The 57,671-nt window shown below is 66.0% G+C and carries 46 protein-coding genes and 1 pseudogene (1 of these 47 only partly in view); 32 read left to right on the top strand and 15 right to left on the bottom strand.

Annotation, left to right across the window (positions count from 1 at the left end; all coding sequences use genetic code 11):
* Positions 1-1,462: 1,462 nt before the first annotated feature.
* The gene (locus tag H9638_RS06000) at positions 1,463-2,683 is read right to left on the bottom strand and encodes a DNA cytosine methyltransferase (protein WP_191746269.1); all 1,221 of its coding nucleotides are present in this window, start codon (positions 2,681-2,683) and stop codon (positions 1,463-1,465) included.
* 443 nt (positions 2,684-3,126) lie between these two features.
* On the opposite strand from H9638_RS06000, the gene H9638_RS05995 reads away from it, so the two are divergent.
* The 9 genes from H9638_RS05995 (at position 3,127) to H9638_RS05955 (ending at position 15,656) form a co-directional block, all read left to right on the top strand.
* Positions 3,127-3,867 (top strand): GntR family transcriptional regulator, encoded by a 741-nt coding sequence (locus H9638_RS05995; RefSeq protein ID WP_191746268.1) that lies wholly within the window; start codon positions 3,127-3,129, stop codon positions 3,865-3,867.
* Positions 3,868-3,910: 43 nt separating this feature from the next.
* On the top strand, positions 3,911-4,909 hold the full coding sequence (locus H9638_RS05990) for an ABC transporter substrate-binding protein (protein ID WP_191746267.1): 999 nt from the start codon (positions 3,911-3,913) through the stop codon (positions 4,907-4,909).
* A gap of 22 nt (positions 4,910-4,931) precedes the next feature.
* A complete protein-coding gene (locus H9638_RS05985) occupies positions 4,932-6,140 on the top strand; it encodes an alpha-hydroxy acid oxidase (RefSeq protein WP_191746266.1) in 1,209 nt (402 codons plus the stop codon).
* A gap of 106 nt (positions 6,141-6,246) precedes the next feature.
* Positions 6,247-9,153, top strand: a complete 2,907-nt coding sequence (locus H9638_RS17070; RefSeq protein ID WP_191746265.1) for an McrB family protein — start codon at positions 6,247-6,249, stop codon at positions 9,151-9,153.
* On the top strand, positions 9,150-10,379 hold the full coding sequence (locus H9638_RS05975; RefSeq protein WP_318241794.1) for an McrC family protein: 1,230 nt from the start codon (positions 9,150-9,152) through the stop codon (positions 10,377-10,379). Before H9638_RS17070 ends, H9638_RS05975 begins: the two co-directional genes overlap by 4 nt.
* A 398-nt stretch (positions 10,380-10,777) precedes the next feature.
* Positions 10,778-12,274: a hypothetical protein gene (locus H9638_RS05970; protein ID WP_191746264.1), complete on the top strand. Its 1,497-nt coding sequence runs from the start codon at positions 10,778-10,780 to the stop codon at positions 12,272-12,274.
* Positions 12,275-12,307: 33 nt separating this feature from the next.
* Complete coding sequence (pelF, locus tag H9638_RS05965; RefSeq protein ID WP_191746263.1) at positions 12,308-14,089, top strand: GT4 family glycosyltransferase PelF; 1,782 nt, start codon at positions 12,308-12,310, stop codon at positions 14,087-14,089.
* Positions 14,086-15,189 carry a putative glycoside hydrolase gene (locus tag H9638_RS05960; RefSeq protein WP_191746262.1) on the top strand — a complete coding sequence of 368 codons (1,104 nt, stop codon included), beginning with the start codon at positions 14,086-14,088 and terminating at the stop codon, positions 15,187-15,189. Before pelF ends, H9638_RS05960 begins: the two co-directional genes overlap by 4 nt.
* A gap of 35 nt (positions 15,190-15,224) precedes the next feature.
* The gene (locus H9638_RS05955) at positions 15,225-15,656 is read left to right on the top strand and encodes a hypothetical protein (RefSeq protein WP_191746261.1); all 432 of its coding nucleotides are present in this window, start codon (positions 15,225-15,227) and stop codon (positions 15,654-15,656) included.
* Between the two features lie 43 nt (positions 15,657-15,699).
* Here the strand turns inward: H9638_RS05955 and H9638_RS05950 are convergent, their stop codons facing one another.
* A complete protein-coding gene (locus tag H9638_RS05950; RefSeq protein WP_191746260.1) occupies positions 15,700-16,860 on the bottom strand; it encodes an FAD-dependent oxidoreductase in 1,161 nt (386 codons plus the stop codon).
* Between the two features lie 576 nt (positions 16,861-17,436).
* On the opposite strand from H9638_RS05950, the gene H9638_RS05945 reads away from it, so the two are divergent.
* Together H9638_RS05945 and H9638_RS05940 are read left to right on the top strand one after the other, a co-directional pair.
* Positions 17,437-17,988, top strand: coding sequence for a hypothetical protein (locus H9638_RS05945; protein WP_191746259.1), 552 nt, complete (start codon positions 17,437-17,439; stop codon positions 17,986-17,988).
* A 46-nt stretch (positions 17,989-18,034) separates the two neighbouring features.
* Positions 18,035-18,316 (top strand): hypothetical protein, encoded by a 282-nt coding sequence (locus H9638_RS05940; RefSeq protein ID WP_191746258.1) that lies wholly within the window; start codon positions 18,035-18,037, stop codon positions 18,314-18,316.
* A gap of 160 nt (positions 18,317-18,476) precedes the next feature.
* Here H9638_RS05940 and H9638_RS05935 read toward each other — a convergent pair whose 3' ends face one another.
* From H9638_RS05935 to H9638_RS05915, 5 genes are all read right to left on the bottom strand, one after another.
* On the bottom strand, positions 18,477-19,628 hold the full coding sequence (locus tag H9638_RS05935; RefSeq protein WP_191746257.1) for an adenosine deaminase family protein: 1,152 nt from the start codon (positions 19,626-19,628) through the stop codon (positions 18,477-18,479).
* Between the two features lie 49 nt (positions 19,629-19,677).
* Positions 19,678-20,757: an ABC transporter substrate-binding protein gene (locus H9638_RS05930; RefSeq protein ID WP_191746256.1), complete on the bottom strand. Its 1,080-nt coding sequence runs from the start codon at positions 20,755-20,757 to the stop codon at positions 19,678-19,680.
* Between the two features lie 150 nt (positions 20,758-20,907).
* On the bottom strand, positions 20,908-21,975 hold the full coding sequence (locus tag H9638_RS05925) for an ABC transporter ATP-binding protein (protein ID WP_191746255.1): 1,068 nt from the start codon (positions 21,973-21,975) through the stop codon (positions 20,908-20,910).
* On the bottom strand, positions 21,972-22,766 hold the full coding sequence (locus tag H9638_RS05920; RefSeq protein WP_191746254.1) for an ABC transporter permease: 795 nt from the start codon (positions 22,764-22,766) through the stop codon (positions 21,972-21,974). Before H9638_RS05920 ends, H9638_RS05925 begins: the two co-directional genes overlap by 4 nt.
* Positions 22,767-22,792: 26 nt before the next feature.
* Positions 22,793-23,614 (bottom strand): ABC transporter permease, encoded by an 822-nt coding sequence (locus H9638_RS05915; protein ID WP_191746253.1) that lies wholly within the window; start codon positions 23,612-23,614, stop codon positions 22,793-22,795.
* 229 nt (positions 23,615-23,843) lie between these two features.
* On the opposite strand from H9638_RS05915, the gene H9638_RS05910 reads away from it, so the two are divergent.
* The gene (locus H9638_RS05910) at positions 23,844-24,827 is read left to right on the top strand and encodes a LacI family DNA-binding transcriptional regulator (RefSeq protein WP_191746252.1); all 984 of its coding nucleotides are present in this window, start codon (positions 23,844-23,846) and stop codon (positions 24,825-24,827) included.
* A gap of 943 nt (positions 24,828-25,770) precedes the next feature.
* Positions 25,771-28,338, top strand: coding sequence for a beta-glucosidase H (locus H9638_RS05905; protein WP_191746251.1), 2,568 nt, complete (start codon positions 25,771-25,773; stop codon positions 28,336-28,338).
* 110 nt (positions 28,339-28,448) lie between these two features.
* Here the strand turns inward: H9638_RS05905 and H9638_RS05900 are convergent, their stop codons facing one another.
* The 3 genes from H9638_RS05900 to H9638_RS05890 all read right to left on the bottom strand — a co-directional run bounded on the left by H9638_RS05900 (position 28,449) and on the right by H9638_RS05890 (position 31,826).
* Entirely contained in the window at positions 28,449-29,450 is a 1,002-nt protein-coding gene (locus tag H9638_RS05900) for a sugar phosphate isomerase/epimerase family protein (RefSeq protein ID WP_191746250.1), read from the bottom strand.
* A gap of 29 nt (positions 29,451-29,479) precedes the next feature.
* Entirely contained in the window at positions 29,480-30,670 is a 1,191-nt protein-coding gene (locus H9638_RS05895) for a Gfo/Idh/MocA family protein (RefSeq protein ID WP_191746249.1), read from the bottom strand.
* 109 nt (positions 30,671-30,779) lie between these two features.
* Entirely contained in the window at positions 30,780-31,826 is a 1,047-nt protein-coding gene (locus H9638_RS05890) for a substrate-binding domain-containing protein (protein WP_191746248.1), read from the bottom strand.
* A gap of 162 nt (positions 31,827-31,988) precedes the next feature.
* On the opposite strand from H9638_RS05890, the gene H9638_RS05885 reads away from it, so the two are divergent.
* From H9638_RS05885 to H9638_RS05870, 4 genes are all read left to right on the top strand, one after another.
* Positions 31,989-33,521, top strand: coding sequence for a sugar ABC transporter ATP-binding protein (locus tag H9638_RS05885; protein ID WP_225217016.1), 1,533 nt, complete (start codon positions 31,989-31,991; stop codon positions 33,519-33,521).
* Positions 33,518-34,573 (top strand): ABC transporter permease, encoded by a 1,056-nt coding sequence (locus H9638_RS05880; RefSeq protein WP_404799632.1) that lies wholly within the window; start codon positions 33,518-33,520, stop codon positions 34,571-34,573. The genes H9638_RS05885 and H9638_RS05880 overlap by 4 nt, the downstream gene beginning before the upstream one ends.
* A gap of 67 nt (positions 34,574-34,640) precedes the next feature.
* Complete coding sequence (locus H9638_RS05875; RefSeq protein WP_191746380.1) at positions 34,641-35,828, top strand: ROK family transcriptional regulator; 1,188 nt, start codon at positions 34,641-34,643, stop codon at positions 35,826-35,828.
* A gap of 55 nt (positions 35,829-35,883) precedes the next feature.
* On the top strand, positions 35,884-36,855 hold the full coding sequence (locus H9638_RS05870; RefSeq protein WP_191746246.1) for a D-2-hydroxyacid dehydrogenase: 972 nt from the start codon (positions 35,884-35,886) through the stop codon (positions 36,853-36,855).
* Between the two features lie 69 nt (positions 36,856-36,924).
* On the opposite strand, the gene H9638_RS05865 is transcribed toward H9638_RS05870, so the two are convergent.
* A complete protein-coding gene (locus tag H9638_RS05865) occupies positions 36,925-38,694 on the bottom strand; it encodes an amidase (protein ID WP_191746245.1) in 1,770 nt (589 codons plus the stop codon).
* Entirely contained in the window at positions 38,694-39,737 is a 1,044-nt protein-coding gene (locus H9638_RS05860; RefSeq protein WP_225217015.1) for an agmatine deiminase family protein, read from the bottom strand. The genes H9638_RS05865 and H9638_RS05860 overlap by 1 nt, the downstream gene beginning before the upstream one ends.
* Before the next feature lie 202 nt (positions 39,738-39,939).
* On the opposite strand from H9638_RS05860, the gene H9638_RS05855 reads away from it, so the two are divergent.
* The 7 genes from H9638_RS05855 to H9638_RS05825 all read left to right on the top strand — a co-directional run bounded on the left by H9638_RS05855 (position 39,940) and on the right by H9638_RS05825 (position 48,141).
* Positions 39,940-40,611: a hypothetical protein gene (locus H9638_RS05855; RefSeq protein ID WP_191746244.1), complete on the top strand. Its 672-nt coding sequence runs from the start codon at positions 39,940-39,942 to the stop codon at positions 40,609-40,611.
* A gap of 253 nt (positions 40,612-40,864) precedes the next feature.
* The gene (locus H9638_RS05850) at positions 40,865-41,296 is read left to right on the top strand and encodes a hypothetical protein (RefSeq protein ID WP_191746243.1); all 432 of its coding nucleotides are present in this window, start codon (positions 40,865-40,867) and stop codon (positions 41,294-41,296) included.
* Positions 41,297-41,525: 229 nt separating this feature from the next.
* Positions 41,526-42,383 (top strand): DUF4190 domain-containing protein, encoded by an 858-nt coding sequence (locus H9638_RS05845; protein WP_191746242.1) that lies wholly within the window; start codon positions 41,526-41,528, stop codon positions 42,381-42,383.
* Positions 42,384-42,678: 295 nt separating this feature from the next.
* The gene (locus H9638_RS05840) at positions 42,679-44,577 is read left to right on the top strand and encodes an FAD-binding monooxygenase (protein ID WP_191746369.1); all 1,899 of its coding nucleotides are present in this window, start codon (positions 42,679-42,681) and stop codon (positions 44,575-44,577) included.
* 222 nt (positions 44,578-44,799) lie between these two features.
* Positions 44,800-45,486: an NADPH-dependent F420 reductase gene (locus H9638_RS05835; protein WP_191746241.1), complete on the top strand. Its 687-nt coding sequence runs from the start codon at positions 44,800-44,802 to the stop codon at positions 45,484-45,486.
* A 97-nt stretch (positions 45,487-45,583) separates the two neighbouring features.
* Positions 45,584-46,630 (top strand): LLM class flavin-dependent oxidoreductase, encoded by a 1,047-nt coding sequence (locus H9638_RS05830; protein WP_191746240.1) that lies wholly within the window; start codon positions 45,584-45,586, stop codon positions 46,628-46,630.
* 212 nt (positions 46,631-46,842) lie between these two features.
* Positions 46,843-48,141, top strand: a complete 1,299-nt coding sequence (locus tag H9638_RS05825; protein ID WP_191746239.1) for an ion channel protein — start codon at positions 46,843-46,845, stop codon at positions 48,139-48,141.
* 88 nt (positions 48,142-48,229) lie between these two features.
* Here the strand turns inward: H9638_RS05825 and H9638_RS05820 are convergent, their stop codons facing one another.
* Entirely contained in the window at positions 48,230-49,780 is a 1,551-nt protein-coding gene (locus H9638_RS05820; RefSeq protein ID WP_191746238.1) for a collagen-binding domain-containing protein, read from the bottom strand.
* A gap of 311 nt (positions 49,781-50,091) precedes the next feature.
* On the bottom strand, positions 50,092-51,276 hold the full coding sequence (locus tag H9638_RS05815; RefSeq protein WP_191746237.1) for an ROK family transcriptional regulator: 1,185 nt from the start codon (positions 51,274-51,276) through the stop codon (positions 50,092-50,094).
* 168 nt (positions 51,277-51,444) lie between these two features.
* On the opposite strand from H9638_RS05815, the gene xylA reads away from it, so the two are divergent.
* The 8 genes and pseudogenes from xylA to H9638_RS05780 all read left to right on the top strand — a co-directional run bounded on the left by xylA (position 51,445) and on the right by H9638_RS05780 (position 57,610).
* Positions 51,445-52,632 (top strand): xylose isomerase, encoded by a 1,188-nt coding sequence (gene xylA, locus H9638_RS05810; protein WP_191746236.1) that lies wholly within the window; start codon positions 51,445-51,447, stop codon positions 52,630-52,632.
* A gap of 155 nt (positions 52,633-52,787) precedes the next feature.
* On the top strand, positions 52,788-54,194 hold the full coding sequence (locus tag H9638_RS05805) for a xylulokinase (RefSeq protein ID WP_191746235.1): 1,407 nt from the start codon (positions 52,788-52,790) through the stop codon (positions 54,192-54,194).
* A 110-nt stretch (positions 54,195-54,304) separates the two neighbouring features.
* Positions 54,305-54,460 (top strand): annotated as a pseudogene (locus tag H9638_RS16800) (glutathione-dependent formaldehyde dehydrogenase); the annotation flags it as partial.
* Positions 54,461-54,552: 92 nt separating this feature from the next.
* Positions 54,553-54,780, top strand: a complete 228-nt coding sequence (locus H9638_RS05800; RefSeq protein WP_225217121.1) for a hypothetical protein — start codon at positions 54,553-54,555, stop codon at positions 54,778-54,780.
* Positions 54,781-54,853: 73 nt separating this feature from the next.
* Entirely contained in the window at positions 54,854-55,363 is a 510-nt protein-coding gene (locus H9638_RS05795) for an ArsR/SmtB family transcription factor (RefSeq protein WP_191746234.1), read from the top strand.
* Positions 55,364-55,409: 46 nt separating this feature from the next.
* Positions 55,410-56,501 (top strand): serine hydrolase domain-containing protein, encoded by a 1,092-nt coding sequence (locus H9638_RS05790; protein WP_191746233.1) that lies wholly within the window; start codon positions 55,410-55,412, stop codon positions 56,499-56,501.
* The gene (locus H9638_RS05785; RefSeq protein WP_191746232.1) at positions 56,498-57,082 is read left to right on the top strand and encodes a hypothetical protein; all 585 of its coding nucleotides are present in this window, start codon (positions 56,498-56,500) and stop codon (positions 57,080-57,082) included. The genes H9638_RS05790 and H9638_RS05785 overlap by 4 nt, the downstream gene beginning before the upstream one ends.
* A 213-nt stretch (positions 57,083-57,295) precedes the next feature.
* Positions 57,296-57,610 carry a cupin domain-containing protein gene (locus H9638_RS05780; RefSeq protein WP_191746231.1) on the top strand — a complete coding sequence of 105 codons (315 nt, stop codon included), beginning with the start codon at positions 57,296-57,298 and terminating at the stop codon, positions 57,608-57,610.
* Here the strand turns inward: H9638_RS05780 and H9638_RS05775 are convergent.
* Positions 57,607-57,671, bottom strand: partial view of an acetylxylan esterase gene (locus tag H9638_RS05775; protein WP_191746230.1) — the 3' portion only. 979 nt of this gene lie beyond the right edge of the window; 65 of the gene's 1,044 nt are visible here — the last part of the coding sequence; the start codon falls outside the window, past its right edge; its stop codon occupies positions 57,607-57,609. The two genes, H9638_RS05780 and H9638_RS05775, sit on opposite strands and share 4 nt — an antisense overlap.

Here is a 57,671-nt window from a genome sequence, read left to right as displayed (position 1 = left end):
CGCCAGGAGCGACCGCTCCAGCCGCACATAGGCAACCTACGAGAGACTCCAGCCCACAGCGAACGCCAGATCATCGCTGTGCTATTGAACAAGCGCTGAGGATCGGCAAGGATAGACGGCTCCTCACGGTTCGTGGGAATGATCTGCCATGATGAATGTTCATGCGGCTGTTCTAGCGGCAATGCACAACAGGTACGCGTGATGTTGTTACCTGCGTTGGTGAGTCCCTGCCCTGCCCTCTTGATGTGCTTGATCACCGTGTTGTTGGCCTGGAACTTCACTGTTGTCAGAGAACATCCATCACAGCAGGCTGGCTACGGTCCCTTCAATACACGGAATCCGTTTCACCACCAACTGTGAAGATCCCCCAATCCTCCATTGCCTTCGCCATGACTTGCAGCGAAGACCAGTAAATGGCTTCAGGTTAGCGTCGAACCGGAACTCCCGGTGCGGCTGTCCAGTCCGGGGTCGCTAGGGTGGCCGAAGGTGTATCTGGAGGAAAACTGGGTGGATGTCGCGGATCGGCGATGGGTGGTGGTTTAGGAACTGAAGCAATTATGAAAAAGCACGGGTTATGGCATCTCGATACACATTCGGGGACGGCAGTTCGACGTTGTTGAAGCGTTCTTGAAGCTTATAGACGGTTGTACTATGTACTAGGTCTAGGATGAGAGGTGCGGGCTGGCCTGAGGATGCGTTTGACGAGTCAGTATAGTCGTACGACATGAATGTAATCGAAGCCGGTTGGAGATGATAATTAGTCAGTCCGTCTTCGCCGCCCAGTCGTCGCATGACGCGCTCATATACAGGGGTGGGGGAGACAAAGAACAGGCCCTTCTTGCAACCTTCCTCTCGCTGCAGGACCTGACCCTTGTATATAAGTTGGGGCAAAATTCTTTTGCTCACGTTTTCCCAGTTGAGACCAGCTGAACTATTTGTTATCGTCCGGTCTTCCAATAATGCAGTTCGACTGTCGCGATAATTCCCAGTTGTGTCTATCGTCTGGACTTCAACCGCAACAAATTCACTCAGCCCTTTTAACGGGTCAACGAGAGCCAATATCCAGTCGACGTAGTAATTGCCCACACCTGAACGTTGAGGGAGTCGGAGCTCGCCTCCCCATCGCTTGCCAAAAACTCCTACAACGGGCCGGTTTCGCTCCCGCGCATCCGATAATGCCCGAGGGCCGGGCACAAGCTCCAAGCCGATTGGGAAGGCCTTCTCAGCGATATCGACAAGAAAACGATAGTTGTCCGCGTATAACCTGTTGGGGCAACAGATAACGGCTGGACTTCTTGCGGGCTTTATGGCACAAGCGCCTGAAATGAGTCCGTCGCTTAGCGTCTTGACACATGTCCTCTCTAGAAAGGGGCAATATCGACTAGCGGCTGCACCCACAGCCGCGGAACTAATATCAGTTACTGGATAGCCGAAAAACTCAGATATATGAGACATGCTTTGACTATACTGCTACTGATAGCTCCTCGCTTGCAATGACCTCGCGAATCCCTGCGCCCACTGCCGCTGCGAGCATTGGTGGAACGGCATTTCCTACCTGTTCATATTGCTCTATCCTTGAACCTTGAAAGATATAGTGGTCCGGAAAGGACTGTATTCTTGCGGCCTCACGGACGGTAAATATGCGGTCTTGTGAGTAGTGGAAATAGGCACCCCAATGCGGATCGCATTTGGTCAAGATGGTTGAGGATAGTCCCTCTGGAAGGGATCGCCCGTAGCGCTTTGTGTGGTCTGACCGGTGTGCTCGCTTCATCCCGGCAGGTAGAAGCTCTATAGGAATATTAGTCCAATTTCCCCCAGGCGGAATATGACGCAGTCGTTCCAAGTTTATCTGGCCTAGTCGGGCGGCCTCGTGATTTCTTACACCCATGGACTGAGAGCGAAGTCTCTCTTGGTATGGATTCTGCGGCGGAGCGGCGTACCCCTTCAATGGCTCGCCCAATTCACCGTTGATGAGGGGCGGCAGGTCGCCGATGGCATCCCGCACGCTCGTGTAGGGAATCAAATCAGAGCCATCCGGCATGGCAACAATATTTTGCCCCCGGAAGGTGCTTGTGAAGTTGACGCGCATGGGCGCGATATGCGTAGGCTGGGGGAACGCGCGGCTTGGATTGCCGTTGCGGAAGCCCAGGATGATGGTTCGCCACCGGGTCTGAGGTACTCCATAAAGTGGTGCATAGAGGATGCGAACGTCCGCGGTATATCCGAGTTCTTCGAGCGCCTGAATTATGGCAGACAACGTCGCGCCACGTTCGAAGGAAACTAATCCAGGTACGTTCTCGATTAGTACGGCGGCAGGCATGAATTCGTCGACAAAGCGAAGAAACTCGCGAAACAGGTGATTGCGGTAGTCGTCATTGCTCCGTACAGGGGCGTTGACACTGAAACCCTGGCACGGAGGGCCGCCCGCTACCAAGGACAATTCACCACGGGTTAGCCCTAACTGTTCCCGCACCTCGGCGGCGTCGACCCGACGGACGTCCCTGTTGTCAACAAAGACTTCAGGGTGGTTGGCCTTGAACGTCTCGGAGTACCGCTGCACAACTTCGTTGGCGTAAAGGCTCGTGAATCCGGATTCGCGAAGGCCCTCGGAGAGTCCGCCGGCGCCTGCGAATAGATCGATCATAGTGTAAGGGGCTGGGGAGCCGGGGACCTTGCGTTGCATGCCTCAACTGTATAGCAGCGAGACGTCGGGTCTGCTGGCAAATGGGGCGTGTTCTAGGGCTCTGAAACAGGTTGTGTGGCTCAGGTGTGGGGTACCTCATGCAGTCTCATCACTAGCAGTAGGCCTCCTCGGCGTCGCTTTTATGTCTAATCGGGGGTAGCTCTTGGTTTTCATAGAGCACCTGAGGCAGCTGCCCGGGACCTGGGTCTTCATAGGGTGCTCCACCATGACGATGATGGTGCGGCAAACTACACCGAGGGCGTCAGGCGTCATCCAGCCTTCGTGGAAGTCGCTAGGGAGCCATTAGGCTCTAGACCCCTGGGGCCCTCCCTAGCTCGAAGACTGCAGGCGGAGCTACGTCTGACACCTTCCTGCTTTACTCCGCACCGCAACCTTGTATCCCTGAGATATATCTGTAGCATCTCTGTAATGCAGGTCACATCATGACACCCGCGGACAACGTCCTCCCGCTGCCCACCGGTCCGCCCACGGGCCGCCCCGTCGCCGGCGCCTCGATGGACACAAACAACCCCACCCCCCAGTCCCAGCCGGAACGCATCCGCGGGATGATCCGGCGGCAGATCATCCGGGCCGAACTGCGGCCGGGACAAATCTTCACTGAACCGGACCTCGCCCGCGAATACGGCGTCTCCAAAACCCCGGTCCGCGAAGCCCTGCAAATGCTCACCGTCGAAGGCCTGGTCAACGTGCTTCCGCGGAAGGGTTACATGGTGCGCAGCCTCAGCTTCCACGACGTCCGCGAAGTCATGGACCTGCGCCTCATCCTCGAACCACCGCTGGCCGCCGCAGCCGCGCGCAACGTCACCGCAGACCTCGTCACCGACCTGCGCAGCCTCGTGGAAAACCAGTTCCGCGACGGCAACACCCTGGAAGACCGGCTCGCCGCCGCCCGCGACTTCCACGTCACCTGCTCCCAGGCTTCCCGCAACACCCGGGCCGCAGCCGTGGACCGCGCCCTGACCGACGAAGTCATGCGGTTCTACCACCTGATGCCGACCGCCCACGACCACTTCGCCTCCGCAGAAGAACAGGCCGCCCACGAGGCCATCTTCGACGCCGTCGCCACCGGCAACGCAGAAGCCGCGCAGGAACTCATGCACAACCACCTGCTCGAATCCAACGCCGCCATGATCCGCACCTTCTACAACGCCGGACCGCTCTAACCCCGCCGCTCCAAAACAGCACACCGACCCGAAAGGCAACGCAATGAAGCGTCCACTCAGAACCCTCGGTACCGCCACGCTGCTCACCTCCGCCCTGTTCCTCGCCGGCTGCGGCGCGGACTCCGGAACCAACGACGGCGCCGCCGGGGGAGAGGGCCCGGTCAAGGTCGGCATCTCCCAGCTCATGGACATCGACGCCCTCAACGCCACCCGCGAAGGTTTTATCAAGGGCATGACCGAAAACGGCTACGTCGAGGGCGAGGACATCGAGTACGACTACCAGAACGCTCAGGGCGACCAGGCCACCGCCACCCAGATCGCCGCCGGCTTCGCGACGTCGGACGTTGACCTTGTCTTCGCGATCGCCACCCCGGCCGCCCAGACCGTGGCCCAGGCTGTCGGCAACATTCCCGTGGTGTTCTCCGCCGTCACCGAACCGGTGGAAGCCGGCATCGTGGAGTCCTGGGACGCGCCCGGCGTCAACGTCACCGGCACCAGCAACCTCGGCCCGGTGGAGGACCAGATCGGCCTGATCAAGGAACTCGCGCCCGACGCCAAGACCATCGGCGTCGTCTATTCCTCCGGCGAGGTCAACTCCCAGGTGCAGATTGATCTGGCCCGCGAGGCCGCGGAAAAGCTTGGCATGGAGCTCAAGGAAGCCTCCGTCGCCAGCACCGCCGAGGTGCAGCAGGCCGCCCAGTCCCTCGACGTCGACGCGTTCTACGTCCCGACCGACTCGCACGTGGTCTCCGCGATCGACGCCGTGGTGGAAGCCGCCGAAACCCAGCAGGTGCCGCTCGTCGTCGGCGACAGCGCCACGGTGGAAGCCGGCGGCGTGGCCACCTACGGCCTGGACTACGAACAGCTCGGCTACCAGACCGCGCTGATGGCGATCAAGATCCTCGAGGGCGAAGACCCCGCCACCATGCCGGTGGAAAAGCAGACCGAATCCCTGCTGGTCGTCAACAAATCGGCAGCGCAGCGTATGGGCGTCACCGTTCCGCAGGAACTGCTCGACGCCGCCGACACCGTCATTGACTAACCGCACTTTTTCGAAAGCAGCCATGAAGCGCCGAATTCCCCAGTACGCCGAACTACGCGAACTCGTGCAGTTCAAAGCCTTCGACCCCGACCGGCGCCGCGCCCGGCTGGCCAAGGCCAACACCCTCTGGGACCTGCGGGACATCGCTAAACGGCGGATCCCGACGGCGGCCTTCGAGTACGTGGACGGCGGCAGCTTTTTCGAGCACTCGCTGCGGCGGAACCGGGCGGCGTTCGACGACGTCGAATTCAACCCCTGTGTGCTCCAAGATGTTTCCGCGGTGGACCTGCGGGCGAAGATCGCCGGCGTGGACGCGGCGCTGCCGGTGGGCGTCGCGCCCACCGGCCTGACCCGGCTCATGCACGCCGAAGGTGAGGTCGCCGGAGCGCAGGCGGCGGCGTCGTTCGGGATTCCCTTCTCGCTCTCCACGATGGGCACGGTCTCCATCGAGGAGGTCGCCCGGGAAGCGCCCGACGCCGATAAATGGTTCCAGCTGTACCTCTGGAAGGATCGTCCCCGGTCCCAGGACCTGATCCGCCGGGCTGCCGACGCCGGGTTCGGGGCGCTGATCGTCACGGTCGACACCCCGGTCTCCGGGGCCCGGCACCGCGACACCCGCAACGGAATGACCCTGCCGCCCACCCTGACTGCGAAGACCATCCTTGATGCCTCCTACCGACCGGAGTGGTGGTTCAACTTCCTGACCACCAAACCGCTGGGCTTCGCCAACTTCGAGGGGGAGCGGACATCGGTGGCCGAGCAGGTCAATACGATGTTCGATCCCTCGCTGAACCTGGACGACCTGGCCTGGCTGCGGGAGAACTGGCCCGGCAAGCTGATCGTGAAGGGCATCCAGTCAGCGGCCGACGCCGTCGACGTCCTGGCCCGCGGCGCGGACACCCTGGTGGTCTCCAACCACGGCGGCCGGCAGCTGGACCGCGCTCCGGTGCCGCTGAAGGTGCTGCCGGAGATCCGTGCGGCCGTGGGCCCGGAAGCTGAACTCATCCTGGACTCCGGAATCATGTCCGGCGGCGACATCGTAGCGGCGCTGGCCGCGGGCGCCGACTTCACGCTGATCGGCCGGGCCTACCTCTACGGGCTGATGGCCGGCGGACGCCAGGGTGTGGACCGTGCACTGGAAATCCTGCAGACGGAGATGACCCTGGTGATGCAGCTGATCGGAGTTACGAGTGTTGCCGAGCTGGGGCCGGAGCATTTGCGGCGGTTTTGAGCCGCGTGTCCCTGATTACGATTAGTGATCCAAGCTCCGGTATACCTAGATGTGCGGTGGGGGCAGGAAGCAGTCTAGAAACGCCTTCCCGGATAAGGAGTTTCTGGTGCCCGAGTATTCAAAAATCGACGATTTCCTGAAATGGGCGGCCGAACTTGCGGTCACCATCGATTGGGTTCCGGCAGAGCGTCCCTACAAAATCGAGCTGGCCGAACGGCTTTCCGCCACGCGTCAGATGGTTCTGAAAGGCGAAGCGGGCTGGCTGGAACGCCTCTTGGATGATCTCTCCGGCACCAACCTCGTGAATTGGCGGTCCCTCGGCAACTTGAAAGCCCTTAGCGGCGACCACCCGGAGGAACTCCGGACGGCCGTCGAAAAGCTCTGGGTGGCCGATCCCTCTCCATTTGCACTGACATCCTTCGTCGAGAACATCCGCGAGCTGTCTAAAGACCTTGCGCCGGGCAACTTGCTCGCCCTCGGAACAGTTCTCCTGACGGCCGTTGACCCTGCCTCGTTCCCTCCGTACCGGGCAACCCCAGCTTCACGTTTTTTGAAACTGATCGACGCCGAAGACGTTCCCACCAATTCTTCACCCGCGTCCGAGAGGTATGAGGCTTTCATCACCGCCCTGGATGCCCTGATCGCCGCTGCTCCGAGGCATGGTCTGAACCTGCCGGATCGCCTGGATGCGCAGGGGCTCGTCTGGCTGGTCGTCAACTACTCGCCTCCAACAGATTGGGCTCCTGCCCAGAAGCGGGAGTTCCTGGCATGGCGCAACCTCGAAGAGCCGGACGCGGCTGAGGACTTCCGTACAGGGCCGCATCCGGACCTTGAAGAGGCCGCTGCCGCCATCCTGACCCCGGGTCTGGCAGGCGCTCCGTCGCCGTTCGACGCTGATGTGGTTTCCTGGAACGAAGAGAACGCACGCGACCTATACCGCCGCGTCTATGAAGACCCCGACGCCGGTGCCGGGACATTCATGGGCAAGCTGGAAAAGCAGCTTGCCGGTGCCTCACGCGGCGTTGTGCTCCTAACGGCCGAGTTGATTGCGCTGCAGTGTCTCCCACTGACAAATCTCCGTCCCGAAACGAAACTGGCGCGGGTCGAGAAAGTTCTGTCCTGGACCAGCCCAATCCCGGCTGTCCCCGACATTCTCGAAAAAGGGCTGCGCGCACAAGGAGCCTTTAATGGCGGCACTGGGTTCAACGTGCAGCTGTGGCGGCACCTGTGCTGGCTCTGTGATCTGGTCATTAGCCTGCACAGCGACGAAGCCAACGCTGCCGCGGCCGTCGCCTCTCCGCAGGGATTCCACGACGTTGCCGAGGCAGTTGAGGGTAATCTGCCGTCGATCCGCTATTCCCTGGAGTATATGTCCTGGCCCGGCTTCTTCGTGCCCGTGGTGAACTGGGGCCACCGCAAGAGAATCCGGAACGCCTTTGCCCATGAGATTGAGGGCGCGTCCGGAGACAGCGAAATCGCGGTGGCCACGGACCTGCACCTGATCCGCACGGTCCAAGAGCGGAAGACCGGCCAGCGCCCTGACTGGTACGCGGAGCCGTACCTCAGCCAATGGAAGCCGGCGGCAGACCCAACACGCGCCTGGCTGATCCGCCAATCCCAAGGCGGCGTTGAGTTGGCGGATCGATGGACCAGCGACGGGTTTGTCTCCCTGGAAGCGCGGTACCTGGACACGCCGACGGATATCGCAACCCTTGAGGATCTGCAATCGGCAGTTGACCAAGGGTATGAGCACCTGGACTATCCGGAACGAGGCCTGCGCGCCCGGGCCTACCACGCGTTCTTGACCCTTATGAAGCCCGAAGATCTGGTGCTGACTGTGCAGGGCCAGCAGTTGAGCCTCGGGATCGTCAACGGTCCGGTGGAGCACCGTCGTGATGATCCGATGATCGGTTTGGTCCGTGAGGTGGCATGGCAGAGAAGCACCGTTTCCACGGCAGACCTCGCCGCGCCGTTCCCTAGCCTGCTGGAGGAGCAGGGCATGGTCGTGGACCTGACAGAGGTACTGCCGTCCATCCGCACTTGGCTGGAGGATGACGACGTCGCACCGGCCGTTGCCCCCGCCATCGACGACGCCCGTGAGCTAACCGCCAGCGGTGTGCCCGTCCTGCGGGAGGTAAGCGAGGACCTGGCCGAAGCGCTCTTGATGGAGAAAGAGGATTTGCAGGAAGTCGTCGGGCTGCTCCAGACGCGGAACCAGATTGTTTTCTACGGTCCTCCGGGAACCGGCAAGACTTTCCTGGCGGGAAAGATCGCCCGCTACCTGGCGGGGGAGGAGCACACGAACCATGTAACTACCGTGCAGTTCCATCCGTCCTACGCCTACGAGGACTTCTTTGAGGGGTACCGCCCAGTCAAGGGCACAGACGGCCAGGTTTCCTTTGCATTGACACCGGGGCCGCTGCGCCGGATCGCAGCTGATGCGGCAGCAAACCGGGGGAAACCCTATTTCCTGATTATTGACGAAATGAACCGGGGAAACCTGGCGAAAGTCTTTGGCGAGTTGTACTTCCTGCTCGAATACCGGGACCAAAAAATCGACCTCCAGTACAACTCTGCGGAGAGATTCGTTCTGCCGCCGAACCTCTTCATCATTGGCACGATGAACACCGCGGACCGCTCCATCGCCATGGTGGATGCGGCCATCCGGCGGAGGTTCGCCTTCGTGGAGCTGCATCCCCAGGAAGGAATGACCAGCGGCCTGCTGGAACGTTTCCTGGAAGCCCGCGGACTGGACAGCCGCCCGGCCCAGCTCCTGAATGCGCTGAATGCAGAGATAGCCATGGAAGACCGCGACCTGATGATCGGTCCGTCGTACTTCATGAAGGAGCACTCTGGCTCCGCTGGCGGCCTGAAACAGCTTTGGAAATACGAGCTGCTTCCGCTGTTGGAGGAGCACTATTACGGACGCATGAGCCGTCCGGAGATTCATGAGCGGTTCGGTCTGGCAGCGATTGAGCGGAAGGTCGACGGGACAGCAGCGTCCGCATCGTGAGGCACATCTGTATTGGGGAACTCGACCAAACCACGGAAGAACTCTCGGACGACATTGCCGCGGGGCTGGCTGCCTCCGGGTTGGTGCGTGTGGAACCCGGGGGCCACGGTTCCTGGCGGCTAACCCCCGTGGGGATGGTGGGCGCCGTCGAAATCCAGGATGTGCTGTTGGAGGTTCGGCCCAAAGACAAGGTGGGAGTAAGCCAGCTCCTGTTCCTGTTGGGTTATGCCCGGAATCCTGGCTTTCGGCCGGACGACGTCGCGGCGTCCTCAGCGCTCGACCTCTGGTCTGCTTTGGCCGAGTCTCTGGCTCGATTGTGCGAGAGGGCCCTGGCTAACGGACTCCTGCACGGTTACGTGAGGGTTGACGAGGCCCTGCGGACCGTTAGGGGACGTATCCGGATCACGGATCAGATATCCCAGCGGCCCGGCATGCTGTTGCCTTTGGAAGTGAGCTATGACGATCACACGGTGAACATCGCCGAGAACCAGATCCTGCGGGCGGCACTGCGGCTGCTCCTGGGCCTCAACCGGGTGGAGCCAGGTGTACGCCGTCGCTTGGCGCATCTGGATCGACGGCTCGACGGCGTACGGGACCTCCGCCCCGGCGCCCCGCTGCCAGCATGGCGCACGAGCCGCCTGAACGAGCGCTATGTCCCGGCCCTGAGGCTGGCAGAAATCATCCTCACGCACTCCGTGGCTGAAACGGCGGACGGGCGGGTGCGGGTAGCGGCCTTTGCCGTCAATATGGCGAAGGTCTTCGAGGACTTTTTGGAAGTCGCGCTCGCAGAAGCAGCGTCCAAGCTGCATATTCCGGGCGGTCGTATCTACCGGCAGCACCCTGTGTCCCTCGATCACCCTGACGAAGCGGCGGGACCACACCGTATCCGCATGTACATGGACGCGGTCTATCAGGTTCCTGGCCTGGCACCGGTGATCTTCGATGCCAAGTACAAGGTCGCCTCGGCTGGCGGAAAATACGCCAACGCGGACCATTACCAAATGCTTGCGTACTGCACCGCGCTCGCAGCGCCGAGGGCCTGGCTGGTCTACGCAGGGGCGGGCCAGCCGCGGTCCAGGCGCATCGTGAACACCGGTGTCACGGTGGAGGAATTCCCGCTCGATCTTTCTTTGCATCCGCATGAGGTGTTGAAGAGGGTCAGCGAGTTGGCGGAGCTGGCAGTCATTCCGCACGCTGCGACGGAAATTTCCGTTCGCTCACGCTAATCGGTTCCTAACACCTTTGACGGAGATCTGGACGCAGGACGTCGGTTCACCCTAAGCCAAAACCAACCGGGTACAACAAGCAGCGGCCACATTCTCACCAAAGAGCGCCAGAAATAACCAAGTAGCACCCAGGACAAAGACGCGTAGGCGCTACTCACCCATACCTCCATCCGCATTTCTAGGCTGAGGACTGTGCTCGCCGGAGAGTTCGGCGGTGACACGTATTTTCCCTCGTCAACTGGGACACCGGACGAATCTGCTCCTGCGGGCGCTTAAGCTGCGCCAACCTACACCCGGTCCATCTTGGACCGCAGGAGGCCGCAGCCTGCCAGCCACGTCTCAATGCAATCCCACCGCACGCGCATTCGTGCAGCACAGCGGTGGTTCCGGGGGGATCCATGTCATCGCTACAGTCTCTGTTCCAGGACACCTTTGTCCGCCGCCGCACCGTGGTCATCATCGCCGCGCTAGTCCTGACCAGTCTTGTTCTGTTCGCGGACACCGTGTTCCCCGCGGGCTGGTCCACCGCGCTCCTGGGCGCCGGTGCGCTGCTGGTCATGGCCACGCTGTTCCAGCTGTTCCGCCCGGGTCGTCCGGGTCGTCCGGGCAACCCAGATACCGCGGAGGACCCGGAATCCCCGGGACAGAAAACCGGGGCAGATAACTCCCGCCCCGGCGCCGGACTGTTGCTCTACCTCTCACCGGTGATCCTGCTGAACCTGGTCTACCCGCTGGTCAGCCCGGAGATGGCAGCCGCGAATGTGGGCGGAGTGCAGCTCACCTACCTGGTTCTGGCCTCCTCCATAACGGTTCCCTGGCTGGCGCAGGCCGCCTGCCTGCCCGCCTACCGCCTCATCGGTGACCTGATGGCCGAGCGCAACATGCCCGCCATTACCCGCCGCTTCTGCGCCAACTGGCCGGCCATGTTCGGCTACGCGCTGCCGCTCGTGGTGCTCTTCGGTATCCCGCTGTGGCTGGCCGCCCGCTGGTCCTTCACCGCCATGGCAACCTACGCCGGGCTGTGCGCCCTGCACCTGCTGTTCGTCCAGTCCCTGGTCCTGGCCAACGTGGGCAACCGCCGCGGACTCTGGGCCCTGGCCTGGGTCGCCTACGCCGCCGCGCTGTTCGCCGTTCCCACGTTGTGGTGGCTGCCGCCGCTGCTGGGAGCGGCCACCCAGATCGCGGCCATGGGACGCGGACTGGCCAGCATCAGCCTGCGGAACCGGCCGGCCGGACGAAACTTCGCGCTCGACGTCGTCCGCGGACTGCTGCTCGGAGCCGTGCTCTGGGCCGACAAATACCTGCTGTTCCTCGCAACGGACGGCGATTTCCCGGTGGTCATCGTTTTCGTGTCCATGCTGCCGGCGGTGATCGCCTACAACTACTACTTTGTGCACCTCGCCCCGCGGGTGGATAAGGCCGTGACTTCCCTGCACCGTTCCATCGCCGAGGAACCGCTGACAGTTCTCGCCGCCGAGTCGAAGCGGCTGACCCGGACCGTGGACCGCGCGATCCTCAGCACCGGCGCGGTCGGCATGATCCTGACCCTGGCCGTGTGCGTGGTCCTCGAAAGCCTCCAGCCCGCGGATGTGCTCCTGGCGGTCTGCGTCGGCACCGCGTCCTGGGCGTTTATGGTCCTTACCCTCCTCAGCTACGAACTGGACTACATCGGCGTGCGGATGCTGCCGCAGCTGCTGGGCGGAATCCATCTGGCCCTGTGCGCAGCAGTCTTCGGTCTGGTCTCCGCCACAGCCAATCCGACGGCGGCAGCCCTCGCCTATGTGGCACTGGTGGCCGCAGACGTGCTGCTCGTCGCCATCGCCTGGGTGCTGTACAAGCGCCACTGGAGCCAGCCCGAATACACGCTGTTCTGGCGGCACGCCACTTCCTGGTAGCCCCGCCCTACCCTCGTCTTGAAAGGCAGAACCATGTACGGAATCAAGCAGAAACTCTTCCGCCGCGCCCCGCTCGTTCAGGCACCCGCCCAGCCCGCCGCCGTCGTCCCGCCGACCGCCGCCCCCACCGCGCTCACAGCCGTCGTCCATCCCGCGCAGGCCGCAGCGCAGGCCCAGTACGACGACGTTGACGTCGCCATTGTCATGGAGTCCACCTACCCGTACCTCAAGGGCGGGGTCTCGGCCGTTGTGCATGACATCGTCACGCACAACCCGGACCTGACCTACGGCATCATCCACATCACCTGGGACGCCGACGCCCCGCATGAAGACCTCTACGGGGTGCCGGAGAACGTCCTGTGGGTCCGGCCGGTCTACTTGAGCATGCAGGAACACCGGCACGACTTCATGAAAGTGTCCGCCAAGGACCTGGGCATGGACACCCGCCAACGCTCGGCCCTGGCACACCGGCTGTTTGACGCGCTCTATGCCCTGTCCGAGCGGCGGGAAGTTGGCCCGCTCTGGGAGCTCATCGACGAAGGGTTCAACGAACGCACCCGCGCCTACCCGCTGTGGGCGCTGCTGGGCACCCGGGAGTTCATGGAAACCCTCGCCGTGCGGATGCCGCAGCTGAACCTCTCCCTCGCGGACTCGTTCTGGACCCTGCGCAACTTCCTGTCCCTGGCCTACGCCATCCTCGGCGAAACCATGCCCCGGGCCAACGTTTACCACGCCCACACCACCGGCTACGCATCACTCCTCGGAGCCGCCGCCGCCCGCGACCACGGCACATCCTTCCTCCTGACCGAACACAACCTGTACGTCCGCGACACGGTTAATACCCTGCTGGACCGCAACATGGCGCTCTCCATCACCTCGGAGGACTACCGCACCTTCGACGTCACCCCCGAAAAGCGGGCCTGGATGGCGTGGTGGACCGAAATGGGCCACTTCTGCTACCCCAGCGCCGCGCTGATCACCTACCTGTACCCAACGGCGATCACCGAAGCGGCGCACCTGGGAACGGACATCGACAAGGCCGTGGTGGTACCCAACGCCATGGTGATCGAAGAGTTCGACGAGAAGTACCGGGCCCGGCTCGCCGCGCGGGAGCACCTGATCCGCAACGGTGACAACCACACCTGGAACCTCGTCTATATTGCCCGCGTGGTGCCGATCAAGGGGCTGCTGGATCTGCTCTCCAGCATCGACCTGCTGCGCCGCTACGGTTTCCCGAACCTGCACCTGGACGTGCTCGGCCCCACCGAACACGTCCCGGAATACTACGAGGCGTGCATGGCGAAAATCGATGCCCTGAACCTGCACGACCACGTCACCGTCCACGGCACGGTCAACGTCCGGGACCGGCTGGACCAGTTCGATCTGCTGGTCCTGCCCAGCTACAACGAAGGCCAGCCGATCGTGGTCCTGGAAGCCATGGCGGCCGGCATCCCCACCGTGGGCACCGACGTCGGCGGTATGCGCCAGCTGATTAGCGACGAACTGGCCACCACCGACGGCCGCATGGTCGGGCCCTGCGGGGAGCTCGTGGCCGCCGGCGACGTGGAGCACATGGCGGACAGCATCCGCGCCGTCATCGGGAACATGGACCTCTACATCGACTACGCGGACAACGCCCGGACCCGAGTGGAAGAGTTCTTCCAGATGCACGAAATCATGTCCTCCTATAACGGGATTTACCGCGCCGTCGGCAACATCACCCACATGCGCAATCTGGACACCACGGAGCTGGACTTCCTCACGCCGGCCGGTTCAGTTCCGGGTGCATCAGTTCCGGCCGAACCGGTCCGATGAGCGGAGTCGGTGCCTGGATCCGGTACGGGGATCCGGTGAGCCCGGAGCAGGTCAGGTTCGCGGCCAAGCACTACCGTGCGGCGATCCTGCAGCCCTGGGAAACCGGCGCCGCCCGGGAACTCAAGCGGCTCCGTCCGGACATGACGGTTCTGGCCTACAAGTGCCTGTCCTCGGTGCGCAGCTATGAACCGGGTCCGGTGTACAGTTCGGGCGTTTCCTTCGCGGAGGCGGAGGCTGCCGCTGTTGCATTGGATGACGACGACGACGGCGGCGGCTGGTTTGCCACGCGTCCGGACGGAGCGCGGATCGAGTGGGAACGGTATCCGGGGCACTGGCAGATGAAGGTCTGGGAGCCGGGCTACCAGCGCCGCTGGGTGGAAAACGTGCTGGCCGAATTCCACGGCTCACCCTTCGACGGCGTGCTGGCGGACAACGACGTCTTCGACGACTACTACGGGCTGAACCTGCCGATCCCCGGGGCCGCCAGCATGGGCGTTCTCCGCACCGCGCTCGGAGACCTGGTGAACGCCGCCGGGACGGCGCTGAACAGTGTGGGAAAGATCCTGGTGCCCAACATCGCCGAGTCGCGCCGGGAAACCGGCCGCTGGGCGGCCCATTCAGCGTACGGTGGCGGCTTTGAGGAGGTGTGGCTCGGCTACGGCCCCGAGCACCTCTTCGACCCGGCAACCGCCGAGGCCCAGCTGCCCCAGGCCGCCGGGCCGGGACTTTCGATCCTCCGCGTCCCCACCGACGGCAACGACCAGCACCCGAATTTCCTGTACGGATTGTCAGCGTTCTGGATCTTCGGCGAAGGTCGGGGAGCCTACTCGGCCACCGCCCACGACGACTACAGCCGCACCCAGCACGCCCCGGAACTCGACTGGCAGCTCGGGGCACCGCGCAGCGGGCCGCAGGGGAGGGGCCATACCTGGTGGCGCGAGTTCGACGGCGGCTTCGCGGCCGTGAACTTCAACCGCGACGGACGCCGCCGGCGCAAGGTGCGCATCCCCGCCGGGATGGTGGACGACGCCGGCCGCCCCGCGCCGTCGTCGTGCATCCTGCCGCCGCAGCGCGGAGTCCTGTTCCGCCGGTCGGGCTGACGTCGCGACGCGTCTACCTGGCCTACACTCGCCCCATGAAACAGCTGGGGCCCCTCGACGTAGTGGACGTCTTCGCTTACACCGTGGTGCTGGGCCTGTTCGTGCAGTTCTTTCCTGCAGTGATTACCGAGTCATTCCTGATCACCCTCCTGACCGCGGTGCTGCTCAAGGTGGTGCTGGAAGCGGTCGTCTGGGCGAAAACGCGGCTGCTTCAGCGGCTGCGGTCCGGCCAGCCGGGACCGAGGCGGGCGGTGAGCGCCGCGATGCTCCTGCTGGTCCTGCCGGGAAGCAAGTTCCTGGTCCTCGAGCTGACGGCCGTCGTCTTCCGCGGCAGCGTCCACCTGGGCGGGTTCTTCCTGGTGACCGCGCTCATTGTGGTGCTGATGCTCGCCCGGGCCGGTACGCGGCGGTTCCTCGAGCCCCGGCCCGGACCCGGGACCGCCGTCGCTGACCCTGGCGAGGGCTGACCCTGAGGAGCGCCCAGCGCGTGCTGTTCCCGGCGGAACCGGGCTATTCCCTACCGGTGCTGGGTCGGAACCGCGCGGGAACCGTGCCGGCGCCGCTGGCCAGATCAGCAGCCAGCGCACCCAGCAGCGGGGCGAACTTGGCGCCGTGCCCGGAACAGGGCGAGAGAACCGTGATGCCCTCCGCCCGGTCGATCACGAAGTCCTCCGTGGGCGTGTTCGTGAACAGGCAGGTCGTTTCGGCGTAGGGCTCCGGGACCAGGCCGGGAAGATTGTGCGCGACGTAGTCGACCATCCGCCGGCGGTGGGCGGGATCGATTTTTCCGTCCTGAGAGGCGGCATCGGGGAGCACCTTGCCGCCGTTGTACTCGGCGACCTTCTGGCCGCGGTTCCCGGCGTCGCGCCCGCCGGGCAGGCCATAGACCTGCATCCCACCGGCCTTATGAATGAAGGTGGGCCACGGGGTTTCCGGTGCCGGCTGGTCGCGGTACGGGAAGTGGAAGGCCGTCTCCTGCCGGACCTCGAAGGCGGGCAGGGATCGGAGGAACGCGCGTGGCAGGTCCAGGTTCCCCAGCAGGCCAGGCAGCCAGCCGCCGGCGGCGATGACCACGTTGCGGGCATCCAGCGTCCGGCCGTCGCTGCTGGTCAGGGCGTAGGCTGCCCCGGATTTGGTCACGGAGGCCACGGTCCATCCGGTCAGCAGGGTCGCCGAATGCGCGACGGCGGCTGCCACCATGGCGTGGACCGCACCTTCGGCATCAATAACGCCGGCGCCAGGGTGCCAGAGCACGTCGGTGGTGAAGGCGAACTGCGGCCACCGCGCGGAGGCCTCTTCCTTAGACAGCAGCTCGCGGGTTACACCCGCCTCCTCCAGGCCAGCGGCAAACCGCTTCGGGGCATGTTCCTCCCCGAAATCCAGGCACCCGGTGGGGCGAATCAGCGGCGCTCCGTGCGCCGTCTCCAGTTCCTTCCAACCGGCGGCGGCGGACTGGACCAGACCTGTGTAGAACGGATCCTCGTAGGCGTACCGGAAGATCCGGGCGGAGCCGTGGGAACTCCCGGCGCTGTTGGCGGGCTCGCTGCGTTCCAGGATCGCAACGCCGTGGCCGCGCTGGGCAATCCGCCAGGCAGTTGCCGCGCCGGCCAGGCCCGCGCCCACGACGGCGTAGTCGAAGGGGTCGCCGGAACGCGGTTGTGATGCTGCCAAGGGAGCTCCCAAAGAAGTTGTGTCAGTGACCGGAAGCCTAGGGCAGCAACGGGCTGCCGCAGGAACCGTATGTCCTCCCGCGAAGCTGCGTGAAGCCGTGTTCGGACGCTTAAGAATCCCCCTGAAATACAGGAAGGCCGCCCGGATGCTATCTCCCGGGCGGCCCCTCTGCAGTTGCTGGTGGGGATTACCCAAATGCGGTCCATACCTAGGGTCAGTGCCGAACCGCTAACGGGGACCGAACATCCGGCCTCGATGACAGTGCGTGGTGCCGTGCTCCGTGTTTCCGCGGGAATAGCGGAGCGGGGGACCTCAAGAGGCGAGGGCAGCTTGGATGTGTCCCGGAAGTTGGACAATAATTGAATTGTTGGACGATAGGAAAGCCGCCCAAGCCCGACGCGATTTCGTTCGGATGTAACGGAAGTTCGTGGGATAATGAAGTAAGAACCAAACCTCCAGGTTTCAAAGCAGGACAGCGCGACCGCCCATCAAGGCGGTCTTTTTTGTTTAACCACACACCCCCGGCACCCCGCCGGGGGTTTTTCTTTGCCCTCAACTCCTCTGAAAGGAACTCCCATGGAGCACCCGTACGCACCATTCATCGATTGGTCGCTCAGGCAAAAGGTTCCCGGCCTGCAGCGAAACGGTGTCATGACCACCACGGGAAAAGAGTGGCTGTGTCAGCTGGGAGTTGTCGCTGGACGAGTTGACCGCTATCTGGCGAAGGGGCATCCGGGTGCCCGGATCATGCCGAATTCCCTCGTGATGGACATTCTGGAACTGGAGCTGTCCCCATATGCGGACTTTGCGCCCGAAGATCCCAGGCGGGCATTGATAGATACCTGGAGTGGGCTGGCCGACGTCTACGGAACCCCTCCCTCCAATTTGCAGGAACTGACGCGCCTAAATCTGCTTGCGGACTGGGCAGAGGCCATAACGACTCCAGTAGGGGGTTCCTATCCCGGCCAACACCAGCTGAAAATCTGCTTTCCGCACGAGATGCGGCGGGTGGACCTCACCAAGATGGACGGGCAACCGCACGACCCCGAGCTTCTGGACAACCTGCTGAAACTGCTGAAGATGTACCCCTGCGTCAACACTTTCGTTCTGCGCGGGATCGACCAATAGATAAGTCCCCGCCCAACTCAGACACCCAATAGAAGGAGAAAGCACAATGAATACATCTGCAGGCTCGGTTTGGGAATACAGTCCCTCCGGGTATCGAGTCGAGGTCTCTGGAAGGCGCCGCTACCGCAAGTACTCCAGTACGGCGGGACAAATAACCACAAGGCAGAGGGGCCACAATGCCTATAAGGTCAAAACACTGGCGGAACTCCTGGATAACGGCAATATCGGGAGCAGCCGCGGCGATACCTATCCTGCAGAATATCGCTATCCCGATTCCCTCTATGGAAACTGGCAGGACCACTGGCAGAACACCCTCACCGAAAGGTGAACACCGGTTCCGACGGCTTCAGCTTCGCCCCTCGAGTCGAAAACATAGCGGTCCACATTATCGCTGGATTCGTTCGCTGCCGAGATTATTCCGACAAGAAGAGCCGCCCGGATCACCACCGGGCGGCTCTTGTTTGTCAACTCAGTTCAGCAGCTAAAAACTACCCAAACAGCTCCTTCTCCAGCGCATCAATCTCCGCCGTCATGGACGCCTTCAGCGCTGCCTTCTCCGCGTCCGGCAGCCAGCACGCGTCCGCACCGGCCAGCGCCGACTTCCGCAGCCAGGCACGGTCCAGGCCGAGGTCGTCGACGGCAATCCGGTATTCGTTCGCCAGGTTCGTGGGGAACATCCCCGGATCGTCCGAGGCGAGGATAACGTTCAGGCCGGCGTCGACCATGGCCTTGATCGAGGCACGCCTCCACGGACGCCAGGACCGGCGGGAGGTGGTGAAGATGCCGGTGAACGGAGTCTGGTCCTCGCGCACCCGGGCGATCACGGCGTCGTCCTCCATCACGAAATAGCCGTGATCGATCCGGTCGCAGCCCAGCACATCCAGGCAGGTGATCGTGTTGACCGCCACCGGAGCGTGCTCCGAGGAGTGCGCGGTGCGCTTCAGGCCGCCCTTACCGGCCAGCTGGTAGGCAGCCTCGAAACGCTCCGGCGGGCCGGCGGTCTCCAGGTTGTCCAGACCAATTCCCACCACGTACTCGTGCGGAGCGTTCAGGATCTGCTGCACGCGCCGCACGGCATAGGCGCCGTCCTTGCTGCGGTCGATTCCGACGATCAGCCGGCCGCTCATGCCGAAGTCCCGCTCGGCCATCCGGATGCCCTCCGCATACGCCTCCACGCAGCCGGCGTAGCCCAGCTCCGTGAGGTTCGGCGGAACATCGTCGATGAACAGCTCCAGGTGGCGGGTGTTGCTGGTCCGGTGCGCGGCCTCAAACGCCTCGTAGGTGATGCGGGTGAGGTCAGCGGCCTCGGTCAGGGACTGCATCACCCAGTCGGAGGCCTGGAACAGGGAGTACCTCTCGCCGTCGGGGTCCAGGGAGTAGTCCTCCACAATCGGAATCCGGGCATTCTCGTACGGGGTGAAGTCCCGCATCACGGAGGAGATGTTCGCGAAGATCGTCTCCGGGTCCTCCGGCAGCTCCAGGCCCGCCTTGGCGGCCAGCTCGGCGAAGGTGGTGGCCCGGACCGTGCCGATGAGGTGGCAGTGCAGGTCCGTCTTCGGCAGCCGGGCAGCGAACTGCTGCAGGGCCGTGGCTTCCTGGGCTGCCTGGGCCGGGCCGGGCTGGGTTTCAGTGCTGGTCATGCGTCCTGACTTTCAATGCTGCGGATGGACCGGGGCTGGGCCCCGGGGATTACTTGGAAGAGGCCTCACGGGCAAAGCGGTCTACCCAGGAGTCGTAGTTCGCGACGATGGTGGCGAAGTCCAGGGTGGAGAAACCTGCGGCGATCGGGTCTTCGGCAATATCGCCGACGACGGCGGTCAGCGAGTCCGGCACGGTGGCGTCCGGGTTCACCGGCAGGTCGCCAACCAGTTCCGCGGACGCGGTCTGCGCTTCGGCGGAGAGCAGGTAGTCGATGAATTCGTGCGCGGCGTCCACGTTCTTGGCACCGGACGGGATCAGCACCCGGTTGGTGGCCATGTAGCGGCCGGTATCGGTGGCGGTCCAGGCCACCGGCTCGCCGGAGGCCATCAGATCCGTGGCGAAACCGTTCAGCGTGGGGGAGGCAACAATCTCGCCCTGTACCAGCAGGTTGGTGATTTCGGTGGAGGAGGAGACGAACTTCAGGATGTTCGGAGCCCAGCCGCCGATCGTTTCCAGAGCGGCGTCAATGTCGTACGGGTCCGAGCCGTAGGTGGAGGCTGCAGCGGTCACCGACAGCTGGCCGCCGGTGGTGGAAATGTCCGGGAAGGCCAGCCGGCCGGCGTAGCTCTTGTCCCCGTAGAGGTCCCAGCTGGCGGCTTTCTCAGCGCTCACGTCAGCGGTCCGGTACATCACACCGTTGAGCTGGTAGCTGTAGGACGGGCCGGAGAAGTCATCGGACACGGCGAAGTCCGCGATGTTCTCCAGGTTCGGAACCTTTTCGGCGTCAACGGCCTGGAACAGGCCCTTTTCCTCGCCCATGGCGGCGTAGAAATCGGACATCAGCATCACGTCGATGCCGGCATCCCCGCCGGCCAGGTCCAGGGAGGAGAGCCGGTCAGCATTGGAACCGGTCTCGATCTCCACGTTGATGCCGGTCTTCGCTTCAAACGGCTTCACCACGGCCTCCTCAAACGGCTCAACACCGAACGGGAAGGCACTCAGGACCAGGGTCCGGGACTCCCCGGCAGCATCGCCGGAGGCACCGCAGCCGGACAGGACGAGGGCGGCGCTGACGGTCACCGAGGCAGCAGCAGCCAGCTTGGCTGCGCGGTTGCGGGGGAGTGACATGGTGATTCGTTTCCTTTCGGTGGTACCCGGCACAGGTGCGCCGCGTAGGTTCAGGGCAATCGGGAAGTTCAGGGCAAAGAGGTCGGGTTGGACCTGGGAAGGGCGGGAGCCAGCCGGTTTGGGGGAAAACCAGCAGGCCCCCGCCCGGCTTTAGGCCGCCGGGGAGGCGGGAGCCGCAGCCGCGCGGGGCGCGCTGACCGGGGAGGGCACGACGTCGTCGGGCAGGTCCACAATGTCCCCGCCGCTGGCGGTGATCCGGACCGGATCGCCCGGGCGCAGCGCCGGCAGGGAGGCGCTCTGCGAATTGCGGTGCACCGAGACTTTCAGCAGGGTTCCGCCGGCGTCGGCCGTGACAATCTCGTCCGTGCCGCGGTAGGCCACCGAGGTGACGACGGCGTCCAGCGCCAGCCCGCCGCCGTCGGCCGGCTGTCCTGGCGCGGCAAGGTGCAGGTGCTCCGGGCGGATGGTGGCCAGGCCGCGGCCGGGCAGTTCCAGGAAGTTCTCGTAGCCCAGGAAGTCGGCGGCGAACCGGCTGGCCGGACGGGTGAAGACCTCTGCCGGGGAACCGGTCTGCTCGATCTTTCCGGCGCGCATCAGGACCATGGAATCGGACATCTCCAGGGCCTCGTCCTGGTCGTGCGTCACCAGCACCACGGTCAGTCCGGTTTCGGCCTGGATCCGGCGGATCTCGGCGCGCATCTGCACCCGCAGCCGGGCGTCCAGGTTGGACAGCGGCTCATCGAGCAGCAGCAGCCGGGGCCGGATGGCGATCGCGCGGGCCAGCGCCACGCGCTGCTGCTGGCCGCCGGAGAGGGCCTTCGGCTTGCGGTCGGCCAGGTGGCCCAGGCCCACCATGTCCAGGCATTCGGCGATCCGGGCCTTGCGCTCCGCCGCCGGCACCTTGCGCAGCTTCAGGCCGTAGCCCACGTTGTCAGCGATGGTCAGGTGTGGGAAGAGCGCATAGGACTGGAAGACCATGCCCAGGTTCCGCTTCTCCGGCGGAAGCCCGGTGGCGTCGGAGCCGCCGATGATGATCTGCCCGGCGGTGGGCTGCAGGTAACCGGCCAGCATGCGCAGGCTGGTGGTTTTGCCGCAGCCGCTGGGACCGAGCAGGGTGGTCAGCTTCCCCTCCTCAATCTGCAGGTTGATGGAATCCACCGCCAGGGAACTGCCGTAGTTCTGGCTCACGTTCACGAATTCTGCTGCGGGCGTGCTCACGAGTTGATACCTCCGAAGATTTTGGCGAAGCCCACGGTCCGCTCGGCGATGATGGCGATGATGACGGTGCCGGCCATGATCAGCGTGGACATGGCGGCGATCATGGGGTCGTAGGACTGCTGGACGTAATCCAGCATGGTGATCGGGAAGGTGCTGAAATCCCGGCTTTGCAGCAGCAGGGACAGCGGCACGTTGTTGAACGAGGTGATGAAGCTCAGCAGCGCGGCGGAGATCAGGCCCGGCCGCATCAGCGGCAGGGTCACGGTGCGGAAGGTGTGCAGCGGCGTCGCGCCCAGGCCGCGGGCGGCGTCTTCAATGCTGAGGTCGCTGAGCACCAGGGTGGAGCCGGTGACCCGGACGGTGTACGGCATCAGGATGACCACGTGGCCGATCAGCAGCACCCAGAAGGTATCCGCCCGCAGCGTGATGACCAGCTGCTGGTACAGCGCCAGGCCGATCACCAGCTCCGGCACAATCAGCGGCGAGGCGAAGAAGGTCTGGATGGCGCTTTTGCCGGCCAGCTTGCTGCGCGCAATGGCCAGGGCCACGGGCACCCCGAGCAGCAGGGCCAGCACGGTGGCCACCACCGCCAGCAGCAGCGAGGAGGTCAGCGATTCCATAAAGGGCCCGTACTTGAGCGCCTTCTCGAACCACTGCAGCGAGAAACCGGTGGGCGGGAACGCCAGCGTGCGGCCGGCGGTGAAGGAGGTCATCACCACGAACAGGATGGGCACGATCATGATGATGTAGCCGATGACGGCAAGGGTGAGCAGGACTGGACGGGACTGCATCCGGCGGGTTTTCAGTTGACGGGTTTTCACTCGACCCTGCCCTTTCGCGAGCCAAGCACAGTGGACAGTCCGGAGACCAGGAAGACCAGCACCGTCATGATCAGGGCCGTGGCCGAGGCCGCCTGCCAGTCAACGGTCACCGAGGAATAGGTGAACAGCTGGGTGGAAAGCACCCGCTGTCCGGTGCCGCCGAGCAGATACGGCGTGGTGTAGGCGGTGGCCGCACCGGCGAAGACGAGCGTGGCAGCGACAACGATGCCCGGCAGGGAAAGCGGTGCGACGACGGTCCACAGGGTCCGGGTGCGGGTGGCACCCAGGCCGCGGGCGGCGTCGTCCAGGTTGCGGTCCACCTGCGCGATCGCCGAGTAGATGGTGATGATCGCCAGCGGCAGGAACAGCTGCAGCATGCCCAGGATCACCGCCAGCGGTGTGTAGAGCAGCTGCGGACCGCGGTCGCTGAGGCCCAGGGCGACGATCAGCTGGCCGACGGCGCCGTTACTGCCCAGGATAACCAGCCAGCCGAAGGTGCGGACCACGTTGCTCAGCAACAGCGGGAAGATGGCCAGGGCCAGCCAGACGCCGGCGAACCGGGAGGTGGACCGCGCCAGCAGGAACGCAATGGGGAACCCCAGGACGATGCACAGGACGGTGACGGTGAGACCGTAGACCAGGGTGCGGCCGATGATCGCCAGATCATACGGATCGCCCAGCATCTGCCAGAGCCGGTCGAGGACTTCGGCTGGGCCGGAGCCGGGCGGGCTGAAAATCATGATCAGCGCGGGGACGGCGAATCCCAGCACCAGCACAACGGCTCCCGGCGCAATCAGGAGCTTGGGTCTGCGCAGCATACGGCGTTATCCCCGAATCAATATGGGCGGACCGGTTCGGCCAGAGCAGACGAAACGATCGGACGGACAATCAATCAACGGTTAACAACCGCGTGAATGAAACCGGTTGTGGAACCGATTGCACCTTACCCTATTAGGATCGTGTTTCCGGTTTGTTAACCGGCTTCATATGCGGCCCACGCCACCCACCCGGCGGTAGAGTTACGCGTCAGGGATATCAGGGGGAACAATGGCAACACTGGACGACGTCGCCGCGCTCGCAGGCGTTTCCAAGGCGACCGCTTCCCGTGCCCTGGGCCGGCCCGAACTGGTGGCCCGCGAGACCATTGAACGGGTCCGCGCTGCCTCCGAGTCCCTGGGTTTCCAGCCCAGCCGGATCGCCCGCGCCCTGGCCCGCGGCCGCACCGGGCTGCTGGCCCTGGTGGTCCCCAGCCTGCAGAACACCTTCTTCGCCCCGATCATTGAGGGTGCGCAGGCCGCGGCGGAGGACTCCGGGAACCACCTCACCATTGCCGTCAGCGGGCTGGCCTCCGCGGCGGACCAGCGCGGCATGGACCGGCTGGCCGGGCAGGTGGACGGCCTGATCCTGAACGCCTCCCAAGCCAGCCAGGATGTGGTCCGGCACGCTGCGTCCCTGGCTCCCACGGTGCTGATCGAACGCGAAGTCTCCGGCATGCCGTCGGTCGTGGCGGACACCGCGGCGGCGTTCGGCCGGCTGGCCGGAGCACTTGCGGACCGCGGCCACACCCGGATCGCGTACGTCGGCGGGCCCGAGGGTTCCTGGCCGGACAGCATGCGCACGCGCGCCATCACGCAGGCGCTGGCCGGCCGGGCGGACCTGACCGTGCTCGGTCCGCTGCCGCCGCTGGCGGAAAGCGGGATCCGGCTGGTCGACGAGGTGCTGGCCTCCGGTGCCACCGCCGTCCTGGTCTACGCCTCACCGATCGCCCTGGGCCTGATGTACGCCCTGCGGCTGCGCGGCATCGACGTGCCGCAGGACATGGTGGTCAGCGGCGATGCCCGGATTGCCCGCGCGCTGGGCTCCGCCGGTGTTCCCTCCGTGGACGTGGACGGCGTCGAAATTGGCCGGCAGGCCGTGGAAATGCTGCTGCACCTGCTCGAGCAGCGCGGCCTGCAGGACCGCGGCCTCGAGGTGCCCGGACTCGCGACGCCGGAGCAGCGCCGGCTTACGGTGCCGATTCACTGGTCCTAGTTTCGGGATGCCTGGCGCCGGGATGGGGCGTGGGGCCGGACCAGGGCTGGGACGGGACGGGGCGGGACGCGGACCCGGGCCGGGCTGGCGCCGGGACGGGGCTGAGGTCGGGTCGCGCGCGGGCCGAACAAGAGGGCGGCCGCGACTCACGAGAGTAGATATGGCGTCTTGTGTGGCGCTGTCGGTGGCCTGGCGGCTTGGTGGTTCGGTGGCTTGGCGGCTTGGCGGCTTGGCGGCTTGGCGGTTCGGTGGGGCGCCGGGGCGGACTGCTTCCGCTGGATGTGCAGGTATGGCGACTTGGCTCTTGCTGGGTGTGCAGATATGGCGACTTTCTGTGCGCGGAAGTCGCCATATCTGCACGTTGGAGGCGGCCAGATCCTGGCCAAGGGCGCGGACGGAGCGCATGGAGAGTCTGGTCTGCTGACCATCGCCCGCACCAGCCCCGTCCCCAGCCGCCCCACTACGCCGCCCGACGCCCGCGTCACCCCCACAACACCCCGGAGCCAATCGCGCTCCCAAGCCCCCGGCACCGCCAACCTCGGTTGACCGCTCCCGAACCCACTCATACCGTCCATCCTGCACCCGCCGCATCAGCATGTGGGGTCGGCGGGAGCAGCGGTAGGGAGCACCCAAGCTGGGGGAAGGCCAAGCCTGTCAGAATGCCGACGTGGTCCCGCCGTTCATCACCCGCACAGGTCACACTGCGGAATCCAAGCGGTAGCCGCCGCGCCCAGGGGGTGAACGCGGCCCGTATGAGGGAACCACCATGCAGCTAAAAAGCAAAGCCAGCGCTCCACCACTGCATCGCAGCCAAAGTAGCCGAAACCCCAGACACCGAATACTCACAAGGGGGATCGCCCTGCTGGCGGGAACCCTGCTAGCAACCACCAGTTTCCTCCCGGCGGCCGGCGCCGCCGAACTCCCTGACGCAGAACCGGCTGCCGTGGAGCAGGCCGCACCGCCGGCACCGCTCCAGGAAGACCAGCCGTGGCGGGACCCCAGCCTGTCGCCGGGGCTGCGGGCCAACCTGGTCGTCAACGCGATGACCCTGGAGCAGAAAGTGAGCTACCTGATCCAGTCCGGCGGCCCTGGTGTTCCGGAACTCGGCCTGCCGGCCATCCGCAGCAAGGATGGCTGCTGTGGTCTGGCCCTCGAGGACACCGTGACTACCGGGCTGCCGGTCGGCGTCGGGCTGGCCTCGACCTTCGATGAGTCCTACGCCCGGGCGTACGGTGCCGTGGGTGGGGAGGAAGCCCGGGCCACCGGCTGGAACGCCCTGGCCGGACCCACCATGGACCTTGTCCGCACCCCCTATAACGGGCGGATGTGGGAGGACCTGGGGGAGGACCCTCTGCTCAGCGGTGCCATGGCCGCCGCACAGGTGCAGGGCGAGCAGGGCGCCAGCATCTCCGCCCTGGTCAAGCACTACAACCTGAACAACTTCGAGACCAGGCGCGGCCACGTGAACGTGCTGGTCGATGAGCGGACCCTGCAGGAAACCTACACCCGGCCCTGGGAAAAGCTGATCAACGACGCCGATCCGGGTGCCGTGATGTGCTCCTTCAACCAGGTCAACGGAGAGTATGCCTGCGGCAACGACAGGCTGCTGAACCAGATCCTGAAGAGCCAGCTGGGCTTCGCCGGATTTGTATCCTCCGACTTCAATGCCGCGCACAGCTTCGCGGACTACGCGGCAGGACTGGACGTGTCCGGCCCGGGCCTGGAATTCTCCGGGCCGGCACTGCTGGCCGCGGTGCAGAGCGGCGAAGTTTCCGAACTGCGGGTCACCGACGCCGCCCGGCGGGTGGCGCTGACCATGTTCGCCAAGGGCATCTTCGATAACCCGCCTCCGGGATCCTTCGTCAATCCGCAACCCACCGAAGTGCCGGTTCCCGCCAACATGCTCGAAGCGCACGCGGTAATCGCCCAGGATATTGCCGAGGACGCCGCGGTGCTGCTGAAGAACGACGGCGGCGCGCTGCCCCTGGCGTCCTCCACACCATCTGTGGCGGTCATCGGGTCCGACGCCGACTGGTACATCGACGGCGGCGGTTCCGGAGCGATTCCCAATCCGGCGCAGCTGACCACCATCCTGGACGGCATCACCGCCCGGGCCGGAGCAGGCGCCACAGTGGAATACGCACAGGGCACCGACCCGGTGTCCCTGGGCGATACACTGCCCGGCCCGCCCCCGATCCCCAGCACGGTGCTGACCAACGTGCAGGCCGAATACCGCAGCGGGATCGAGAACTTCGAGGGCGAACCCGTGCTGGCCCGGGACGAACTGCAGGTCAACCTGCGGACCGGAATCTCGGCCGACACGATCAACACCTCGCAGGTGCCGGGACTGCCGATCCCGCTGGTGGCGGCGCCGATGTCCGCAGTCTGGACCGGAACCCTCGTGGCACCGGCGACCGGGGACTACACACTGACCATGACGCATCTGGGCACCGCCCGGCTGTACATCGACGGCACCCTGGTGACCACCGCTCCCGCACAGCCGTTCGGCACCACGGAAGCGGCGATCAACATGGCCGAAGGTCAGGAAGTTCCGATCCGGGTGGAGTACACCACGGACGCGGAGAACCAATTCGACGGCGGACTCAATGACCAGCCGGGAGCCATGATGCGCCTGGGCTGGTACGCGCCGGAGGACGCCAACTCACCGGCCATCCAGGAAGCAGTCGAGGTGGCCTCACGCAACAGCACCGCCGTCATCGTTGCCCGCGACTACACCGGTGAAGCAGCCGACCGCGGCTCCCTGACCCTGCCGCAGGACCAGGACCGCCTGATCCGGGCCGTCTCGGCGGTGAATCCGAACACCATCGTGGTGCTGGCCACCAGCGGACCGGTGACCATGCCCTGGATCGACCAGGTGCCGGCCGTACTGGAAACCTGGTACCCGGGACAGGCACAGGGACTGGCGGTGGCCGCGCTGCTGTACGGCGATGCCAACCCGTCCGGCAAACTGCCGGTGACCTTCCCGGTCAGCGAGGAACAGGCGGCATCGGTGGGTGTGGAGAATCCCTTCCTGCTGATTGAGCAGCTGGAGCCGCAGGTGCCGTATGTCGACGGAGTGTTTGTGGGTTACAAGGCCTACACCAGCCGGGATGTCATTCCGCTCTTCCCCTTCGGTCACGGACTTTCCTACACCCGGTTCCAGTACGGCAACCTGTTTACCACCCCGGTGGTCGAGGCGGGTCCGGCACCGGAAGCCGCCGTGGCCGCGCAGGTGATCAACCTTGGCACTCGTGAGGGTGAGGAAACCGTGCAGGTGTATGTGGGCAACCTGCCCACGAGTGTTCCGACGCCTGCCCGGCAGCTGGCCGGCTACGGCAGCATCACGCTGCCGCCGGGCGGAGCCGGGACGGTCAACATCGATCTGGACCCGCGGGCCCTGCAGTACTGGGACGACGCCGCCGGCTGGGTGACTCCCACCGGACAGGCGCCCATCTACGTGGGCAGCTCGGTGAATGACACCCGCCTGGTCGGCAGCATCTTCGTGGAGTAACCGCCATGGAGTCAGCCCCTGAGGCATAAGCACCGAACACAGCAGGGACCCGGGGCCAAGGCCCCGGGTCCCTGCTGTTCAGCGCGAGGAGAAAGTCCAGTGCGAGGAAGTCAGTGCGAGGAGAAGGCAGCGTCGAAGGCAGCCTGCGGCGGATCGAGGGCCAGGGACCGCACGAACGCCAGGGCCTCCGGCGCTCCCACCAGGCGGTCCATGCCGGCGTCTTCCCATTCCACGGACACCGGACCGTCGTAGCCGATGCTGTTGAGCATCCGGAAGGCGTCCTCCCAGGGCACGTCGCCGTGACCGGTGGAGACGAAGTCCCAGCCGCGCCGCGGGTCGGCCCAGGGCAGGTGGGAGCCGAGCCTGCCGTTGCGGCCGTTGCCCAGGCGCTTCTTCGTGTCCTTGCAGTCCACGTGGTAAATCCGGTCCTGGAAGTCCCAGAGGAAGCTGACCGGATCCAGGTCCTGCCAGACGAAGTGGCTGGGGTCCCAGTTCAGTCCGAACGCCGGCCGGTGGCCGATCGCTTCCAGGGCCCGCTGGGTGGTCCAGTAGTCGTAGGCGATTTCGCTGGGATGGACCTCGTGGGCGAACCGCACGCCCACCTCGTCGAAGACATCGAGGATGGGGTTCCAGCGGTCGGCGAAGTCCTGGTAGCCGGCGTCGATGGCCGCCGCGGAGACCGGCGGGAACATCGCCACATACTTCCAGATCGAGGAACCGGTGAACCCGATGACCGTCTTCACGTCCAGGGCGGCGGCCAGCCGGGCGGTGTGCTTCAGTTCCTCGGCAGCCCGCTGCCGGACCCCCTCGGGTTCGCCGTCGCCCCAGACCCGGTCCGGGAGGATGTCCCGGTGCCGCTGGTCGATCGGGTCGTCGCACACGGCCTGGCCCTTGAGATGATTGGAAATCGCGTACACGCTGAGGTTGTACTTCTCCAGGATCGCCAACCGGTCCTGGATATAGGCCTCATCATCCCAGCGCCAGGGGTCCAGATGGTCTCCCCAGCAGGCGATTTCCAGGCCGTCGTAACCCCAGCCGGACGCGAGCCGGGCAACTTCCTCCAGGGGCAGATCGGCCCACTGGCCGGTGAACAGGGTGACTGGGCGGGACATAAGTACTCCTTGGGTCAGGGGAAAGGGGGCTACTGCACCGGGGTCCAGACGCTGGACTTACCGGAACTGCGGGAGACGGCGTCGAGCACCTGCTGGACCTGGAATCCGTCAGCGAACGACGGCATGGGCTGGGTTCCAGCGGCAATGGCCTCCACGAAGTCCTTGGCCTGGTGGACAAAACCGTGCTCATAGCCCAGCGAATGGCCGGCCGGCCACCACGCGGAGACATAGGGATGCACCGGTTCGGTGACCATGATCCGGGTGAAGCCCTGCCGTGCGGGCGGGGCGGTGTAGTCGTAGTAGTCCAGGAAGTTCAGGTCCTCCAGATCAAAGTGCACGGCGCCGAGGCTGCCGGAAACCTCCAGCCGCAGGGCGTTCTTGCGGCCGGTGGCCATCCGGCTGGCTTCGAAGGAACCAAGGACACCGTCGGAGAAACGGCCGCTGAAATAGGCGGCGTCATCCACCGTGACCGGTCCGCGCCCGCCGGTGCCTGCCGCCGCGCCCAGCCCGGTGCTGCCGGGTGCGGCCGCTGCGGCCGGCAGCGGCCGGGTAGCCACCAGGGTTTCCAGGGTGCCGCTGACCTCGGTGAGCTGCTGGCCGGTTACGTACTGGGCCAGGTCCACGGCGTGGGCGCCAAGGTCGCCCAGCACGCCGGACCCGGCCTGGTCCCGGTCCAGCCGCCAGGTCAGCGGCGCCTCGGCGTCAACCAGCCAGTCCTGCAGATAGGCGGCCCGCACCTGACGCACCGTGCCAACGGCACCGGCTGCCACCAGGTCCCGGGCGTGGGTTGCGGCCGGGAGCCGGCGGTAGGTGAACCCCACCATCGCCCGGGTGCCGTGGTCAGCTGCCCGGGCAGCGGCGTCGGCCATGGCCTGCGCTTCCTGGACGGTGTTGGCCAGCGGCTTCTCACACAGCACGTGCTTGCCTGCCTGCAGTGCGGCGATGGCGATCTGCGCGTGGGAGGCGCCCGGCGTGACGATGTCGACGACGTCGATGTCCTCCCGCTGGACCGCTTCCTCCCAGTCCGTGGAGGTTTCCTCCCAACCCCACTTCCGGGCCGCGGCTTCCGTGCGGCGGGCATCCCTGCCCACCAGCAGCGTCATCCGGGGCTGCCGCGGCAGATCGAAGAACCTCCCGGCCACCCGCCACGCCTGGGAATGGGCCGCGCCCATGAATCCGTGGCCTATCAGCGCCACCCGCAGTGGCTTGTCGACGTCCATTCGCTCTCCTCGTTTCCTGTTTCCGCGGACTTCCCGCTGTGTTCTCCGGCGGCGTGGACCCGGGCGGGCAGGGCAGCCCAAGCGTGGAACGCCCCGCCCGCACCGGGACTCAGGACTCGAACGCGGTGGGAAGATACTTCTCCACGTTCTCGCTGGTGACAACGGGCGCGTTGAGGACAACCCGGTTGGGGACCTCGATCTCCACCAGATCGCTCATGGCCTTGTCCTGGACCACCAGCCGGGCCAGCCGGATACCGTCTGCGGCCTGGGTGGAGGGATAGATGATCGTTGCCTTGAGCACGCCCTCGCCGGACTGGATCTCCCGCATGGCGTTGGCGGATCCTGCCCCGCCGACCATGATGAACTCGTCCCGCCCGGCGGCGTCGATGGCGGCCAGGACGCCGATGCCCTGATCATCGTCGTGGTTCCAGAGCGCATCAATCTCCGGGGCAGCCGCGAGCAATTGTGAAGTAGCAGCCTCCCCGCCCTGGACAGTGAAGTCAGCTGCCACCCGGTTGCTGACCTCCAGCCCGCAGCCCTCCAATGCGTCCTTGAACCCGGCGCTGCGGTCCTGGGTGAGCGGCAGGGAATCGATGCCGGCGATTTCCGCGACCACGGCGTCGGGCTGGTCGCCCACCTGCTCGCAGATGTACGTTCCGGCGCTGACCCCCATGCCGTAGTTGTCGCCGAGGACGGTGGCGCGCGCGGCGAACGGGCTGGAGAACTCCCGGTCCACGTTGATCACCGGAATGCCGGCCTCCATGGCCCGGGTGGCGACGTCGGTCAGTGCGGCGCCGTCGGTGGGCAGCAGGACAATGGCGTCCACGCCCTCGTTGATGAACTGCTCCACCTGGCTGATCTGGAGATTGGCGTCGTTGGTGCCCTCCGCCACCCGCAGTTCAACGTCCGGGAGCTTCTCCGCTTCGGCGAGGGCCGCGGAGTTGATGGCCCCGAGCCAGCCGTGGTCGGCAGCCGGACCGGAGAAACCGATAACGACGGTGTCGCCCTCGGCCTGGTTGCCTTCCACTGAATTGTTGGTCGGGTCGCTGCTGGTCTCTTCGCCGCTGGAACATCCGGTGAGGACGAGCCCGCCGACGGCGATGAACGCCGCGGTGGTTACGAGCTGCCTCCGGCCCGACATGCGTGCTGCCTGCATGGTTTTCTCCTCCGTTGATGGGGTCTTGCACGTCCAGAAGAGGCAAGCAGGCACTGTTCCGCACCCCGCACCTCATCGTGATGGCCGTCACACTAACAGAAGTCCGCCGAAAAAACTGCAAGATACTACTGGTCATCGACATAAGTGTGTATGCTCCCTTCCATGTCGACGGCCAGCGCTGCCCCAACACCCGTAAAGCCGCTGCTTGTTGTCCGGAATCTCAGCAAGAGCTTCGCTGGAGTCCGGGCGCTGCAGGGGGTTGATCTGGAGGTGCTCCCGGGGGAGGTGCACTGCGTGCTGGGCCAGAACGGCGCCGGAAAGTCCACGCTGATCAAAGCGCTTTCCGGTGTGCACCAGCCCGACGGTGGGGAGATCCGCTGGGAGGGCGAGTCCGTGGACCTGGCCTCGCCGACGGCGGCGCTGGACCTGGGGATTGCCACCATGTACCAGGAGCTGGACGTGGTGGACGGGCTGAACGTTACGGAGAACATTTTCCTGGGCCATGAAAATGCCCGCGGGGGAGTGCTGCGGGTCAGGGATGCCCGGCAGGAGACCCGCACCCTGCTGCAGCGGCTGGGCCACCAGGAGCTTTCGCCGGGCACGGAAGTGGGCAGCCTCTCCGCCGCCGGCAAGCAGATTGTCAGCCTGGCCCGGGCGCTGTCCCGCAATGCCCGCCTGATCATCATGGACGAGCCCAGCGCCATCCTGGACTCCGGGGAAGTCGCGAACCTGTTCCGGGTGATCCGCCAGCTCACCGCCCAGGGCATCGCGATCGTCTACATTTCGCACCGGCTGGAGGAGATTGACCAGATCGGCAGCAGGATCACCGTGATCAAGGACGGCCGCAGCACCGCCTCCTCGCTGCCGGTGAAATCGGTGTCCCGCGGTGACCTGGTCCGGCTGATGACCGGACGCGAAACCACCAACGTCTATCCGCCCCGGGAACCGCTGCCGGCTGAGGCGCCGGTGCTGCTCCAGGTGCAGGACCTGGGCCTGTCTGGGTCTTTTCAGGACATCAGCTTTTCCGTCCGGGCCGGGGAGATTCTGGGCCTGGCCGGACTGGTGGGGTCGGGCCGCTCGGAAATCCTGGAAACCATCTACGGTGCCCGCAAAGCCAGCACCGGCAGCGTCTTGGTCCAGGGCAGGCAGCTGCGGCCAGGCTCAGTGCGGGCCGCCACCAACGCGGGCATGGGATTATCCCCGGAAGAACGGAAAAGCCAGGGCCTGATCCTGGAAGAACCGATCTACAAGAACGCCACGCTCTCCACCTTCGCCCGGTTTGCCCGCCGCGGGCTGCTGAACGAACGGGCCGAGAAACAGGCGGCCCGGGAACAGGCCACGGCCCTTCATCTAACGCCGGCGGATCCGGACCGCCCGGCCAGGACCCTCTCGGGCGGCAACCAGCAGAAGGTGCTGCTGGCCCGCTGGCTGATCCACGGGACCCGGATCCTGCTGCTGGACGAGCCCACCCGCGGCGTGGACGTGGGCGCCAAAGCCGAAATCTACTCACTGATCCGCAAACTCGCAGCTCAAGGCGTGGCCATCGTGGTGGTCTCCAGCGAGATTGAGGAGGTCATCGGCCTGGCCGACCGGGTGCTGGTGCTCGACGCCGGCCGGAGCCTGGCATTGAGAGACGCCGCCGACATTGATGAGCACGGTGTGCTCGACCTCGTCCTGAAAGGAAATGCCTCGTGAGCGAGAACAACACAACAACGCTGGAACCGCCTCCCAGCGGAGAGGACGCGCCGGCGGAGGCCCGCCGCGGGGGATGGCGCCGGATGTTGGGTGGGTCGGGTGCACGAAGCCTGGGCCTGGTCATCGCGCTGGCCCTGCTGGTGGCGGTTGGTGCGGCCACCAGCGGCTCCCAGTTCATGAGCGTCAACAACATGCTGACCATCCTGAGCTACGGCTCCATCCTTGGGGTCATCTGCATCGGCATGACCTTTGTGATCACCGCCGGCGGCATCGACCTCTCGGTCGGCTCTGTCATGGGACTGACCACGGTGGTGGCGACCCTGGCCTCCGTCCAGCTGGCTGCGCAGAACAGCAGCTGGCTGCTGATGGTCGTAGTGGCCCTCGCCGTCGGGGCCCTGGCGGGACTGGTTAACGGCACCATCATCGCCTACGGCAACGTCGTGGCTTTTATCGCCACCCTGGCCATGCTGGTCGCCGCGCGGGGCCTCGCGGAACTGATCTCCGGCCGCAGGACGCAGATTGTCACCGAACGCGACTTCCTGGCGGTGCTGCGCTCCAACGTGCTGGGTGTTCCGCTGCTGATCTGGATCTTCGCGGTTGTGGCCGCCATCGGCTGGTTCCTGCTCAACCGCACTACCTTCGGCCGCCGGACGGTAGCGATTGGCGGGAACCTGGAAGCCGCCCGGCTCGCAGGCATCAGGGTCAAACGGCACATTGTCTGGCTGTATATCCTCTCCGGCCTCACTGCCGGCATTGCCGGAATCATGATGATGGCGCGCACCACCGCAGGCACCTCAACGCACGGCCTCTACTATGAACTCGACGCCATCGCCGCGGTGGTGGTGGGCGGCACGCTGCTGGTCGGCGGCCGGGGAACCATCGTGGGCACGGTCCTGGGGGTGCTGCTCTTCAGCACTCTCACCAATGTGTTTACCCAGAACAACCTGGACACCTCGGTGCAGGCCGTCACCAAGGGGGCGATCATTGTGCTGGCCGTGCTGCTGCAGCAAAAGTTCGCGGTCCGGGGAACCCGACGCAAGGGCGCGCTATGACACTCCGGCGGACACGGTGCGGCCGTTGGCGGCGGAGTTCCGCCGATCCCTATGCTTCAATTGCCCAGTGGTCGATCTAAGGAAGAACACGCCCTCCGCCGGCGTCAGCGAACTGTTCCAGCTGCTGCGTGACGGCCAGCCCCGCACCCGCAGCGAACTGGCCGAGCTGGTGGGAGTGGCCCGGTCCACCATCGCGCTGCGCGTTGATTCGCTGATCGACCTGGGACTGGTAGCTCCGGTGGAGGACGCCGCCTCAACCGGCGGACGCCCGTCAGCCCAGATTGCGATGCAGGCCGGCAAACTGGTGGTCCTGGGCGTCGACGTCGGCGCGTCCCACCTGCGGGTGGGGGTGGCTGATCTTTCCGGCACCGCCCTCGCGGACGCCACCCGCGATCTGCTGGTCAGCGAAGGCCCGGAAACCGTCCTCGACACGGTGGTGGAACTGGGCAGCGCCCTGCTCCAGCAGCTGGGGCGTTCCGGGCGAGACCTCCTGGCTGTCGGCGTCGGGCTGCCCGGACCCGTGGAATACAGTACGGGCCGGCCGATCAACCCGCCCATCATGCCCGGCTGGCACGGTTTTGACGTCGCCGCCTACCTGGGCGCCCACTTCAACGCGCCGGTGCTGGTGGACAACGATGTGAACGTGATGTCGATGGGGGAGCGGGAGGCCGCATGGCCCGACGTCGAGAACCTGATTTTCGTCAAAGTCGCCACCGGCATTGGCGCGGGAATCATCTGCAACGGGGCGCTGCTGCGCGGTGCGGACGGGGTGGCCGGGGACATCGGCCATATCCGGGTGCCCAGCGGAGCCGATCTGCTGTGCCGGTGCGGAAACTTCGGCTGTCTGGAAGCGCTCGCATCCGGGCCGGCTGTGGCACGGAAACTGCGCGACGCCGGCCTGCCCGCGGAGGACGGCCCGGACGTCGTAGCCCTGGTGGCGCAGGGCGAACGGGCGGCGGTGCATGCCGTCCGGCAGGCCGGGCGCGACGTCGGCGAGGTCCTGTCCGCATGCCTGAGCATGATGAACCCGTCCGTGATCGTCATCGGCGGATCGATGGCGCTCACCGGAGAGCACTTTATTGCCGGGGTGCGGGAGGTTGTGTACTCCCGGACCATGCCGCTGGCCACGCAGCACCTGCAGATTGTGCAGTCCGCCTCCGGGCTCGAGGCCGGGATGCTGGGCGCCAGCATGCTGGCCATCCACCACGCGCTCTCGCCGCAGAGCATCGACGGGATGCTGGCCGCGCGGGTCTGAACCTGACGGCGTCACGGATGCACGGATCGGCGCCGGAATCACCTAGCCTGAGCGCATGCCCAAACCTGTCCTCACCATCCTTGCCGGGTCCCGCCCGATCACCGGCCTCGAGCAGCTCGAAGCCCTCGCGGACGTCCGCCTCGCAGCCGATACCGGCGAGCTCGCCGCAGCGCTGCCCGGCACCGAAATCCTGTACCTGTGGGACTACTTTGCCGACGGCCTGCGGGAGAACTGGTCCCGGGCGGACTCGCTGAAATGGATCCATGTACCGGCGGCCGGTGTGGACAAGCTGCTGTTCCCGGAGCTCGCGGCCTCGGAGGTCACCGTGACCAACGCCCGCGGAATTTTCGATGCGGCGATGGCCGAGTACGCGCTCGCCGGCATCCTCTATTTCGCCAAGAACTTCCCGCAGGCTTCCCGAAACCAGCGGGACCGGCGCTGGCAGTACTTTCCCACCGCCAATCTGGCCGGCAACCGGGCGCTGATCGCCGGCACCGGCAGCATCGGCCGGACCACCGCGCGGCTGCTGCGCGCCGTCGGCATCGGAACCGACGGACTGGGCCGCACCGCCCGGACCGGTGACGCCGACTTCGCCGCCATTCACGCCAGCACGGACTTTGCCGTCGTAGCCGGGAACTACGACTTTGTTGTCCTTGCCGCCCCGCTCACCCCGGACACCCGGAGGATGCTGAACCAGGAGGTGCTTACGGCCATGCGTCCGACGGCGGTGCTCGTGAACATGGGCCGCGGCGAGCTGTCGGACCAGGACGCGCTGACTGCGGCGCTGGCATCCAAGTCCATCGCCGGGGCCGTGCTGGACGTGACCGATCCCGAACCGCTGCCCGCCTCGGACCCGCTCTGGGAGCTGGAGAACGTGTTGATCACGCCCCACCTCTCCGGCGATTCACAAACCCATCTGCCCGCCCTGGCAGCCCAGTTCGAAGCCAACCTCACGGCTTATCTGCAGGGCCGCGCGCCGGCGAACGTGGTGGATAAGCGGCTGGGCTTCGTGGCTGCCGGAGCCTAAGCCTAGGACTCCGCCGCCCGGACGCGGCCCCACCCGAGCTGGGACGGCACCCTGCCCCCGTACCGCCCGCTACGCCAGCCGCGGAGTCCGCGCCGGTTCGGTGCGGCGGCCGCCGGATTCGGCCCCACCTTCCCCGGCCACACCCGCCTCGAACCCGGTAGCTTCGAAGGCGGCCGCCAGGCGGAGGAGCGCGTTGTCGTCCCAGCCCCGTCCGGCGAAGGTGAGCCCCACCGGCATGCCGGTGTCTGCCATCGTTCCCATCGGAACGGTGACGGTGGGGATGCCCAGATGCCGGGGCACCAGGTTGCCGTTGGCCACCCACACCCCGTTGCGCCAGGCCAGATCAGCCGACTCCGGATTGACGTCCGCGTCCGCCGGCCCGACGTCGGCCATCGCCGGGAACACCACCGCGTCCAGCCCAAGGCCGTCCATCCACTCTTCGAGATCGATCCGGCGCGTTTCCTCCAGGCCACGGATACCCTGGGCCAGGTGCGGAATCTCGGTGAAGGAGTCCACCGGGGAGTTCCGGACGTGCTCCGGATACTCGGCGATGTCGTCGTCGAACCCGGTGTACCGGTCCGGCAGCGCGCCCTCGGGGTGCGGGAAAATCCGGGTGCCGTCGACGTCGGCCAGCCGGTTCAGTGCCGGATCACCGTTGGCGGCCAGGAAATCGTCCCAGGCCCAGGCCGAGAGATCCACGATCTCGCTGCGCAGGAACTCCGGGCTGACCAGACCGCGGGTGGCGAGGGTGGGTGCGCCGGGCCGGTCGCCTTCGTAATTGGTGACCGCGGGGAAATCCACCTCCACCACTTCGGCGCCCGCGGCCTCCAAATCGCGGCGCGCGGCCTTCCACAGGTCCAGGACCGAGTCCCGGGTCTGAATTCGCTGCCCGGTGGGACCGCCGATGCCAGCTGCCCTGCCCCCGGAGTCCGCAGTGCCGGCCTCGGGATCGGCATTGATATACATCCGCGGCACGCCGAAGCGCTTTCCGGCCAGGGCGCCGCGGGCTGCCGCGGGATCCGGCACGGCCAGGTCAAAGTACGACGCCGGCCGCACCAGGGAGGCCGCCGGAACCTTCACCCACGGCTGGGCGCGCCAAAAATCTCCGCGGGTCTCGGCGTCGTCCGCGACGATCACGTCCAGGACCTCCAGCAGGTCCACCATGGTGCGGGTATGCGGGACGACAACGTCCATGGTCGGTACCAGCGGCCAGTTCCCGCGCACCGAGATCACCCCGCGGGACGGGGTGTAGGCGCACAGTGCGTTGCAGGACGCCGGAGCCCGGCCCGAGGACCAGGTCTCTTCCCCGAGGCCGAACGCCGCGAAGCTGGCCGCCGTCGCCGTCCCGGACCCGTTGGAGGAACCGGACGCGAACGCAGAGGTGAGGAAATCGGCGCTGTACGGGCTTTCGGCCCGGCCATAGAGTCCGCGCTGCATCCCGCCGTTGGCCATCGGCGGCATATTGGTCAGCCCGATCAGCACGGCTCCGGCATCCCGCAGCCGCTCAATGGTGAACGCGTCCTGCCCGGCCACCAGATCGGCAAACGCCGGAGACCCGGCCGCCACGGTGAGCCCGCGCACCTTGAAACTGTTCTTCGCGGTGTACGGAATGCCGTCCAGCGGGCCCAGCACGGTACCGCGGGCACGGCGCTCATCCGCGGCACGGGCTTCGGCCAAGGCGTCCGGATTGGACACAATAACCGAGTTCAGCCGCGGTCCCTGCCGGTCGTAGGCCCCGATCCGGGCCAGGTACGCGGCAACAAGCTCCTCGCTGGTGGTTTGACCCGACTCCAGCGCCGCCCGCAGATCGGCAATGCCCGCCTCCACGACGTTGAACATTATGCTCCCGCTCCGGTTAACCGGGGTACCGGCTGCTGCTGGGTGATGCAGTGGATGCCGCCGCCGAAGGCGAAGATGTCCCGGGCGTCCACCAGCTCGATGGTGCGGCCGGGATAGGCGCGGCCCAGGATTCCCGCGGCTGCGGCGTCGTTCGCGTCATCGAAGGCGCACAGCACCACCACGCCGTTGCCGACGTAGTGGTTGATGTAGGACCAGTCCACGAACCCGTCCCCGGCGTCGAGCACCGTGGGCGCCGGGACGTCGATGATTTCCAGCTTCCGGCCGCGGGCATCCACGGCATCTTCCAGGACCGCGCGGAGCTGCTTCATCACCTGGTGGTCCGGGTGGCGTGCGTCATCCTGCCGGTGCAGCAGCACGGTGCCGGGGCCGGCGAAGGAGGCGACGATGTCCACGTGCCCGCGGGTGCCGAACTCGTCATAGTCCCGGGTGAGTCCGCGGGGCAGCCAGATGGCTTTGGTGGTGCCCAGCCGGGCATGGATCTCCGCCTCCACCTCATCCCGGGTTCTCCCGGGGTTGCGTCCCGGATCGAGCTGGACCGTTTCGGTGAGCAGCACGGTGCCTTCGCCGTCGACGTGGAAACCGCCGCCCTCATTAACCAGCGTGCTGGAGGCCACCGGAACGCCGGCTTCCGCGGCTACGAAGGTGCCCAGATGCTGGTCTTTGTCCCAGGCAGCCCATCCCTGGGCGCCCCAGCCGTTGAACACCCAGTTCACCGCGGCAACGCTGCCGTCTGCGGCATGGGTGAAGGTGGGGCCGGAGTCCCGGAGCCAGGCATCGTCCAGGTCAGTGGTCACAAGATTGACCTCGTCGCCGAGGAAATCCTTGGCCGCGCCCAGATCCCCGGGACTGACCAGCATGGTGACGGGTTCGTAGCGGGCGATGGTGCGGGCGACGGCAGACCAGGCCGTGCGGGCCCGGTCCAGCGTGTTGCTGCCGGCCTCGCCGAAGGTGTCGTTAGGGGTGGGGAAGGCCATCCAGGTTTTGCTGTGGGGCACCCATTCGGCGGGCATAGCGGCATGCATGGTGGTACTTCCTCCAATGTGACGAAGCTAATAATGAATGGCTTTCATTTACTATCCGCTGCGGAGACCAAAAAGGAAAACATTAAGCCGTCCCGGGAAGTTTGAGAGCGTCCCCGCGATCCGCGGGCTGAAATTTGTCACCCTCCCGGCTCTGGCAGGCGGCAGCGGTGTATCGCGCGGCGGTCCGGGCTAGGCTCCCGGCATGGACTGGGGAGAATTCTGGGAACAAGCGGCGCAGTGGGCCATCATCTGGATTCCGGTGCTCGGGCCGCTGGGCATTCTGACGACGGCGGTGGTCGCCTACGTTGCCTACCGGCAGAAGCTCGAGGCGGACCGCCGCGCACAGTGGTGGGTCCGTGCGCAGTGGGCGCTGGAGGCTTCCCTCAGCGCCAATCCGCGGCGCTCGCTGGCCGGGCTCGCCGTGCTGAATGACCTGAGAACCAGTTCCCTGGCCACCCGGGAGGACCGGGCGCTGTTTCGGCTGATCGGCTTGACGGTGCAGGAGGAGCTGAGGGGCGACGGCGGGCAGCCGGCCGCGGTGCGCCCGCTCGTGAATCCGGCGGCTGACGACGGTTCGCGGGATGATCCGGCAGCACCGCTAAATGCACAGGCGCTGAACTCACGGACACGGCACTCACACGCAGACGCCGTGGCCGCCGGTTCGGGGCTGACAAATCGGATCCTGGAACAGGCCGAAGGGCTCATTGCCGGGTCGGACGGGGCGACCGGGGAAGAGAATCCGCCCGTGGAAGAGGGGCCGGAGGGTGCTCTGCCACAGGCCGTGCAAGACGCACGGGAGGCTCCGGGTATTCCTCCCGCGGCCAGCCGTCCGGACCTGCCATTGCGGCGCGGAACCGGCCCCCACTCCGATTGACCTCGTGCCTGGCCGCAGGCAGGGGAATCCGGGTGCCGACAGGGGGCCCGTCTCCGCAGTTCCTTGCCGGGCGCCGTGCCCGCTCTTACCGTTGAAGGACCCGGGAAAGTGGACCCGCAGGAGGAATTCAGGTACCTGACCCGCGGCGTCAAGACTCTGTGAGGCGATCATGGGCACACAACCGAACGATCCGATGTACAGCTATGGACAGGGTTATCCTCCACGGGGGACGCGGTCCAACCAGGGATGGGGGTTGGCTCTTGCCAGCCTCATCCTGGGGGTCATCGGCCTGGGATTGTTCTGGGTTCCGGTGATCAACTACCTGGCCCTGGCGTTCGCACTTGCGGGCCTGGGGCTCTCCATTGCTGCGCTGATCATCGCGGTCCGCAACGGTTCCACCGCAAAGGTCCTTGCCATCGCTGCCGTCATCGTCTCCGGACTGGCATTCATCCTGTGCATTGTTGCCATTTCTCTATGGGGCGCGCTCTTCAGCCGTATCGGTGATGATGACAACTCCACAAGGTACGAGCCAACGCCCACAATCACCGTCACCAGTCCCGCCGCGACGGAAAATTCCAGCGGCACGGACACCGGATCGGGCAGTTCGCCTGGTCCCGGAACCTCAACCGCTCCGGCAACAGGCACGTCCACAGGCACTGACATTTCGGCTCCCGCATCTGACTAGCCGCCCTAGCCGGCCGGACGCTCCGGCGCTGCCGGTGCTTCCGACCTTTCAGGTGCGGCCCGTTTAAAGCACCAGGGAGCAGTGCACGCTCCGGGACCTTAGCGGCAACTCCTTGCCGCACATCCTGACCGCTTCTACGGTGGAGGGACCCGGAACCATTGACGCCATAGCTGGCAAGGGCCCGGAAACCGGCCACTTGCCTGCGGCGTCCGGACACTGCGAGGCAACCATGGGTACTCAGCCAAATGATCCGATGTACAACTATGGCAACGGCTACCCGCCGACCGGCCCACCGTCCAACCAGGGCCGGGGACTGGCGCTCGCCGGCCTGATTCTCGGCATCGTTGGTTTGGTGCTCTGCTGGGTCCCGTTTTTGAACGTGATCGCGCTCATCGTTGCCCTGGTGGGCCTGGCGCTCTCTGGTGCAGCCTTGGTGATCGCCGTTCGGCGGCGGACCTCCGCGAAGGGGCTGTCCATTGCCGGCACCATCGTTTCCGGCTTGGCCGTCATTGCGTCCATCATCGCCATCGCGCTTGTGTCGGCATTCTTCAGCAGTTTGCGCGACTCGATGTACGGGGACAAAGCCGGACCCTACGGGAACAGCACGGGAACCTCTGCCCCGGCGACCACCGGTACCGGAACTGGCTCGGGCAGCGCCACTGCAGCACCTAATCTCCTGCCAATCGGGTCCGCCGCTGAGATTGGTGAGTACTCCGTGACCGTATCCGGCGTGCAGCTCGATGCCACCGACGCGATCGTGAATTTCAACCCGCTAAACCAACCACCCTCCGGCCAGTACGTCCTGATTACCCTGGACGTTGTCTACAACGGAAACGCAGAGGGCGATCCCTGGCTGGATTTGAGCACCAGCTTTGTCGGCTCGGACAGCCGGCAGTACAGCGAATCGACCTGCACCGCGGTCCTTGATCTTCAGGGAACCTCCGTTCCTACGCTCGAAAACGGCGGGCAGGCCCAGTATGAGGTCTGCATGGATGTTCCGCCGACGGCTATTCCAGGCGACCGTGTCCTGGTTGAGGAAACCCTGGGCTTCAACGGCCCACGCGAGGCCAGTTGGGCGACCCAGTAGCCCGCCGCTTGCCTATCCTCCGCGCAACGATGTCGCAGCACACGGCCAGCGCCGCCAACTTGGCCAGCGCCGCCAACTTGGCCAACGCCGCTACCCCTGCCATCCCCACCAACCCGGTCCACGTCCCTGCGCACCCAGTCACATACTGCACCCCGCTTGTGACCTGCGTCATGTCACCAGTACAGTGTCTACACTGATCGCGATTCCACTATTGAGCTACCTGTTCAAATATCGAACACGCGATCAGTCCATGTATGACTCCCACCGCCGCAGACACAACGAAGTGAGGACACCCGTGCAGTTCCACCACCACGGCTACGTATCCGGAGACCCGCGGGTCGAACCGGCGGCCGGCGTCGGCCTTGACCGGCCGGAAGAACTCCCTGCTGAAGTTGACGTGCTGATCGTCGGCTCCGGCCCGGCAGGAATGCTCGCCGCCGCACAGCTGTCCCAGTTCCCGGACATCACCACCCGGATTGTGGAGCGCCGGCCCGGGCGCCTGGTGATCGGCCAGGCGGACGGCATTCAAGCCCGCAGCGTGGAGACCTTCCAGGCTTTTGGATTCGCCGAGGAGATCATTGCCGAGGCCTACCGGATCACCGAAATGTGCTTCTGGCGCCCGGATCCGGAGAATCCGGAAAATATCGTCCGCTCCGGCCGTGCCCTGGATGACCCGGCCGGTATCAGCGAGTTCCCGCACCTGATCGTCAACCAGGCCCGCGTGCTGGACTACTTTGCCCGGTTTATGGCCAACTCACCGGCCCGGATGAAGCCCGACTACGGCTACGAATTCGTGGACCTGGAGGTCGACGACGACGCCGAGTACCCGGTCAGCGTCACCCTGCGCCGCACCGCCGGAGAAGACGAGGGCACCGAGCGCACGGTCAAGGCCAAATACGTGGTGGGCTGCGACGGCGCCCGGAGCAAGGTCCGGCAGTCCATCGGCAGCACCCTGGCCGGCGACGCCGCCAACCACGCCTGGGGGGTCATGGACGTGCTGGCCTCCACCGACTTCCCGGACATCCGGACCAAGTGCGCCATCCAGTCCTCCAACGGCGGCTCGATCCTGCACATTCCGCGCGAAGGCGGCCACCTGTTCCGCATGTACGTGGACCTCGGCGAGGTGCCCGAGGGGGACAACGGGGCCGTCCGCCAGACCAGCATCGAAGAGATCATCGCCAAGGCCAACGCGATCCTGCACCCCTACACCCTGGACGTGCGCAACGTCGCCTGGCACAGCGTCTACGAGGTGGGCCACCGGCTCACCGACCGGTTCGACGACGTTCTGCCCGAGCAGGTCGGCACCCGCACCCCGCGGGTATTTATCACCGGCGACGCCTGCCACACCCACAGCGCCAAGGCCGGCCAGGGCATGAACGTGTCCATGCAGGACGGCTTCAATATTGCCTGGAAGCTCGGCCACGTGCTGGACGGACGCAGCCCGGAAAGCCTGCTGTCCACCTATTCCGCTGAACGCCAGGTCGTTGCGAAGAACCTCATCGACTTCGACAAGGAGTGGTCCACCCTGATGGCCAAGAAGCCGGAGGAGTTCGAGAATCCTTCGGATCTTGAGGACTTCTACGTCAGCACGGCCGAATTCCCTGCCGGCTTTATGACCGAGTACACCCCGTCCATGCTCATTGGTGAAGCGGAACATCAGAATCTGGCTACGGGATTCCCGATCGGCAAGCGCTTCAAGTCCGCGCCGGTGATGCGGGTCAGCGACACGAATCCCGTGCAGCTGGGCCACCTGGCGAAGGCGGACGGGCGCTGGCGGATCTACGTTTTTGCCGACACCGCGCGGGCGGGCGAAGCTTCGAAGGTTGCCGCGCTGGCCGACTGGCTGCAGGACGCCCCGGACTCGCCGCTGGCCGCGACCCCGGCCGGCGCGGACCGCGACGCCTGGTTCGATGTCAAAGTCATTTACCAGCAGGACCATCACGGGATCGACATCAACGCCGTGCCGGCAGTCTTCAAGCCGGAAGTTGGTCCGTTCCGGCTCACCGATCTGGGCAAGGTCTTCGGCGCCGATCCGGAAGCGGACATCTTCGACCAGCGCGGCCTGGACCGCGGCGGCGTCATGGTGGTGGTCCGCCCCGATCAGTATGTGGCCAACGTGCTCCCGCTGAGTGCGACGGCGGAGCTCGGCGAATTCTTCGCCCCGTTGCTCCCGGTCCGCCAGCCGCAGTCCTGAGCAGTCCGAACTGCGCGGGTAATACCAGCTAAACGCCGACGACGGCGGCACGCCAGTTGCCGCCGTCGTCGGCGTTTTAACGGCCTAGGGTTGCTCCGGCAGTCCGGCGGCAAAAGTACATGCATTTGCATAAAAGTGGGCCGCTCCCTAAGCTGTGAGAAGGATTTTGCCGCGCCCTGTGCAGGAAGCCGGGCGCCGACGCAACCATCCGGAAGGAGCACGATGAGCCAGGACCAAATCAGTCAAAGCCAGTCCGGTCAGATCCGGACGGTCGGTGTCCTGGGCGCGGGCCGCGTGGGCACCGCCGTCGCCCGCCAGGCACTGAAAGCCGGCTTCAACGTCAAGATCGCCACTTCCCGGCCGGCCGCGGAAAACGCGCTGCTGGTGGAAGTCATCACCCCGGGCGCCGCCGCTGTGGACGCGTCCGAGGCTGCACAGGCGGACCTGGTGGTGGTGGCCGTGCCGCTGCACCGCTTCCGCACGCTCTCGCCGGAGGCCCTGGCCGGGAAAACCGTGATCGATGCGATGAACTACTGGGCTCCGATTGACGGCACACTTGCCGATTTTGAGGACGGCCTGCGCGGCAGCAGCGAGGTTGTCCAGGACTTCCTGTCCGGATCCAACGTGGTCAAGACCCTGAACCACATTGGCTATCACGATCTGGAGGCCGACGGCGCCGCTCCCGGCACCCCGGGACGCCGCGCCCTGGCTGTCGCGGGCGACGATGCTGCGGCCAGGGCCAGCGCCGCGGACTTCATCAATGCCCTGGGTTATGACCCCGTCGACGCCGGACCGCTGGCTGCCGGCCGCGGATTCCAGCCCGGCACCCCGGCCTTCAACGGTCCGCACACCGCCGCGGCTCTGCGCGCCCTGCTCGAGGAAGCCCTGGCAGCCTCCCCGGCTGGCTGAATCGGACCGCAACAGCACAGGCCGCACCACCAGCACAACGTCAACATCAACAGCACAGCAACACCGGCAGTACAGTCCGGTCACGCGAGGAGAACACATGGAAATCGGCGCCTACAGCTTCGGCGACACCCAACTGAACCCGAATGGGACGCCGCGGCCTACGGGCGAAGCGATCCGCAACCTCTTCGACGCCATCGTGCTGGCTGACCAGGCGGGACTGGACTACTTCGGCATCGGTGAACACCACACCGTGAGCATGCCCGCTTCCTCGCCCGGGGCGCTGATCGCCGCTGCCGCGGCCGCAACCCGCCGGATCAAGCTCGGCAGTGCCGCCAGTATTATCGGCACGGATGATCCGGTCCGGGTGTTCCAGCAGTTCACGACGGCGGACGCGGTCTCCGGCGGCGCGCGGATCGAAATCACGGCCGGCCGGGGCTCCTCGGTGGAGACCTTTCCGCTGTTCGGTTACGACCTGCACGACTACGACGAACTGTTTTCGCAGAAATTGGACCTGCTGCTGACGCTGAACAACAGCAAAACCGAGAACGTCAGCTGGAACGGCACCGTCCGCCCCGCCCTGTCCGACTATGCCGTCGTTCCCCGCCCGGTCCGCGGGCAGCTGCCCATCTGGCTCGCCACCGGCGGCAGCGCGCCGTCGTCGGCCCGTGCCGGAAGGATGGGGCTGCCCGTCTCCTATGGCATCATCGGCGGCGCACCCCACCGGTTCGCGCCGCTGGCCCAGCTGTACCGCCAGTCCGCTGCCCAGGCCGGCCACACCGGCGAGAACATCAAGGTCTCAGTGGCGGCCATGGGCCTGATCGCACCGACCAAGCAGGAGGCCCTGGACCGGTTCTACCCCGGCTGGCACAACCTCAATGTCGAAATGGGCCGGCTGCGCGGCTGGCCGGCACCGGATAAGCGGGACTACCTCGCCCAGGCCGAAGCTCCGGGCGCCTACTACATCGGCGGTCCTGACGACGTCGCCGAGCGTATCGTCCACCTCCACGGGTACATGGGGCATATGCGGCACTTCCTACAGATGGACCTCGGCGGGACCCCGCACGAGCACTTCCTCGAATCGGTCAACCTGCTGGCCACCGAGGTGAAACCCCGGGTCGAGCGGCTGCTGGCCAAGGAGCGGTAAAACCGGCAGCAGTGAGCCGGCAGATCAGGGCGGTACTGCGGAGATGGCCGGGACCGCGCGGGCGCAGGCAGGCCGGACGACGGCGGCAGGCCGACGGATGCGGCCCCCGCCGCCGGTTCCGGGCCTGCTCCCTGTCCGGGGGCCGGGGCGAACGCGTAGCCTGAGCAAACCGCGGAAACAGTCCTCCGCTCCGGCCGGCCAGGGATGGCACCATGTCTGATACCTCAAACGACGGCGTCCTGGCGCAGCACCGTGTCCGGACCCTCGCGGCGCTCACAGTGCCGGCCATTCTGATCGGAGTGGTTTCCGGGTTGATCCTCTTTGGCCTGGACGAAGCAGCCCACCTGCTCCAGCTCCTGCTCTGGGAAGACCTCCCCGGTGCGGTAGGCATGGATCCGGAGAGCGGCTGGTGGATCTTCGGAATGCTGACCCTGACGGGAGCCGCCGTCGGACTCATCGCGCGCTACGTGCCCGGCCACGCCGGACCGGACTCCGCAGAGTCTGAACTGGCGGAGTCCGCGCTGCCCATCGGCGTCGTCCCCAGCCTTGCCGCCGCGGCGGTCCTCGGGCTGGCCGGCGGGGTGAGCCTCGGTCCGGAGAACCCGATCATTGCCATCAACGCCGCAGTGCTCACCGTCCTGGTCGGCCGGCTCTTTCCGAAAGTGCCGGGCAAACTGATTGTCGGAATGACGATTGCCGGCACGGTGGGCGCCCTCTTTGGAACCCCTGTGGCCGCGGCCCTGTTGTTCACCGGCATAGTCGGGTCCACAGCCGGGGCAGGCGCGCTCTTCGACAAGCTCTTCCTGCCCCTGGTTGCCGCCGGTGCGGGTGCCGTAACCATGAACCTGGTCGGTGGGACCCTCCTGGACATCACGGTGCCGGCTGCAGGGAACGTTAACGGCTGGGACATCCTCGCGGCCATGATCATCGCGCCGCTTGCCGCGGCTTTCGGGCTGCTGGGGATTTTCGCCTTCCGCTGGGCACACCGGATGTTTCACCGGCTGCAGAACCCTGTCCTGTTCACCACTCTTGGCGGTGCGCTGCTGGGGCTGCTCGGCGTGATCGGCGGACCCCTCACCCTGTTCAAGGGCGCTGAGGAATCCAGCAAACTCCTCAGCACCCCGGGTGAGTCCTTCGGAACGCTCCTGTTGCTGGCGGTCATCAAGCTGTGTGCCCTGGTGGTTGCCGCCGCAGCAGGGTTCCGCGGCGGCCGGATCTTTCCCTCGGTGTTCATCGGCGTCGCTTTCGGACTGGCCGCCGGCGCTCTGCTCCCCGGCGTCCCGGTCAGCGTGGTGGTCTCCGCCGCGGTGCTGGGCCTGGTGCTCGCCGTCGCCCGCGATGGCTGGCTGGCCCTGTTCATCGCCGTCGTGATCACCAGTGACGTGGCGATCACCGGGCTCCTGTGCCTGGCGGTGCTGCCCGCCTGGCTGGTGGTTACCAATGCCCCGCACATGCTGGCGGACGACGGCGGCGGCGGCCATCGTGGCCCGGCAGCGGCACCGAAATCCTGAGGTGCGGCCCGGCACGGGAGGAGGCCGGAACCGTTGATGGCTCCGGCCCCCTCCCCGGCACAGCGCGCGCTGCACCGGTCTGAACTGACTAGGAGTGCTTGCCCTTCCGGGTTCCGAACAGCAGGAATGCCCCGGTGGCCAGCAACAGCACCGCTGCGGATCCGATGCCAACCGCTCCGGCGGAGCCGGTTGCCGCCAAGGCGGAGCCGGTGCCGGCTGCGGGGGTCTGCACGGGTTGCGTTTGGTCAGGGCTTCCCGGTGCCGGATCTGACGGTGCCGGATCGGACGGTCCGCCGAGGGCGGGAGCGCTGACGACGGGTGTCGTTGAAGGCGACGTTGACGTTCCGGGGGTGGTTCCCGGCTGAGTGGTTGACGGCCGAGTGGTTGACGGCCGAGTGGGTTCCGGCGACGGAGTTGTGGATGCCGTGGCGGTCCCGGTGGGTGCGGGGGTTGTTGTGGGTGCGGTGGTCGGGCTATCGGTGGGGCTGGGTGTTGTTGTGGGTGCGGTGGTGGGGCTATCGGTGGGGCTGGGTGTTGGCCCCGTGGTCGGATTCACCGGTGCGGTAGCGGCGCACGGCAGGTTCCCCAGGAACGCGTGGTGGTGCAGTTCTCCGGCACCGGACGCCGTGAAGCTTCCCGTCAGCCACTGGCCGTTGTGAGTGATGCTCGAGTTGAACGCAAGGTTCGCATTGGGGGCATAAACAGCCCCCATTTCCAGGCCGTCCACCACAACGCTGCCGGTTACCTCGGACAGGTCCAGGAAGATGTAGCGGGCCAGCTGCTGTCCGTTCCCCGAGGATGACCACCCCTCGAAGTTCAGCCGACCGAGCTGTGTGGTGCCGGCGGGGACCTTAATGATCAGCGGGGCATCCGCCGTTGGGCTGTACCCGCCAGCGTTATCCGGTTTGATGGTCCTGCCGGCGATGTCGCCGTAGTTCAGGACGTTGGGTTTGTCCGCTGCATAGGGGCCGGGCATGACCATGGAGCCGCGGTCGTCCACCGGCACAACAGTGCCCAGCCCGGTGGCCGGGTCATAGATGTCCGCCAGGCACCGGCTGGTTCTGTCCAACTGTGCCTGTTTCTGCGGGAAGTACGCTGCCACTGAGTTCTGGTCCGCCGCAAGGAGCGAAAGATCTGTTGCGAACCCGGGCTGGTAGTCAGTCGTCGGGAGGTCCAGATTGCCGCCGTCGCTGTTCGTGACGCGCAGGAAATTAGATCCGCGGGAGGACCCTGTGAGCCCCGCCGTGCTGACCAGCTTCACGGATGCCGTGGCCTCAGGGCTTCCTGGTGGTGCGTTGCGGTTGGACACCTCGAAGCCTCCCGCACCGGCGTACCCGGCTGCAAGAATGCGCACCGGGATGCCATCGATCACCGGGACCGTGTAGTCGGGCAGTCCGGCCACCTGATGAACCACCGGATAGCCGTTCTGGTTGGTGCTGGAGATCGCTCCGTCGGCGGCGATCGAGCCCTCGATTTCGCCATTGCCGAGGATGGCGTCGCCCGACACATACAGTGTGAAGCCGTTGTTCACATCGAACGGATTGAAGGTTGCAGCTGCGGCCGCCGCGTCTGAAACGAGGGGCCCGGCGGCCAGGGGAGCGGCCAGCAGCGCTGCCGCGAGTCCGCCCGCGGCGAGCACCGATCCTGTCCGGCGTCTGGAGAACGGTCCGCGGGGGGCGGGAGGGGCAACAGCGGTTTCACGGGCTTCCTTTCGTGCGCCGCTGTGCGTTCTGGCACCGGCGTGCGCTTGGGGAGGGGTGGCTCCTTAGCCGGTGTCAGGGCCTAACGTATGTGGACTCCGGCCTTCGTCTGCGCGGCAGGAGGCAGCAGTGCACGACGGCGTCCCCCCAGAGCGCGTGTGCCACCAGTGTGGCCGATTGCGCTGGAAAAAGCCCGTTTCGGCTCGCGGATATTGTCATACGGCCGAAACCGTGTGTTTCGTGAACGGACTTATCGGGTTTCCGCCAGACCCGGCACGGAGGGCGCAGGCTTTGCCAGCAGCGGCGCAAAGGCGAGTTCTGCCGCTCCCACCAAAAGCAGATCGGCGCCCAGGGCGGCGCGCCGGATGGCCACCGACCCGCCCAGCCCGCTGATCGCTCCCTGGGCGACGATGTTCTGCAGCCGCTGCGGATCGAAGGCCCAGAGAACCCCCAGAAAACCGCCGAGCAGGACGGTCCGTGGATTGAAGATGTTCACGAAGTTCACGAGTGCCTCGCCGAGCAGATCCAGCTGCCGGGCGGCGGTTTCCCGGAGCTCAGGGGAGTCCTGGGTACGCATGGCTGCCTCAAGCTGGTCCAGGTCAGCGGTCTGCAGTCCCAGTACTTCGAGCAGGCCGGCAAGGTTGACCTCGGTTTCCAGGCAGCCGCGGCGCCCGCAGTGGCAGGGCAGGCCGCCGGTGCGCACCAGGGTGTGGCCCAGCTCCCCGGCGAACCCGTCAGCTCCGCTCAACGGAACTCCGCCCACCACGGCACCGCCGCCGATGCCGCTGGCGCTTCCATTCAGGTACACCACATTGTCCTGGCCAACACCTGCGCCGAAAGTGCTTTCGGCCAGGGTACCCAGGGTTGCGTCGTTGCCGGCCCAGGCCGGGAGGGACAGAGCGGAGCTGAGTACGGCCGCCAGCGGCTCGTTTTTCCAGCCCAGATGCGGGGCGAGACGGACCGACCCGTCAGAGCTGTCGACCAGGCCCGGTACGGCCGCGCCGATGCCGACCACCCGGTCCATTGCGGCCAGGGCCGAGGCCATGCTGCCCACTACGGTCTTGGTGATGTCCACCGTTTCCGGCACGCTTGGGCTGGCCGCATTGCAGCGGACCCGCCGGTGCACCGTTCCGCCCAGGCCCACCAGGCCCACGGTCACGGCGTCGACGTCGGGATGGACGGCGAGCACTGCAACCCGCTCATTGGGGTGCACCAGGGGGCTGGGCCGGCCGGCGCGGCCGGCCGCGGGGGCTTCGGTTTCATAGGCCAGGCCGAGGCGCGCCAGTTCGGTGGTCAGGGCACCGACCGTGGAGCGGTTGAAACCGGTGAGCCGGGTGAGTTCGGCGCGGGCGAGGGGCCCGCGGCGGTGCAGCAGTGCCAGGACGCGGGAAAGGTTCCGGATCCGGATGCTTTCACTGCCCGGCTTGGTCGGCATGCGCGGAATCCTTCGAGCGGTGATTAGGGACGTTCGATTGTTGCACGGAACAGCAAACTGCGGGCTCCTAAACCGGCAGGCCGTCCCCCGGGAAACCATTGACACCCCACATACGCGTGGATATGTTGTGGATCACAACTAATTCGGACTTTCGATTTGGAGCAGCACATGCCAACGACGCCTACACCTGCCGACCACTTCACTTTCGGACTCTGGACGGTGGGATGGACCGGAAATGATCCGTTCGGTGCCCCCACCCGGGCCGCCCTTGACCCGGTCGAGGCGGTCCAGAAGCTCGCCGACCTGGGAGCCTACGGCGTCACCTTCCATGATGATGACCTCATTCCATTCGGCTCCTCGAACCAGGACCGCGAGCTGATCCTGAAGCGTTTCCGGTCAGCAATTCAGGAAGCCGGGCTGAAGGTTCCCATGATCACCACCAACCTGTTCAGCCATCCGGTCTTCAAGGACGGCGGCTTCACCTCCAACGACCGTTCCGTGCGCCGCTTCGCGCTGCGCAAGGTGCTGCGGAACCTGGACCTCGCCGCGGAGCTGGGCGCGGAAACGTTCGTGATGTGGGGAGGCCGGGAAGGCGCGGAGTACGACGGTTCCAAGGACTTCTCCGCCGCCTTCGACCGGATGAAGGAAGGCGTGGACACCGCCGCCGGCTACATCAAGGACCAGGGCTACAACCTCCGGATCGCGCTGGAGCCCAAACCGAACGAACCCCGGGGTGATATTTTCCTCCCCACGGTCGGGCACGCGCTGGCGTTCATCGCCGAACTCGAGCACGGGGACATCGTGGGCCTGAACCCGGAGACCGGGCATGAGCAGATGGCCGGGCTGAACTACACCCACGGCCTTGCGCAGGCACTGTGGGCGGGCAAGCTCTTCCACATCGACCTCAACGGGCAGAAGTCCATCAAGTACGACCAGGACCTGGTCTTCGGCCACGGCGACCTGACCAGCGCCTTCTTCACCGTGGATCTGCTGGAGAACGGCTTCCCGGGCGGCGGGCCGGTATACAACGGGCCGCGGCACTTTGACTACAAGCCCTCCCGCACCGATGGCTACGACGGCGTCTGGGACTCGGCAGCAGCAAACATGTCCATGTACCTGCTGCTCAAGGAACGGGCCCAGGCCTTCCGTGCCGACCCGGAGGTCCGGGAAGCCCTGGAGACCTCGGGTGTCTTTGAGCTGGGCCAGCCCACCCTGGCGCCCGGGGAAACGGCCGCCGGACTGATCGCAGACCCGGCCGCGTTCGAAGAGTTCGACGCCGATGCCGCGGCCCAGCGCTCCTTCGCCTTTGTCCGGCTGAACCAGCTGGCGCTGGAACATCTGCTCGGCGCCCGCTGACCCACCCGCGGGACGGCTCCCGCCGCTGCAGTCCGGGGAGCGCCGTCGTCGTGCGGGACAGCCCAGCCGCCCCGCACGGGCGGCTGGGCACCCGTCGTTCATTACCAGCCAAGGTTTTGGGTACCGATGCCCGTGCCTCACCGGAAAGGCCAGTTATGCCGCTTGTCGCAGGTGTGGACAGCTCCACGCAGTCCTGCAAAGTTGTGATCCGCGACGCCGATACCGGTGCGCTGCACCGCCAGGGAACAGCCGGACACGCTCCGGGGACGGAAGTTGATCCGGAAACCTGGTGGCGGGCGCTGAATGAAGCGGCGGACGCTGCCGGCGGACTTGACGACGTCGCCGCGGTGGCCGTCTCCGGACAGCAGCACGGAATGGTGTGCCTGGACGCAGCCGGCGCCGTAGTGCGGCCCGCCCTGCTGTGGAACGACACCCGGTCCGCGGCAGCGGCGGAAAATCTGGTTGCCGAGGCCGGCCCGGACGGGGCGCGCTACTGGGCGGCGACGTCGGGCACCGTGCCGGTCGCGTCCATCACGGCGGCGAAACTGCGCTGGCTGGCAGAGAACGAGCCGGAAAACGCTGCCCGGACAGCTGCAGTCTGCCTGCCGCATGACTGGCTGTCCTGGCGGCTGGCTGGGTACGGACCGGGGAGCGGAGCCAACGGCCTGGCCGCGCTGCGGACCGACCGCTCCGACGCGTCCGGCACCGGCTACTGGTCACCGGCCACGGGAGAGTATCTGCCGGAAGTCCTGGAAGCAACGCTGGGCCATGTCCCTGTGCTGCCCGTGGTTCTGGGGCCGCTCGAAGCCGGACTGCGGACACCGGCCGGTGCCGTTATTGCTCCGGGCAGCGGGGACAACGCCGGGGCCGCGCTGGGCGTGGGCGCCGGGGTGGGGGACATTGTGGTCTCGGTTGGCACCTCGGGCACGGTGTTCGCCGTCGCCGACGCGCCCACGGCGGATGCGACCGGGCTTGTGGCCGGGTTTGCCGATGCCACCGGCAATTTCCTGCCGCTGGCCTGCACCCTCAATGCCTCTCGCGTATTTGATGCCACCGCCGCTGTGCTCGGCGTTGAGCTGGCCGCCTTGACGGACCTTGCCCTGACTGCGGAGCCCGGGGCGGGCGGACTGTCCCTGATTCCCTATTTCGAGGGGGAGCGCACCCCCAATCTGCCGGAGGCGAAGGCCAGCCTCCACGGAATGACCCTGGCAAACTACGCTCCTGCCAACCTGGCCCGCGCTGCCTTCGAAGGGGTGGCCTGTTCCCTGGCGGACGCCTTCCAGGCAGTCACCGGTCTCGGAATCGCGGCGCAGCGGGTCATTCTGGTGGGCGGCGGAGCACGCTCGGCAGCGATGCAGCAGACCTTGTCCGCCGTGCTCGGACTGCCCGTGGAGGTTCCCGAGCCAGGGGAATATGTGGCCGACGGCGCTGCCCGGCAGGCCGCGGCAGTCCTCTCGGGCGGATGGCCCGCCTGGAAAACCCAGGATTCGGCAACGGTCACAGCGGCTCCGGAGCCGGAGCTGCTGGAGCGGTATCGGGCGGCGGTGCGGCGCCAGTACTGACGCCCGGCAGGGAATGGCGGCTGCCGGTGGTCAACGCCGGGACGGCGTTGACCACCGGGAAACCGGCATGTGAAGGTTGCTTACTATCTGCTCGCCGATGAGGAGGACCAGTGGAAGCAATGGTTTACCGCGGCCCGTACAAAGTGCGGGTTGAAGAAAAAGACATGCCGCGCCTGGAACATCCCAATGATGCGATCATCCGCGTGACCCTCGCGGCGATTTGCGGCTCGGACCTGCACCTTTACCACGGACTAATGCCGGATACGCCGCTACGCCTACCGGCGCTACAGCGAAGCCCGGGCCGCGCACTGGCTGATCCTGCTGGCAGCGGACCGGGTGGACGCCTTCGGCGCCCCACGTGCGCTCGCTTGCCACCCTCCGTCCGGACAATCCGATCACGGAGACCGGCGTCCTGAGCGAGTTCCGCCGCGGCGGGCTCGCTTCACGGGCCGGCCGTGGCAGGGCCGACGTGAATCATCAGTGGATCGACCCCATCGTCGTGGGCGCCCCCTGGGTCCTGGCCGGAGTCCTGGCTGGGGGAGCCGCTTTCGCCGGGGTGCGGGCGGTGGTCAAACGGAGGAGGTGATCGGTCTGCGGGCCTTGAAGACTCCCTGTCAGTAACTCTTGAAGAAATTAAAGAATTACGTAATTCTTGACGCATGAATGACAGCGCTGACGCCCGGCTGCGGGCACTCGAGGAGCGGGTTGCGGCCCTCGAAGCTGAGGGGGCAGGGACGGAGAATCCCCGGCAGCCCCCGGACGACGTCTTCTGGGTGCTGAACGGTATCCGGGAGCGCTATCCCGATCCCGGCGTTGTCCTTTTTGCGGGAACAGCCACAACACCGGCCGGGGAGCCGTTTGAATACCAGTACGGGTTGGAAACCGCACATCTGCTGGACACCGAGTGGACCCAATTCGCCGAGTCCCTGGCCGCCTTGGGCAACCCGATGCGCCTGGCCATCCTCCGAGCCGTGGCCGGGGGCATTGAAACCGTCGCCGGACTGGTGGAAGAACTCGATGCGGGCACCTCCGGACAGATCTATCACCACGTCAACCAGTTGGTGGCACGCGGCTGGCTGGCTCCGCACTCGCGCTCCCGCTACCGAATCCCGCCGGCGCGGATCATTCCGCTGTTGGCCATTCTTACCGCTGCTGCCGGGGGTAACTGACATGAAACGGACCAATGATACATCCCGAAGACTCACACCCCGGGTCGTGGCAGGTGGACTCGCAGCCGCCGTCGTCCTGGTGTGCGGCCTGGGCATGATGCCGTGGCCCAGACTCTCGGCCGACATCACCGGGGACGCAGTCCTGGCGGAACGCATCCGGCCGCTGCTGAAAAACCCGGCGAACCAGGTCGCCGTGGCCTACATCGACGGCGGCCGCGTCCGCTACGCCGGATTCGGCGCGGACGAACACACTGAATTCGAGATCGGATCAGTCAGCAAAACTTTTACCGCTTCGCTGCTCGCCGACGCCGTAGCGCGTGGTGAAGTCACGCTGGAGACCACGGTGGCGGACATCCTGGGGGATGAGCTGAAGGACCCACACGCGGAGATTGGAACGGTCACCCTGGCGGAACTGGCCAGCCACCGGTCCGGGCTGCCGCGACTGGCCATGGGATCGGGGGCTTGGAAGCCGCTGCTGGCCGGACAGTTCCTGCACCGGGACCCGTACACAGCTTCTCCGGCGGAGGTCCTGGAGCAGGCGCAGGACACGGCGCTGCATGACCGCGGCACCATCGCCTACTCCAATCTCGGTTACGCCTTCCTGGGCCAGCTCCTCGCACAGGCGACCGGACAAAGCTGGGAGAGCCTTCTGGAGGATCGGTTGATCACTCCGCTGCAGCTTTCGGCCACCCACGCACCGGTCACGGCGGCGAACCTGCCCGACGGCGCCCCCACCGGCCGGTCGGCCAGCGGACTTCGCGAAGGAGCCTGGACAGCAAACGGAACGGCCCCCGCTGGCGGCATCCGGTCCACCGCCGCTGACCTGGCAGCTTATGCCCAGGCCCAGCTGGATGGAACGGCACCCGGTACAGCCTCACTGGATCCGCAGTGGAAGGACGATGACTCCACCAGCTACGGACTGGCCTGGGTCACCTCCTCCGGGAGTGGAGAAGACGCTGGCGTTAGCGGCGGCGACAGCAGCGCGGGCCCCGACATCACCTGGCATAACGGGCAGACCGGCGGCTTCTGGTCCATGGTGGCCCTGGACCGGGCCGGCGGCCGTGCCGTGGTGCTGCTCTCCAACGTTTCCTCGGGTCAGGAAGACGCAGCACTGGAGCTGCTGCGCGGGGCGCTGTGACGGGACTTCTTCAGTGGCTGGTCCCCGGGGTAGTGGCGGTGTCCTGCCTCTCCACAGCAGTCTCCGCTTGGAAACCGGACGGCTGGCTGGCCGCGCTGAGCCGGCGCTCGCTGCTGGCCGCAGTGCTGGAAGTCGCGTTCGTGGCGGTTATGCTCCGGCTGGTGTTCCCGGGGTCCCCGGGTGCGGTCGCGCTGTGGACCGTTTCCGTGGCGGCCCTGGCAGCAGCCGTTGCCGGGCTGATCATCCGCTGGCCGGTTCTGCCGGCCCGTCCCAAGGATGCCCAGTCACGGGATGCCCGGGCACGGGACGCCCGGGCAGGGGACGCCCAGCTGGTGGCGGAGCACCCAGAGGAGAGACACCTAGGGACCTGCCAGGCAGGCGAACCTCTCCCGGGGGAGCCTCAGGATCAGACCGCACAGTTCCAGGCGCCGGCCCGGGCTGTGACCACGAAGAAGCGCCGCCGCAGCTCCGGCCAAAATCCGAGGGCGAAAAAGCAGCGGGAACCTGGGCGGGTGAGTATCGCCGTCCGGGGCGTTCTGCTTCTGGCGGCGCTTGGGCTCTCAATGGCTGTCGATTTCTGAGGGTTATAGCCCGCGGGTGTGCCGATATGGCGGGTTTTGGCCGGTTGCCTGCCGTCGTGTGCGCAGTTCTGGTGACTTGCCCGGTCGGTGACTGCGCTCAGTGTGCAGCTCTGGTGGGCTGAATCGCCGCGAGGTCGCCATATCTGCACGTTGGGGAGCCGCGGCAGGGCAGGTTATGGCCGCGCCGCCCCCGGCAGGCATACCCTTCCACCTATGGCGCAGGATCCCGTTGAGTCCAACCCCCGGAATTACAGGGTGGTCTTCGAAAATGACCGCGTGCGCGTGCTTGAGTACCGGGATTCACCCGGGACGAAGACCACCATCCACCGGCACCCGGACAGCGTGATGATTACCGCCAGCGCCTTTCAACGCAGGCTCACCTCCGGCGAAAAGCAGCGAGACGTTGAGCTGCCGTCCGGCACCGTGCAGTGGCTTCCCGCCCAGGAGCACGTAGGCGAGAACACCGGACGCACGGATACACATGTGTTCTTCGTTGAGCTCAAGGAGCAAAAACCCCAGGATCCCTAATCCTGAGGCGCAGGACTTCCAGCGAAGACCTCCGGAGCCCGGTTCACCGCGGACTGGCTCA

Source organism: Arthrobacter pullicola, assembly GCF_014836875.1.
Lineage (GTDB): Bacteria > Actinomycetota > Actinomycetes > Actinomycetales > Micrococcaceae > Arthrobacter_B > Arthrobacter_B pullicola.
The sequence above is the reverse complement of the archived record's forward strand: the minus strand, read 5'-3'. Positions and strand labels throughout refer to the sequence as shown.

Bases quoted from the DNA above. Each gene is read 5' to 3' on its own strand.
- H9638_RS06000 (WP_191746269.1), bottom strand. From the start codon at position 2,683: ATGCAACGCAAGGTCCCCGGCTCCCCAGCCCCTTACACTATGATCGAT.
- H9638_RS05995 (WP_191746268.1), top strand. From the start codon at position 3,127: ATGACACCCGCGGACAACGTCCTCCCGCTGCCCACCGGTCCGCCCACG.
- H9638_RS05990 (WP_191746267.1), top strand. From the start codon at position 3,911: ATGAAGCGTCCACTCAGAACCCTCGGTACCGCCACGCTGCTCACCTCC.
- H9638_RS05985 (WP_191746266.1), top strand. From the start codon at position 4,932: ATGAAGCGCCGAATTCCCCAGTACGCCGAACTACGCGAACTCGTGCAG.
- H9638_RS05970 (WP_191746264.1), top strand. From the start codon at position 10,778: ATGTCATCGCTACAGTCTCTGTTCCAGGACACCTTTGTCCGCCGCCGC.
- pelF (WP_191746263.1), top strand. From the start codon at position 12,308: ATGTACGGAATCAAGCAGAAACTCTTCCGCCGCGCCCCGCTCGTTCAG.
- H9638_RS05960 (WP_191746262.1), top strand. From the start codon at position 14,086: ATGAGCGGAGTCGGTGCCTGGATCCGGTACGGGGATCCGGTGAGCCCG.
- H9638_RS05955 (WP_191746261.1), top strand. From the start codon at position 15,225: ATGAAACAGCTGGGGCCCCTCGACGTAGTGGACGTCTTCGCTTACACC.
- H9638_RS05945 (WP_191746259.1), top strand. From the start codon at position 17,437: ATGGAGCACCCGTACGCACCATTCATCGATTGGTCGCTCAGGCAAAAG.
- H9638_RS05940 (WP_191746258.1), top strand. From the start codon at position 18,035: ATGAATACATCTGCAGGCTCGGTTTGGGAATACAGTCCCTCCGGGTAT.
- H9638_RS05935 (WP_191746257.1), bottom strand. From the start codon at position 19,628: ATGACCAGCACTGAAACCCAGCCCGGCCCGGCCCAGGCAGCCCAGGAA.
- H9638_RS05930 (WP_191746256.1), bottom strand. From the start codon at position 20,757: ATGTCACTCCCCCGCAACCGCGCAGCCAAGCTGGCTGCTGCTGCCTCG.
- H9638_RS05920 (WP_191746254.1), bottom strand. From the start codon at position 22,766: ATGCAGTCCCGTCCAGTCCTGCTCACCCTTGCCGTCATCGGCTACATC.
- H9638_RS05915 (WP_191746253.1), bottom strand. From the start codon at position 23,614: ATGCTGCGCAGACCCAAGCTCCTGATTGCGCCGGGAGCCGTTGTGCTG.
- H9638_RS05910 (WP_191746252.1), top strand. From the start codon at position 23,844: ATGGCAACACTGGACGACGTCGCCGCGCTCGCAGGCGTTTCCAAGGCG.
- H9638_RS05900 (WP_191746250.1), bottom strand. From the start codon at position 29,450: ATGTCCCGCCCAGTCACCCTGTTCACCGGCCAGTGGGCCGATCTGCCC.
- H9638_RS05895 (WP_191746249.1), bottom strand. From the start codon at position 30,670: ATGGACGTCGACAAGCCACTGCGGGTGGCGCTGATAGGCCACGGATTC.
- H9638_RS05890 (WP_191746248.1), bottom strand. From the start codon at position 31,826: ATGCAGGCAGCACGCATGTCGGGCCGGAGGCAGCTCGTAACCACCGCG.
- H9638_RS05885 (WP_225217016.1), top strand. From the start codon at position 31,989: ATGTCGACGGCCAGCGCTGCCCCAACACCCGTAAAGCCGCTGCTTGTT.
- H9638_RS05870 (WP_191746246.1), top strand. From the start codon at position 35,884: ATGCCCAAACCTGTCCTCACCATCCTTGCCGGGTCCCGCCCGATCACC.
- H9638_RS05865 (WP_191746245.1), bottom strand. From the start codon at position 38,694: ATGTTCAACGTCGTGGAGGCGGGCATTGCCGATCTGCGGGCGGCGCTG.
- H9638_RS05860 (WP_225217015.1), bottom strand. From the start codon at position 39,737: ATGCATGCCGCTATGCCCGCCGAATGGGTGCCCCACAGCAAAACCTGG.
- H9638_RS05855 (WP_191746244.1), top strand. From the start codon at position 39,940: ATGGACTGGGGAGAATTCTGGGAACAAGCGGCGCAGTGGGCCATCATC.
- H9638_RS05845 (WP_191746242.1), top strand. From the start codon at position 41,526: ATGGGTACTCAGCCAAATGATCCGATGTACAACTATGGCAACGGCTAC.
- H9638_RS05835 (WP_191746241.1), top strand. From the start codon at position 44,800: ATGAGCCAGGACCAAATCAGTCAAAGCCAGTCCGGTCAGATCCGGACG.
- H9638_RS05830 (WP_191746240.1), top strand. From the start codon at position 45,584: ATGGAAATCGGCGCCTACAGCTTCGGCGACACCCAACTGAACCCGAAT.
- H9638_RS05825 (WP_191746239.1), top strand. From the start codon at position 46,843: ATGTCTGATACCTCAAACGACGGCGTCCTGGCGCAGCACCGTGTCCGG.
- H9638_RS05815 (WP_191746237.1), bottom strand. From the start codon at position 51,276: ATGCCGACCAAGCCGGGCAGTGAAAGCATCCGGATCCGGAACCTTTCC.
- xylA (WP_191746236.1), top strand. From the start codon at position 51,445: ATGCCAACGACGCCTACACCTGCCGACCACTTCACTTTCGGACTCTGG.
- H9638_RS05805 (WP_191746235.1), top strand. From the start codon at position 52,788: ATGCCGCTTGTCGCAGGTGTGGACAGCTCCACGCAGTCCTGCAAAGTT.
- H9638_RS05795 (WP_191746234.1), top strand. From the start codon at position 54,854: ATGAATGACAGCGCTGACGCCCGGCTGCGGGCACTCGAGGAGCGGGTT.
- H9638_RS05780 (WP_191746231.1), top strand. From the start codon at position 57,296: ATGGCGCAGGATCCCGTTGAGTCCAACCCCCGGAATTACAGGGTGGTC.